The following is a 57,671-nucleotide window of genomic DNA, read 5'->3' on the forward strand; positions in this document are numbered from 1 at the left end:
AATCGCCGGACGGGCTGGATTTCCAGCCCGTCCGGCGATTGAGGACCGGGGGTCCGGGGGCGGAGCCCCCGGTTACGGGAAGGGGCGGGGTGGGGGAAATCGCTCCGCGTCCGCAGGCCCCGCCACTCGCAGCGTCAGACGGGTCAGCGGCCCCCGCACCTGGACGTCCAAGGAGTCGCTGAGCGACCGGGCGAGCCAGAGGCCGTCCTCCACAGCCTCGGCATCCCCCGGCGGCCGGAACCCCGCGAACACCGCCCCCTCCCCCACAGCCGCCCCCTGCACCCGCACCAGCTCGTACGCCAGTACCCCCGGCTCCTCCCAGGCCCGCAGCGCCACCCGCGCCACCCCGGCCTCCCCGGCCGCCAGCAGATAGCCCGCGGCCTCGCAGACGGCCAGCACGGCCAGGGCCAGCCGCTCACCGCTCAGACCCCCCGCCGCGGCCCGCTCGCGGGCGAAGCGCCGGACGTCGGCGAGCGAGGCCGTCGGACCCGTCCGGGCGGCACCGGCCGGCGCCGGAGCCCGCGGCAGCCGCACTCCGGCCGCGTACGTGCCGGGATCGGCGTAGGCGGCGCACGGGATCAGCCGCTCCCCGTCCAGCCGCGCGGGATGCGTGGCGCAGGCCGCCTCGGCCACGTCCGGCGGCACGGTCCTGGTGTCGTACGGGCAGATCATCCACACCGGCAGCCCTGCCAGCAGCACGTTCAGCCCGGATTCCATCCGCTTCCACTCGGCGACCTGGCGGGCCGACTTCCCGCCCCACACCGGTTCGGCGATCATCCGCATCCGGCGCCCGGGCCGGGCGCGGTGGTCGTGGTAGCGCAGGAAGGCGGAGACCCGCTCCACGGGCCGGCGGCCGAAGTAGGCGGTCTCCGCCGTGTCCAGCGCGCGGGCCCGCTCCCCCAGGGCGTCGCGGAGCAGTTCGATGTTGGCGGGCGTCGTCGCGGCCAGCACGGGCTCCCCCGCGGCCAGCCCCGCCTCCACGAACGGCACCGCCATCGCCAGGAACTCGGCGTCGGTGCCGTACAGGCAGGCGTGGTGGACGAAACCGGGCCCGGCGCCGGCGCAGGTGTCCTCAGCAGGCATGCACGTCCCCCAGCCGGAGCCCTGGCGTACGGTCCCAGCCGACGAGGGTGATGACCTGCCGCAGATGGGGCGGCAGCGCGCTGAGCTCGACCGTGGCGTGCCGGGCGGCACGGGCCCGGGCGAAGGTCATCAGCAGCCGCAGGCCGCCCAGGTCCAGGAACTCCACCTGGGACATCTCCAGGCGGACGTCGCCCCGCACGCCCGCCACGGACCGCAGGGCGTCCCGCAGCCGCCGGTGCGCCCCGGCGTCCACCACGCCCTCGATCCGCAGCCCCTGGGGCCGGTAGGTGCGCACGACGACCAGCTCGGCCGTACGGACGAGGGGGTCCGCCTCGACGCTCCCGGCGTGCACGGACGCGAAGGCGTCCAGGGCGGCGGGCTCGCAGCGGCGGATGTCGTACTGGCAGACGGCCAGCGCCCCGCTGGAGGTGAACTCCTCCGCCAGCAGTGCCTCGTACCGCAGCAGCCGGGCGACCCCGAGGGCGCCGGGCGCGCCGTGCTCGTGCAGGGCCGCGCACAGGTCCCCGGCGACCCGCAGCGCCCGGTAGCCCTCCTCGCGGGAGCGCTCGGCGGCGCTGCGCAGCCTGCGCATCAGGGCGGCGGGCTCCAACTGGCCGCGCCCCGAGAGGAATTCGGCCAGCCGTACGACCTCCACACGGTCGGCCAGGCCGCCGGGCACGCTCGTGAGCCGGCATTCCTCCCACAGGGCACCGGGGCCGGTCGGGTCCTCCGCACCGCTCAGATAGAGGATCTTGTCCTCGGCGTCCAGCCCGCCGAGGACGAAGTCCCGCAGGATGGAGGCCCGCTCCTCGTCGGACCCGAAGAGCAGACACGCGTGGTCGCCGGGTTGCAGATCACCGACGTGGACCCGGCGGCGCACGCCGTTGGGATGGACCATGCGGGGATTATCCCGCCGGTCCCGAGAGGGGGGAAGGAGGCATGAAAAAATGCCCTCCGCCGAAGCGAAAGGCATTCTTTCCTCTGTACCCCCGACCGGATTCGAACCGGCGCTACCGCCTTGAGAGGGCGGCGTGCTAGGCCGCTACACAACGGGGGCTAGCTTTGCTGCTTGCAGAGCGAAAATGCTCTCTGCGCTGGGATACCAGGACTCGAACCTAGACTAAGGGAACCAGAAACCCTCGTGCTGCCAATTACACCATATCCCATGGTGAAACCAGTACCCCCGACCGGATTCGAACCGGCGCTACCGCCTTGAGAGGGCGGCGTGCTAGGCCGCTACACAACGGGGGCCCTAGCGATTCCCTTTCAGGGCGGACCCTGTTCGGAAATCAGTACCCCCGACCGGATTCGAACCGGCGCTACCGCCTTGAGAGGGCGGCGTGCTAGGCCGCTACACAACGGGGGCTCGCACTACGCTTTGCGCTTTCGCGCTGTTTGCTTCGCTAGTTTATCAAGAGAATTCGAAGCGATTTTCTCTTGCTGGGGTACCAGGACTCGAACCTAGACTAAGGGAACCAGAAACCCTCGTGCTGCCAATTACACCATACCCCACCGTAACTTCACCCCCCGTAAGGGGGTTTGTCCGGCTTGCGCCTCCCGCTCCGGCCTCTCGGCCCTCTCGGGCGGCGCAGGAAGAACATTACCCGAAGGTGGACTGGGGTCCAAAATCGATAGACCCTTCGCGCAAGCGCGAGGGGCCCGGCAGCCTGCGGCAGGCTGCCGGGCCCCTCGGGGCGCATGACGGTGGTGTCAGCCCGTGAGCTTGGCCAGGGCGGCGTCCACACGGGCCAGGGTGCGGTCACGGCCGAGCACTTCGAGGGACTCGAAGAGCGGGAGGCCGACGGTGCGGCCGGTGACGGCCACCCGGACCGGGGCCTGGGCCTTGCCGAGCTTGAGGCCGTGCTCCTCGCCCGCGGCGACGACGGCGGCCTTGAGGGCGTCGGCGTTCCACTCGGCCTCGGCCAGCTTGGCGCGGGCCGTGCGCAGCAGGGCGTCCGAACCCTCCTTCATGGCCTTGGCCCAGGACGCCTCGTCCTCGACGGGCTCGTCCAGGAAGAGGAAGTCGACGTTGGCGGTGATGTCGGAGAGGACCGTCACGCGGGTCTGGGCGTGCGGGGCGATCTCCTCCCACGCGGCCTGGTCGAACTTCTCGGGCGCCCAGTTGGCGTGCGGGGCCTTCAGCCAGGGCGCGCAGGCCTCGGCGAACGCCTTCGGCTCCAGCCGGCGGATGTGGTCGGCGTTGATCGCCTCGCACTTCTTGAGGTCGAAGCGGGCCGGGTTGGCGTTGACGTCCTTGACGTCGAACGCGGCGACCATCTCGTCCATCGTGAAGATGTCCTGGTCGGCCGAGAGGGACCAGCCGAGCAGGGAGAGGTAGTTGAGCAGGCCGTCGCGCAGGAAGCCGCGCTCCCGGTAGAGGTTCAGGGAGGACTGCGGGTCGCGCTTGGAGAGCTTCTTGTTGCCCTCGCCCATCACGTACGGCAGGTGGCCGAAGGCCGGGGTGCTGCCGTTGCCGACGCCGATCTCCGCGAGCGCCCGGTAGAGGGCGACCTGGCGCGGGGTGGAGGAGAGCAGGTCCTCGCCGCGCAGGACGTGGGTGATCTCCATCAGCGCGTCGTCGACGGGGTTGACGAGCGTGTAGAGGGGGGCGCCGTTGGCGCGGACGATGCCGTAGTCGGGCACGTTCTCCGGCGTGAAGGTCAGCTCGCCGCGGACCAGGTCGGTGAAGGTGATGGCCTCGTCGGGCATCCGGAAGCGGACGATCGGCTTGCGGTCCTCGCGCTCGTACTGCGCCTTCTGCTCGGCGCTCACCTCGCGGCACTTGCCGTCGTAGCCCGAGGGGCGGCCGGCCGCGCGGGCGGCCTCGCGGCGCTCGTCGAGCTCCTCGGTGGTGCAGTAGCAGTAGTACGCGTGACCGGCGTCGAGCAGCTTGGCGGCGACGTCCTTGTAGAGGTCCATGCGCTGCGACTGGCGGTACGGCGCGTGGGGGCCGCCCACCTCGGGGCCCTCGTCCCAGTCGAGGCCCAGCCAGCGCATGGCGTCCAGCAGCTGCTGGTACGACTCCTCCGAGTCGCGGGCCGCGTCGGTGTCCTCGATGCGGAAGACCAGGGTGCCGCCGTGGTGGCGGGCGAACGCCCAGTTGAAGAGGGCGGTGCGGACCAGACCCACGTGGGGGTTGCCGGTCGGCGAGGGACAGAAACGTACGCGGACGTTCGCGTTAGCCACGCTTGATCACCTTGTTGGTGAGAGTGCCGATGCCTTCGATGGTGACGGCGACCTCGTCGCCGACGTTGAGCGGTCCGACGCCGGCCGGGGTGCCGGTGAGGACGACGTCGCCGGGGAGCAGCGTCATCGCCTCGGTGATGTGGACGATCAGGTCCTCGATGGAGCGCACCATGTCGCTCGTACGGCCCAGCTGGCGCTGTTCGCCGTTCACGGTGCACATGATGCCGAGGTCGCCGGGGTCGAGCTCGGTCTCGACCCAGGGGCCGAGGGGGCAGGAGGTGTCGAAGCCCTTGGCCCGGGCCCACTGCTTCTCGCGCTGCTGGACGTCGCGCGCGGTGACGTCGTTGGCGCAGGTGTAGCCGAGGATGACGTCCTTGACGCGCTCGCGCGGGACCTCACGGCACATGCGGCCGATGACGACGGCGAGCTCGGCCTCGTGGTGGAGCTCGCTGGAGAAGGAGGGGTAGGCGATCGGGTCGCCGGGGCCGATGACGGCGGTGGAGGGCTTGAAGAAGGTGACGGGCACCTCGGGGACCTCGTTGCCCAGCTCCGCGGCGTGTTCGGCGTAGTTGCGGCCGATGGCGACGACCTTGTTGGGCAGCACGGGCGGCAGCAGCCGCACCTTGCTCAGCGGGATCTTCTGCCCCGAGCGCTCGAATTCCGCGAAGGGGTGCCCCTTGATGATGTCGAGGACGGGACCGCCCTCGGTCGAGGCGTCCCCCTCTACGACGCCGAAGGCGACGTTTCCGTCGATGGAGAACCTGGCGATGCGCACGGGAAGCTCGCGCCCCTTGTCTGATTGGCCGGAGTCTGACCGTCTCAGGCTATCGCGGGGGGCGTGCGCGACCCGTGCGCGTCAGGCCTAGGCCTGGGGCGTCTGCGGCTGCGGCGCGACCATGAGGACGGTGCGGCGCGGGTTGGCGGTGGCCGTCGGCAGCTCCATGGAGTGCTGCGGGCGCTCGGCGACGGCGAAGAGGCCGGTCGTCTCGACGGCCTCGAGGTGCGCGAGCGTGGTGCGGCGCGGGTTGGCGGTCTTACGGGACGGCGTCGACGGGTTCGCAGTCTTCACTGGGGGGCCTCGCGTTGTCGGTTCTTGGCGTTTTCGCCGCTGTGTAAAGGACCAGGCTAGGCGCGCCCTTCCCCATCCGCATGCTGGACAAGTCCCGGCTTTACTGTGAGTTTGCTCACGACGCAACCGAAATATGCGGCATATCGGGCGGCCATTTCGCCTCCGCGAAACGGACATTGCAGGGCTGAATTAGACGTTCCGCTCCTGATCATGAGGACTGGGACACGCCGAGACCCCCGATGCGGACCATGTGACTCATAGCCATAAGTCCGACATAGTGCACCCAATCTTCTACCGTGTGTCACGGATCCCCTCACCCAGCGTCACGGCCGGGAGGGCTACCCCCACCGGCCTTGTTGGGAGATCCGGCACTGTGCTGGAATTCCGGGGACCGCCAGGGGGGCCACCGCGGTCCCCCCACGACTCGACACCGTCCTCCCGCTCACCCGGGGGGGCGCCTGGTCCAGAGGTTGCGACGCTAGTGCAGGGACGTTTCAAGAGGGATGGCAGCGCTGCGGCGGAGCCGGAGCCGCGCGGTGCGACCGACCGCGGCACGACCGTCGGCGCGCCCGCCGAGGCAACGAACGGCAGCGAGCCTGCCGAACAGCCCAAGGCGAAGACGAAGGGCCCCAGTGGGCCGGGCTCACGAATAGCCCTGCGCAACTGGCGAATCAGTACCCGACTGGTCTCCCTGCTCGCTCTCCCCGTCGTCGCCGCGACGACCCTGGGTGGCCTGCGTATCCAGACCTCGCTTCAGAACGTCGACCAGCTCGACCACATGAAGCTGCTCACGGAGATGACGACCAAGGCGACCCAGCTCGCCGACGCCCTCCAGGAGGAGCGCGACAAGTCCGCGGGCCCGATCGTCGCGAACAACCCCAAGGACGACCAGGTCATCGCCCCTCGGGTCAAGACCGATCAGCGGATCCAGGCCTTCCGCGACACCACCAAGAAGGCCAAGGCGAACGACTCGACGCTGGTCGGTGTGCAGACGACCCTCGTCGACATCACCAAGCAGCTCGACAAGATCAAGGCCGTCCGGGAGAAGGCGTTCACCGACCGCGAGTACCTCTCGCAGACGGTCAGCAACTACAACGCGCTCATCACCTCGCTGCTGTCCCTGTCCCAGGACATGGCCCAGGCCACCAGCAACAGCGAGATGATCACCTCGACCCGTGCGCTGGCGACGTTCTCCTCCGCGAAGGAGTACGCCTCCATCCAGCGTGCGGTCATCAGCGCCGCGCTCGCCAACCCCAAGGGCGCGAGCCTGAGCGCGAACGACCACCAGTACGGCAAGACGGCGCTGGAGAACGAGGAAGAGGCCCTGCGCCGCTTCACCGCCATCCGGGCCGGCGACTCCGCCGACCTGCTCAAGGCGATCAACGGTGGCGACACCAACGTCACCTCCGCGAACACCTTCGCCGAGCGGGCCTTCGGCAACACCAACGCGTTCAAGGACGAGAAGACCTCGTACCGCGACTGGTACGACCAGGACAGCGTCAAGCTCGAAGAGATGGCCAAGATCGAGCTGACCCTGCTCTCGCAGATGGAGCAGAAGGCCCAGGAGCTGCGTGAGGACGCCCAGCAGGAAGCCATCCTCAACGGTGCCCTGATCGTCCTCGTCCTCGGCATCTCGCTCGTCGGCGCCTTCGTCGTGGCCCGGTCCATGGTGCGGTCGCTGCGGCGACTGCAGGACACCGCCCAGAAGGTCGCCCAGGAGCGCCTGCCCGAGCTCGTCAAGCAGCTCTCCGAGACCGACCCGCAGGACGTCGACACCACCGTCGAGTCGGTCGGTGTGCACAGCCGGGACGAGATCGGCAAGGTGGCCGCGGCCTTCGACGAGGTGCACCACGAGGCCGTCCGTCTCGCCGCCGAGCAGGCCCTTCTGCGAGGCAACGTCAACGCGATGTTCACCAACCTCTCGCGCCGCAGCCAGGGCCTCATCCAGCGTCAGCTCTCGCTCATCTCCGAGCTGGAGAGCCGCGAGGCCGACCCGGACCAGCTCTCCTCGCTCTTCCGGCTCGACCACCTCGCGACCCGTATGCGCCGTAACGGCGAAAACCTCCTCGTCCTCGCGGGTGAAGAGCCCGGCCGCCGGTGGACCCGGCCCGTCCCGCTCGTCGACGTCCTGCGTGCCGCCGCCTCCGAGGTGGAGCAGTACGAGCGCATCGAGCTCAGCGGTGTGCCGCCGACCGAGGTCGCCGGCCGCGTGGTCAACGACCTCGTCCACCTCCTCGCCGAGCTGCTGGAGAACGCGACCTCGTTCTCCTCCCCGCAGACCAAGGTCAAGGTCACCGGTCACGCGCTGCCCGACGGGCGGGTGCTGGTCGAGATCCACGACACCGGCATCGGCCTCTCGCCCGACGACCTCGCGGCGATCAACGAGCGGCTCGCCAGCCCGCCGACCGTGGACGTCTCGGTCTCGCGACGCATGGGTCTGTTCGTGGTCGGCCGTCTGTCCCTGCGACACGGCATCCGCATCCAGCTGCGCCCGTCCGACTCGGGCGGTACGACCGCGCTCGTCATGCTGCCGGTCGACGTGGCCCAGGGCCACAAGAAGCCGGCCCCGGGCGCGGGCGGCCCCGGTGCGCCCGCCGGCAACGCCGGTGCCCCCGGCAACGCCGGTCAGCCGCGCCGTCAGGTGCCGGGCAACGCCCCGCGCGCCGCGCTGGCGCCGCGCTCCGGTGCGCCGGAGGGCGGTCTGCCGCAGCGCGGCGGCCAGGGCTCCGGCCCGTCCGGCGGTGCCGCGGCGGGCAGCCTCTTCGACACCACCCCGCGCGGTGGCAAGGGCGGCGCCCCGGGTCTGCCGACCCGTGGCAACGGCGGCCCCGGCACGGTGCCGCCCGCCGGTGGCGCCGGCCGTCCGCAGCTCCCCGCCCGCGGCGCGGGCTCCGGCCCGGCCGCGCCGAGCTGGGGCAACGACGCGCCCGCCGCCGGGGGTCCGGGCCGCAAGGGCCCGCAGCCGCAGGCTCCGGTCGACGACTGGCCGCTGTCCTCGGACGGTTCGGCTCGCGGCGCCCAGGAGACCCCGCGGGGCCACGAGGACCACAACGACGGCCGGTCCGGCCGGTTCGCCAAGCCCACGCCGGGCGGCGGTCCGGGCGACACCGCCCAGTTCGCGCCGATCACCGACGCCACCGAGCCGCCGTCCTCGGGCACGGGCCAGTTCGCCCGCCCGAAGCCGGCCGGCCAGCAGGGCGGTCCCGCCGACACCGGCCGGTTCGCCCGGCCCGCCGACGCGGCCCCGGCCGCCGGCCCCGGCGACACCGGCCAGTTCCCGGCGGTCCCCGCCGCGAACGAACCGCGCTCCGGCGGCACCGGCCAGTTCGAGCTGCCCGGCGGCCCGAGCACCACCGGCCAGTTCGCCGTGCCCGCGCCGAGCGAGCCGCAGAACAGCACCACCGGCCGCTTCGAGCTGCCCGGCGGTCCGCAGTCCACCGGCCAGTTCGCGCAGCCGCAGTTCGGCGGCGACCGCAACGGCGGCGACACCGGCCAGTTCGCGCGGCCCGAGCCGCAGGGCACCCCCCTGCCGGACGCGGGCGCCGGAGACGGCCGTACGCCGCTGTTCGACGACCTCGAGTCGCACTGGTTCCGCGGCGAGGCCCCGGCCGGTGTGCCGGAGCAGCCGGCGGACACCGCCCGGCCGCCCCAGCGCCGTGCCCCGATCGCCAAGCGCGCTCCGCAGGAGGCCCCGCAGGGCCCCGGTGCGGCGCAGGGCGGTCCGCAGGCGGCGCAGAGCGGTCCGCAGGAGCCCTGGCGGGACTCCCCCAACGACGAGCGCTGGCGCAAGGCCGAGCAGGTCCGCGAGCCGGCGGCGGGCGGCAAGACGCCGTCCGGGCTGCCGCGGCGGGTGCCGCGCGCCAACCTCGTCGAGGGAACCGCCGAGACCCAGTCCCTTCCGACCGGTCCGCAGGTCTCGCGTGCGCCCGACGACGTACGCGGCCGGCTGACCAATCTCCGCCGGGGCATCCAGCAGGGACGTCAGGCCGGCAACGGTTCGACCACCGGCAGTCACAATGTTGGCCCCACTTATCAGCAGGAGCGTTAGTTGAGTCCGATGAGCCAGGCGGCGCAGAATCTGAACTGGTTGATCACCAACTTCGTGGGCAACACCCCCGGGGTGTCCCACACCGTGGTGGTCTCCGCCGACGGGCTCCTTCTGGCGATGTCCGAAGGGTTCCCGCGGGACCGTGCCGACCAGCTGGCGGCGGTGGCCTCCGGGCTGACCTCGCTGACGGCCGGCGCCTCCCGCATCTTCGAGGGGGGCGCGGTCAACCAGACCGTGGTGGAGATGGAGCGGGGGTTCCTCTTCATCATGTCCGTCTCCGACGGATCCTCCCTGGCCGTGCTGGCGCACCCCGAGTGCGACATCGGCCTCGTGGGCTACGAGATGGCCCTCCTGGTCGACCGCGCGGGCAATGTGCTGACGCCCGAGCTGCGGTCCGAGCTCCAGGGCAGCCTGCTGAACTGACCACCGCACACCGCAAATCCCGTCCGACCGTACGGCCGAAAACCCCCCACCGGCCCCCGCTCGACGGCATTATTGCCTTCCTGCTGTCCCGTCCGGAGGATTCATGACCCCGCCCGCCTCGCCCGGCCCGTACGGCGCACACCATGCGTCGTACGGGGAAGAAGGCGCCGACCAGCCGCTGGTCCGCCCCTATGCCATGACGGGGGGCCGCACCCGGCCGCGCTACCAGCTCGCCATCGAGGCGCTGGTCAGCTCCACGGCCGACCCGGCCCACCTCGGGGGCCTGCTCCCCGAGCACCAGCGGATCTGCCACCTGTGCCGGGAGGTCAAGTCGGTCGCGGAGGTCTCCGCGCTCCTGAACATGCCCCTGGGCGTGGCCCGGATCCTGGTCGCCGACCTGGCGGAGGCCGGCATGGTGGCGATCCACCAGCCGGGCGGCAGCGGCGAGGCCGGCGGTACGCCGGATGTGACACTGCTCGAAAGGGTGCTCAGTGGACTTCGGAAGCTCTAGCGGGGGCGTCGGCCGTTCCACCACGTCCGCGAAGATCGTGGTGGCGGGCGGCTTCGGCGTCGGCAAGACCACATTCGTGGGCGCGGTCTCGGAGATCAGTCCGCTGCGCACCGAGGCGGTCATGACGTCCGCCTCGGCGGGCATCGACGACCTGAGCCACGTCCAGGACAAGACCACGACGACCGTGGCGATGGATTTCGGCCGCATCACGCTCGATGACGACCTCATCCTGTACCTGTTCGGCACCCCCGGACAGGACCGCTTCTGGTTCATGTGGGACGACCTGGTGCGCGGTGCCATCGGCGCCGTCGTCCTCGTCGACACCCGGCGGCTGGCGGACTGTTTCCCGGCCGTGGACTACTTCGAGAACAGCGGTCTGCCCTTCGTCATCGCCCTCAACGGCTTCGACGGACACCAGCCGTACAGCCCGGAGGAGGTCCGTGAGGCCCTCCAGATCGGCCCCGACGCGCCGATCATCACGACCGACGCACGCCACCGCAACGAGGCGAAGAGCGCGCTCATCACGCTCGTCGAACACGCCCTCATGGCACGGCTGAAATAGTGTTGTTCGCCGAAATTTGTGACGGTGCGTAAGTTGTGGCATTGACCACGACGCCCTTCAAAGTTCATAACATTTCGACAGAGAATTGGCCGGACGCGACCACTGGGCGCGTCCGGCCGATTGCACTCTGCACACATGTGGCCCGCCATTTGACGCGGCTCGGCCTTAATGCCCGTTTTATGTCGGGCAAATCGCGGCCTTCACGGGCTCTGTCCGTTGTTTGGAATGCGCCTGTCCGACGTGCTGGAATTCCCGGACTGAGCAGTCACGGCTCAGCAGATAAACGGCACAGCACAGGTGCCGACGCCGAGAGGTTGTTGGTCGAGTGAGGCGAAGAAAGACGGGCGCCGCGCAGCAGGCGCGGGACGAGCGGGGTGCCTTCACCCCGCCGTCGCGCACAGCGGTGCCTCCTTCCGATATGCCCGAACCCCCCGCCACCCCCGAAGGCAGCGGCGGCAGATTCTCGCCCCGCAACTGGCGTGTGCCGGTCCGGCTGAACGCGATTCTGCTGATCCCGGTGATCATCGCCCTGGTCTTCGGCGGCCTCAAGGTCAAGGTGTCGGCGGACGACTGGCTCGAGGCACGGGACGCGGCGAACACCGCCCGCGTCGTCCAGGCCGCGGCCACGTACGCCCACGCCGTCATCGACGAGCGTGACCTGACCGCCAAGCCGCTGCTCGAGGGCAACACCGACGACCCGGTCATCAAGAAGACCCGGGCCGCCACCGACATCGCCCGCGCGACGTTCGACAAGCGCGTCAAGGACATGCCGGACACCCCGAGCCTCCAGCGCCGGCTCAAGGCGGTCCGTGCCGCCGAGCCGATGCTGCCCGCCCTGCGCAAGGGCGCCTACACCGACGCGTTCGAGGGTGCGAAGACCGAGGACGGCTACGGCGCCATCCAGCGCCCGCTCATGGCCTTCACCAACGAGCTGGGTCTGGGCACCGGCAACGTCACCTCCTACGGCCGTGCCGTCTACGCCATCTCGCTCGCCAAGGCGGCCGAGTCGCTGCAGCGCTCGATCGGCACCCACCTGCTGATCAAGCCGGGCACGGCCACGGACCGCCAGACGCTGCTGACCTCCTTCTCCTCGTACAACTTCCTCGAGTACATCGCCCTCAGCGAGTTCGAGTCCGGTGGTACGGACGAGGACCTCAAGCGCCTGAAGACGGCGCTGGCCACCGAGGCGCAGGTCGACGAGCAGAACAAGATGGCCCTGGCCATCATGTCCGGCGCCACCGCCGCGCAGCTGAAGGCCAAGGGCGTCACCGCCGACTCCTGGCAGACCACCTCGTCGGGGAAGTTCAGCGCCTACCGCACGGTCGAGGAGCACCTCGCCGACAAGGCCGTGGACGAGGCCGAGACGGTCTCCTCGGACTCCGCGCGGGACGCGATCGTCAACTCCTCGATCATGGTCGTCGCGCTGCTGATCGCCTTCTTCGTGGCCGGCCGCATCGCCCGCTCGATGAGCCGGAACATGCTCCGTCTGCGCGGCGCGGCCTTCGACATCGCCGAGCAGCGCCTGCCGGCGCTGGTCGACCAGCTCTCGCGGACCGACCCGGGCCGGGTGAACACCCATGTGGAGCCCATCCCGATCACGACCAAGGACGAGATCGGCGAGGTCGCCCGCGCCTTCGACCAGGTCCACCGCGAGGCCGTGCGGCTCGCCGCCGAGCAGGCGGGCCTGCGGGGCAACGTCAACGCGATCTTCACCAACCTCTCGCGCCGCAACCAGGCACTGATCGAGGGCCAGCTGACCCTCATCACCGACCTGGAGAACAACGAGGCCGACCCGGACCAGCTGGAGAACCTCTTCCGCCTGGACCACCTGGCCACCCGTATGCGCCGCAACGGCGAGAACCTCCTCATCCTCGCGGGCGAGGAGCCCGGCCGCCACTGGGATCAGCCGATCCCGCTGGTGGACGTGTTGCGGGCCGCCACCTCCGAGGTGGAGGCGTACGAGCGCATCGAGCTGGCCGGCGTCCCGGAGGCCGAGATCCACGGCCTGGCCGTGACCGACCTCGTGCACCTGCTGGCCGAGCTGCTGGAGAACGCCACCACGTTCTCCTCCCCGCACACCAAGGTCCGCGTCACCGCGACCCGGCTGCCCGACGGCCGGGTGATGGTCGAGATCCACGACAAGGGCATCGGCCTGACCGCCGAGGACTTCGCGGACATCAACCACAAGCTCGCCAACCCGCCGACCGTGGACGTCTCGATCGCCCAGCGCATGGGTCTGTTCGTGGTCGGCCGCCTGGCGGCGCGACACGGCATCCGCGTCCAGCTGCGCCCCTCGGGCGAGCAGGCCGGCACCACCTCGCTGGTGATGCTGCCGGACGCGATCACGCACGGCGGTGGCGGCGACGACCTCGCCGAGGACGACTTCACCGTCTCCCGCATGGTGCCCGGCCAGCAGCAGCCCGCCATGGGCCATGGCCAGCGCACCGCCGCGGAGCTGGGCTTCGACGACTCGCGCTACGAGCCCGGTCAGGAGGCCGGCACCGGTGCCGCGCTGGACCCGGTCGGCCGCTCCCTGATGCGCAAGGAACGGCGCGCGGCCCTGGAGGCACAGACCTCCGACCAGCGCCCGCTGTTCCGCGACGAGGTCCCGCAGCAGCAGTTCGAGCAGCCGCACGCCCTGCCGCAGGAGCACATACCCCCGCAGCAGCAGACCGGCTTCGGCCAGGCGGCCGATCCGCAGCAGCAGTACGCGGAAGCCGGCTACGCGGAATCCTCCTACGAGGACCGGGGTGTTGACGCCCAGGAGTCCTACGGTGACTTCAACGCCCCCGGCTACCAAGGGGAGTGGAGCGAGCCAGGTCCGTACCAGCATGAGTACGGGCAGGGTTACGCAGCGGAACCGGAATCCCAGCCGTCCGCTGACACGGCCCAGCCGGAGCGCGTAGAGTTCGACCGTCCGGGCCCCGCCTCGAGCGGCTCCCCCTCGCTGACCGGGTCCGGTCTGCCGCGCCGCGACAAGCGGTGGCAGGATGCCGATACGGGCGAGGAGGCCACGAGGGACGGCAGCGCGGAACCGGAGCAGTCCCGGCAGGCGGACGTACGGCCCCAGGAGGGCGAGAACTCCGAATGGCGGTCGGCGAACGACGAGCTGTGGCAGCGTGCCGGTCAGCTCAAGGAGCCGAAGGCCGGCGGCGTCACTCCCTCCGGCCTCCCCCGCCGGGTCCCGAAGGCCAATCTGGTCGAGGGCAAGGCGGCGACGGCCGCACAGGACGGCCCCCAGATCTCCCGCGCCCCGGAAGACGTCCGCGGCAGGTTGGCAAACCTCCGTCGCGGCATCCAGCAGGGGCGCAACGCGGGAACGGACACAGGCGAGTTCCCCGTGCATGAGCAGCATCAGCAACACGACCAGGGCTTCGGCCCCGGCGGCACCTACGATCAGGAGCGTTAGTGTGAGCCCGATGAGCCAGGCGGCGCAAAACCTGAACTGGTTGATCACCAGTTTCGTGGACAACACCCCAGGGGTGTCCCACACCGTCGTGGTCTCCGCCGACGGACTCCTTCTGGCGATGTCCGAAGGCTTTCCGCGGGACCGCGCCGACCAGCTGGCGGCGGTGGCCTCCGGCCTGACCTCGCTGACCGCGGGTGCCTCGCGCATCTTCGAGGGCGGCGCTGTCAACCAGACCGTGGTGGAGATGGAGCGCGGCTTCCTCTTCATCATGTCCGTCTCCGACGGATCCTCCCTGGCCGTGCTGGCGCACCCCGAGTGCGACATCGGCCTCGTGGGCTACGAGATGGCCCTCCTGGTCGACCGCGCGGGCAATGTGCTGACGCCCGAGCTGCGGTCCGAACTGCAGGGGAGCCTTCTCAACTAACAAAGAGGCAGTGCGTTTCGCGCCACCGCGCCATAAGGTGCGGTGGCGCGACCAGCAGCAGACAGGCAAGTCGGAGGAGGAGACGTGGCAACGCCCCCAGGCGGTTACCCGTATGGCAATGACCAGCAGGCTCAACCCCCGTTGAACCGCTACAACTTCCCCTCCTCGCCAAGCCACCGGGCCATGCCGGAGCAGCAGCGCCCTGCGCAGGTGCCGGCCCCGCCTCAGCAGCAACGGCGCGCGCCGTCGTCCCCCGCGGGCGGCGGCAACACCAAGCACAACCCGCTGGTCCGTCCTTATGCGATGACCGGCGGCCGGACCAGGCCGCGTTACCAGCTCGCCATCGAGGCACTGGTGCACACCACGGCCCAGCCCTCCCAGCTCCAAGGGCAGTTGCCTGAACATCAGCGCATCTGCCATCTGTGCCGCGAGATCAAGTCGGTCGCCGAGATCTCGGCACTTCTTTCCATTCCGCTCGGCGTTGCCCGAATCCTCGTCGCCGACCTGGCGGAGGCCGGACTCGTCGCCATTCATCAGCCCGGCGGCGATGCGTCCGCCGGCGGCCAGCCTGACGTGACACTGCTCGAAAGGGTGCTCAGTGGACTTCGGAACCTCTAGCGGCGAGGCAGCCCGCTCCACCACCTCCGCGAAGATCGTGGTGGCGGGTGGCTTCGGCGTGGGCAAGACCACGTTCGTCGGCGCGGTCTCGGAGATCAACCCGCTGCGCACCGAAGCCGTCATGACCTCCGCCTCGGCGGGCATCGACGACCTCACCCACGCGCCGGACAAGACCACGACGACCGTGGCCATGGACTTCGGCCGCATCACCTTGGACCAGGACCTGATCCTGTACCTGTTCGGTACCCCCGGACAGGACCGCTTCTGGTTCATGTGGGACGACCTGGTGCGCGGTGCCATCGGCGCCGTCGTCCTCGTCGACACCCGCCGCCTGGCGGACTGCTTCCCGGCGGTCGACTACTTCGAGAACAGCGGCCTGCCCTTCGTCATCGCCCTCAACGGCTTCGACGGACACCAGCCGTACACGCCGGAGGAGGTCCGTGAGGCCCTCCAGATCGGCCCGGACGCCCCGATCATCACGACGGACGCCCGACACCGCAACGAAGCGAAGAGCGCCCTCATCACGCTCGTCGAGCACGCCCTCATGGCGCGACTGCGCTAGCAGTCCGGGCGCTCCGGCCGGTACGGATGCGAAAAGGTCCCCGCACTCCTCGGGAGTGCGGGGACCTTTTCGCTGTCCGTTGCCGTGCCGGGGGCGTCAGCCCTGCCAGCTGTGCGGCGCTCTGAAGCCGGAGCTGCGCTCCAGGCGGCGCCAGACGGCGGTGGTGCGGCGCGGGCGCGGGGCCCGGGCGGCGTGCTGGTTGCCGGCGGCGGCGCGGGCGAGGAGGACGGCGGTCACCGCTGCCAGCTCCTCGGCGTCCGCGGTGCCCTTCTCGACGCGTACGAGCGTGTCGTTCATGCGAGGTCTCCGATTGCTGAAGTGCGGGACGTGCGTTACTGGGGCGGGTTGCCGTGCTTGCGCGAGGGCAGGTCCGCGTGCTTGGACGCGAGCATCGCCAGCGAGCGGATGAGCACCGACCGGGTCTCGGCCGGGTCGATCACGTCGTCGACCAGGCCGCGCTCGGCGGCGTAGTAGGGGTGCATCAGCTCGGCCTTGTACTCCTTGACCATGCGGGCGCGCATGGCCTCGGGGTCGTCCGCCTCGGCGATCTGCTTGCGGAAGATCACGTTGGCCGCGCCCTCCGCGCCCATGACCGCGATCTCGTTGGTCGGCCAGGCGTAGGTGAGGTCCGCGCCGATCGACTGCGAGTCCATCACGATGTACGCACCGCCGTAGGCCTTGCGAAGGATCACCGAGATCCGGGGCACCGTGGCGTTGCAGTAGGCGTACAGCAGCTTGGCGCCGTGCCGGATGATTCCACCGTGCTCCTGATCGACGCCGGGGAGGAACCCGGGTACGTCCAGAAGAGTGATGATCGGGATGTTGAAGGCATCGCACATCTGGATGAACCGTGCGGCCTTCTCGGAGGCCTCGATGTCCAGGACGCCGGCGAGGGACTGCGGCTGGTTGGCGACGATGCCGACGACCTGGCCGTCCAGGCGGGACAGGGCGCAGATGATGTTGGTGGCCCAGCGCTCGTGGACCTCGAGGTAGTCGCCGTCGTCGACGAGCTCCTCGATGACCTTGCGCATGTCGTACGGCCGGTTGCCGTCGGCGGGCACCAGGTCCAGCAGGGCGTCGCCGGTGCGGTCGGCCGGGTCCTCGGACTCGACGCGGGGCGGGTTCTCGCGGTTGTTCTGCGGCAGCAGGGACAGGAGGTAGCGGACCTCCTCCAGGCAGGTCTCCTCGTCGTCGTACGCGAAGTGGGCCACGCCGGAGGTCTCGGCGTGCACGTCGGCGCCGCCGAGGCCGTTCTGGGTGATCTCCTCGCCCGTCACCGCGCGCACCACGTCGGGGCCGGTGATGAACATCTGCGAGGTCTCGCGGACCATGAAGACGAAGTCGGTGAGGGCCGGGGAGTAGGCCGCGCCGCCCGCGCAGGGGCCGAGCATCACGCTGATCTGCGGGATGACGCCGGAGGCCTTGGTGTTGCGCTGGAAGATGCCGCCGTAACCGGCGAGGGCGGAGACGCCCTCCTGGATACGGGCGCCGGCGCCGTCGTTGAGGGAGACCAGCGGCGCACCCGCCGCGATGGCCTTGTCCATGATCTTGTGGATCTTGGTGGCGTGGGCCTCGCCCAGCGCGCCGCCGAAGATCCGGAAGTCGTGTGCGTAGACGAACACGGTCCGGCCGTGCACGGTCCCCCACCCGGTGATCACACCATCGGTGTAGGGGCGCTTGGCCTCCAGCCCGAAACCGGTGGCACGGTGCCGCCGCAGCGGCTCCACCTCGGTAAAAGAGCCCTCGTCCAGCAGGAGATCAATGCGCTCGCGAGCGGTCAGCTTGCCCTTGGCCTTCTGTGCCTGGGTGGCCCGCTCGCTCGGGCCGCGCCGAACCTGCTCGCGGATGGCGTGCAGCTCGGCGACGCGCCCACGGACGTCATTCGCCTCTACGGGCGCACCTTCGAGATTGCTCATGGATAGACGGTACGCGGCGGGGGCGCCGGAACATCATGTCGGTTCCACACAACGTAGTGCGCGATTTCGTGGGCAGGCGGGACAGAACTGCACAGCGCCCTTATCAGTTGTCCTCGTTCGAGCGGGCGTCCCACGCTGTGAGTACCCCACAAATATGGACGGGCCAAGACGTCATATATATGGCTTGACCAGGTACCGCCGTTCGGGGGTACCCGGCTCATGTCACCTCGACGCGGCAGCCGTGCGAGGCGCACGCCGTCCCGGGAGTGATCCGCAGGCGCAGCGCCGCTCCGGCGGCCAGGACGCGTACGGCCGCGTCGTGGGCGGTGACGCGACGCACCGGGTGTGACCAGATGAGGTCGACGGTGTCGCCCGTGCGCAGGGGGGCGGCGAGGTGGAGGGTGGCGGTGCGTCCGTGGCGGCGCAGGAGGACGGAGGCGGGGGTGGTGACGGTGAGGGGGCCTACGGTGCCGGCCTGCCAGAAGTTGGCGGCGGTCAGGCCCAGGGAGGGGATGTGCACGGCCTGGCGGTCGCGGGTGTTGGCCAGGACGGTGAGCCAGCGCGGGTCGGCGGCGCGGGCGGCGAGGTCGCGGGGGGCGGCGCCGGGCATCAGGAGGTAGGCGTAGGCGGCGTCGTCGGGGTCGGTGCCGTGCGGGTGCCACAGGGTGAGGTAGCGGCGGGTGACGGGGGTGGGCGAGCCGCCGGCGTTGATGTCGCGCCAGGAGCCGGTGCGGGCCGGGCGCAGCGCCTTGAGTGGGGCGCCGCCGGGGAAGACGTAGCCGCCGTGTCCGGCGAGGTGGGCCCAGTGGGCGCGGGGGAAGGAGCGCGACCAGCCGTCCCGGACGGGCTGGGCCTCGCCGTCCACGGTGAGGGCGGCCGTGCCGTCGACGCCGAGGTTGCGGTTGTCGACGACCGTCTCGACCTCGTGCCCGTCCCGGGCGGTGATCCCGGCGCCGAGGCAGACGAGGGCGTCCGCGACGCAGAACCAGGACTTGCGCGCCTCCAGGGTGGAGCCGAGCCCCTTGAGGTGCTGGCCGACGGCCGCGTACTGCCCGTCGGTGACGCCGCCGACCCAGCGGACGGCGGGTCTGGGGGCGCCCCAGCCGCCGCCCTCGTCGTCGGCGAGCGGGCGGGCGCTGACGGTGGTGCCGGGCAGCCGGTAGGGGTCGACGGTGGGCCAGAAGGAGTCCGTGTACTGGCCGCCGCCTTCCTTGGTGCCCCACCACAGGACCATTCCCGCGCCGGTGTGCCAGCCGCGCGGGTTCTCGCCGTTGCCGTTCTCGTAGTGGGTGATGCGGTCGGAGGCCATGGCGATGTTCGCGGCCCAGCCGGGGCGCCGGTGGACGGCCCGGTCCATGGCGGCGAAGAGCCGGTGGCCGACGGGTTCGGGCGCGGGGGGCAGGGGGCGCTCGTCGACGGCGGCGAGCCGGGCGAGGTCGGCGACCGGGAAGCGGGGGTCGGTGCGCAGCGGGAGGGTGGTGTCCCGGGCGATCCAGCCCTTGATCATCCGGTGCCAGCGGTCCCGTTCCGCCGGGCTCGCGCCCTCGGCGAGCAGGGCGATGGCGGCGATGAGGGCGTGTCCGCGCTGGTGGTCGCTCTGGAGCAGCGCGCGGGGGTCGGCGCTCTGCAGGCCCCGGCTGATGGCGCGGCCCGAGACGCTGTCCATCACCAGGCCGTTGTGGATCAGTGGTGCGTACGCCCGTTCGACGCTGTCGTGGATGATCTGCCGGGCCGGGTCGGTGATCTCCCAGGGCGATCCGCGCAGCAGTGCGAAGAGCCGCCCTAGGCCGTCGAGGAGGACGTAGCCGTACGTCCCGGAGTAGGCGACCGAGGTGTGCTGGAGGAAGGAGCCGTCGGCGTGGAGGCCGTCGCCGCGGGTGACGTAGGGGAAGACCGGCGAGAGGGCGTCGCGGGCCAGGGCGATCTTCGCGGGGGCGGCGCCGAGGACGCCGCGCAGGGCGACGACGCGGCACAGGTCGACGCGGTTGGCGCCGGTGCTGGTGCCGGTGTAGTCGCCGAGCAGGGAGTCGGGGACGAAGTGGTCGACGGCGGCGAGGCAGCGGCCGCGCCGGGCCTCGCCCGCCTCGTCGTGGAGGAGGGCGAGGGTGTCCAGGAGCAGCCGGGGGCTGCCGATCTGCCACTCCCACCAGTTGCCGTAGCGGGTGGTGCCGGGGTGGTAGACGCGCTCGTGGAGGTGGTCGAGCCCGGCGAGGACGTCGGCCGCGAGGGCGGTGTCGCCGGTGAGGCCGGTGCCGGGCTGGGCGTGGGCCTGGGCCATGGTGTGCAGCCGGGCGTAGCTCTGGGTGATGCCGGCGGGCGGGTCGAAGGGCGCGTCGGGCCAGAGCGAGTCCGGGGCGGGGCGCATGCTCGCGCGGTGGGCGCGGGCGAGGTCGCCGGTGCGGCGCAGGGCGGTGGCGTAGGGGTCGGCGGTGGGGTCGAAGCCGGTGCCGAGGGTGAGGGTGCGCCAGCGTCTTCGTAAGGCGGTGAAGTCGTCCGCGGCGGCGGGGGTGGCGAGGCCGAGGGCTCCTATGGAGCCGGCGGCGGTGAGGAAGGTGCGGCGGGTCCAGTTGGCGGCCACGGCGGTGTTCTCCCCCACCCCGCCCCTTCCCGAAACCGGGGCTCCGCCCCGGACCCCGGTCCTCAATCGCCGGACGGGCTTGATTTCCGCCCGGGCCGGCGGAAAATTCAGCCCGTCCGGCGATTGAGGACAAGAAACGGTGAAAGGGCGGGGCAGGGGCAAGATCCGCTGCTCAGCTACCGAGACGCTCGAGATGGGCGACGACCTCGGCCGCCCCGTCGGCGCCCGCGCTCAGCGCGACGTAATTGTCGGGCCGCACCAGCACCAGACCGTCCCCCTCCACCCCGTACGCCCGGCCCACGTGCCCCTCGTCGTCCGCGACGTGGAACGTCCGGACCCGGTCGCCGCACGCCGCCTCGGCCTCCGCCAGGGCGGCCGCGCTGCCGGCGCCGAGGCCCAGGAGGGTGAAGTGCGGCCCGGCGAAGAGCTCGAAGAGGCGGGTGGGCTGGCCGGTGGTGGCGTTGCGGCAGGGGGCGTCGGGGGCGCGGTGGCCCGCCTTGGGGCCGCCCCAGGCCAGGCTGCTCCAGGGGTAGCCGACGCCGAGCGTGGTGACGTCGTCGGTGAGGACCGCCTCCGTGCCGACGCCCGGCGCGCGTACGCCTTCGCGGACCGCCCGCATCCGCTCGTCGGTGAGGTTCAGCGTCCAGGCGGCGACGGGCTGCCGTTCGTTCTCGTAGGTGTCCAGCAGGCCCGGGTCCGCCTGGCCGCGCAGGACGAAGGCCAGCTTCCAGCCCAGGTTGAAGGCGTCCTGGATGCCGGTGTTCATGCCGAGTCCGCCGGCGATGGAGTGCACGTGCGCCGCGTCCCCGGCGAGGAAGACTCGCCCCACCCGGAACCGGTCGGCCATGCGGACGTTGACGCGGAAGGTGGAGAACCAGGTGGGGTCGGTCAGCTTCACCCCGGCCAGGCGGGCGTGCCGGTCGAACATCCGCTGGAAGGACTCGAGCGACGGGGGCAGGTTGCGCCCGTGAGCGTCCCGCTCGGGTGCCGCCTGGAGCTGCCAGTGGTCGCTGTCGCGGAACGGGCAGAGCATGATCCCGCCGTCCTCGTCGAACCACTGGTGCCAGTAGGCGGGGTCGAGGCCGTCGGCGCGCACGTCGCCGATGACCATGCACTCCTCGGCCTCGGTCTGGCCGTCGAAGCCGACGCCGAGCGCCTTGCGCACGGGGCTGCGGCCGCCGTCGCAGCCGGCGAGGTAGGCGGCCCGGATGCGCCGGCCGTCGCTGAGGGTGGCGGTCACCCCGTCCTCGTCCTGGTCGAACCCGGCCAGCTCACTGGCGAGTTCGACCTCGACCCCGTACGTGGCGAGCTTCTCGCGCAGGATCTCCTCGGTGCGCCACTGCGGGATGATCAGGCCGCTCGCGTACGGGGCGTCGGGGGTGGGGACGCGGTCGCCGAAGGTGACGTCGTTGGCGATGGCGACGCCGTCGCGGTACTTGCGCAGGGTGATGTGCTCGATGCCCGAGGCCGTGGCCGCCTCCCCCACTCCGAGGTCCTCGAAGAGCTCGCGGCTGCGCTGGTTGAGGCCCTTGCCGCGCGACTCGCGGTGGAACCGCGGGGACTTGTCGATGATCCGTACGGGTACGCCGGCGCGGGCGAGCGAGCAGGCGAGGGTGAGCCCGGTCGGGCCGGCGCCCACGATCAGGACAGCGGTGGTGGTCATGCGTCTTCCTCCGTCGGTCGGTGCAGCCATGAAAGACCGGCCGGGAGAAAAATGCAACCGAGTAACGAAAGAGGCTGGGTAAAGATATTCCTGGTAGGGTGGGGGCGTGAACGAGGAGACGGAGACCACCGGGCTGCGCGAGCGCAAGAAGCAGCGCACCCGCCAGGCGCTGTCCGACGCCGCCATCGCGCTCTTCCTGGAGCGCGGCTTCGACCAGGTGTCGGTCGCGGAGGTGGCGGCGGCGGCCGAGGTGTCCAAGCCGACGCTGTTCCGCTACTTCCCCGCCAAGGAGGACCTGGCCCTCCACCGGATCGCCGACCACCAGGGGGAGGCGGCACGCGTCGTCCGCGGCCGGGCGCCCGGGCAGTCGCCGCTGGCCGCCCTGCGCGCGCACTTCCACGCCCGGCTCGACGCCCGCGACCCGATCACGGGCCTGTGCGACGTCCCGGCCGTGCTGGCCTTCCGGGACATGCTCTACTCCACGCCGAGCCTGCAGTCCCGGCTGGTCCGCTACGCCGACGAGGACGAACGGGCCCTGGCCGCGGCCCTGTCGGAGACGGGCGGGGCGGACGAGGTGACGGCGCGGCTGGCGGCGGCGCAGATCATCGCCGTCCACCACGTCCTGGCCTACGAGAACTGGCGGCGCCTGGCGGCCGGCCGCATCACCGACGACGTCCTGCGCGCGGCCCACGCCGACGCCGGGCGGGCCTACGACCTGCTCGGCGCCGGGTGCACGGCTCAGGGCCTGTGACTCACTCCTGCGGCTCGACGCCCGCGCGGCGCAGCCCGTAGGCGTAGGCGTCGTCCAGCGCCTGCCAGGACGCGGCGATGACGTTCTCCGCGACGCCGACGGTGGACCACTCACCGTGCTCGTCGCTGGTGGAGACCAGCACGCGGGTGATGGAGCCGGTGCCCAGGCTGCCCTCCAGGATGCGGACCTTGTAGTCCGTCAGCTTCAGCGAGGCCAGCTGCGGATAGATGCGCTCCAGCGCTTCGCGCAGGGCGCGGTCGAGGGCGTTGACCGGGCCGTTGCCCTCGGCGGTGGAGACGATGCGCTCGCCCTTGGCCCACAGCTTCACGGTCGCCTCGTTGGCGTGGATGCCGTCGGGGCGGTCCTCGACGATCGCCCGCCAGGACTCGATGCGGTAGTAGCGCCGGGCCCGCCCCTCGACCTCCGCGCGCAGCAGCAGCTCGAAGGAGGCGTCGGCGGCCTCGTACGTATAGCCCGCCAGCTCGCGCTCCTTGACCCGCTCGACGACGCGGCCGATCAGCTCGCGGTCGCCGCCGAGGTCGATGCCCAGCTCCTTGCCCTTGAGCTCGACGGAGGCGCGGCCGGCCATGTCGGAGACGAGCATCCGCATGGTGTTGCCGACCCGCTCCGGGTCGATGTGCTGGTAGAGATCCGGGTCGACCTTGATCGCGGAGGCGTGCAGCCCGGCCTTGTGGGCGAAGGCGGAGACGCCGACGTAGGGCTGGTGGGTGGCGGGGGTGAGGTTGACGACCTCGGCGATGGCGTGCGAGATGCGGGTCATCTCCGCCAGCTTGCCGGGCGGCAGCACCCGGCGGTCGTACTTGATCTCCAGGGCGGCCACGACCGGGAAGAGGTTGGAGTTGCCCACGCGCTCGCCGTAGCCGTTGGCGGTGCACTGCACGTGCGTGGCGCCCCCGTCCACAGCGGCGAGCGTGTTGGCGACGGCGCACCCGGTGTCGTCCTGGGCGTGGATGCCCAGGCGGGCGCCGGTGTCGGCGAGCACGGTCCGCACGACGGCCTCGACCTGGGCGGGGAGCATGCCGCCGTTGGTGTCGCACAGGACGACGACGTCGGCGCCGGCTTCGTGGGCGGTGCGCACGACCTGGGTGGCGTAGCCGGGGTTGGCGCGGTAGCCGTCGAAGAAGTGCTCGCAGTCGACGAAGACGCGTCGGCCGTGGGAGCGCAGGTGGGCGACGGTGTCGCGGATCATGGCGAGGTTCTCGTCCAGCGTGGTGCGCAGGGCGAGCTCGACGTGGCGGTCGTGGGACTTGGCCACGAGGGTGACGACCGGGGCCCGGGAGTCGAGCAGCGCGGCGACCTGGGGGTCGTCCTCGGCGCGGACGCCGGCCTTGCGGGTGGCGCCGAACGCGACGAGCCGGGCGTGCCGGAAGTCGATCTCCTCGCGGGCGCGCTGGAAGAACTCGGTGTCGCGGGGGTTGGCGCCGGGCCAGCCGCCCTCGATGAAGCCCACGCCGAAGTCGTCCAGGTGCCGGGCGATGGTCAGTTTGTCCGCGACGGTGAGGCTGATGCCCTCGCGCTGGGCGCCGTCGCGCAGCGTGGTGTCGAAGACATGGAAACTGTCGTCGAGGCCGCCGTCGGGGCCGTCGGTTGCGTCCGTCATTGCTGCTCTGACTCCTGTGAGGATGTCGGTCTGCCGGATTGACCGGTTCCACCGTCCCCCTTAATGATCCCTCGCCCTGCGTCTTCGGCGTGGTGGGCCGGAAAACGCAAAAACCTCTCGCGGGTGCGAGAGGTCTGCGCGCGGGTCTGGGACGACGGTGTCCGCGTCGTACGGGTGGTACGAGGCGGTCACTGCGGACCGGCGCGCCTGTTGCCGATAATCGTGGCGAACGGGAGCATGCGGGCATGTTGGCACACGTCCGGTCCGTGCTGCGCCCGTGTCTCAGGATGCGGGCACTTTGTCCGCCTCGGGGGTGCCCTCGGTGGCGCCGCCGATCCGCTTGAGGTCGATGTCGCGCGTCTCGCGCATCGTGAGGTAGACGACCAGCGACACGGCCGCGCAGCCGGCCACGTACCAGTAGAAGCCCGACTCGATGCCGCCCTTCTTGAACCACAGGGCCACGTACTCCGCCGTTCCGCCGAAGAGGGCGTTGGCGATCGCGTACGGCAGGGCCACTCCCAGCGACCGGATGCCCGTGGGGAACAGCTCGGCCTTCACGCACGCGTTGATCGAGGTGTAGCCGGTGACCACCACCAGCGCCAGCAGCGACAGGCCCAGCGCCGGCCAGAACGACCCCGCGCTGCGCAGCATCGTCATGATCGGCACGGTGAGGAAGGTGGAGCCCACCGCGAAGGTGATCAGCAGCGGGCGGCGGCCTATCCGGTCCGAGAGCGCGCCGGCCAGCGGCTGCAGGCAGGCGAAGACGATCAGCGCGCAGAAGCTGACGAGCGTCGCCGTCTGCTTGGGCAGGCCCGCGCTGTTGGAGAGGTACTTCGTCAGGTAGGTGGTGTACGTGTAGTAGGCGACGGTCCCGCCCATGGTCAGCGCGATCACCAGGAACGCCTCGCGCTTGTGCCGCATCAGGGCCCTGATCGTCCCGCGCTCCGAGGCGTCGGCGTCGCTCTCCTCGTACGCCTCCGTCTCCAGCATGTTGCGCCGCAGGTAGAAGATGACGGCTGCGCCGAGGGCGCCCACGATGAAGGGGATGCGCCAGCCCCAGCTGTGCAGTTCGTCGCTGGTGAGCGTGCGCTGGAGGATGATCTGGATGCCCAGGCCCAGGATCTGGCCCGCGGTCATCGACACGTACTGGAAGCTGGAGGCGAAGCCGCGCCGGCCCGGTGCCGAGGCCTCGGTGAGGTAGGTCGCGCTGGCCGCGTACTCGCCGCCGACCGACAGGCCCTGCAGCAGGCGGGCGACGAGCAGGACGGCGACGCCGCCGTAGCCGGCGACCGCGTAGGTGGGGGCGACGGCGATCAGCACCGCGGACGCCGACATCAGCGTGACCGTCAGCGTGAGCGCCGCCTTGCGGCCCTTGCGGTCACCGACCCGGCCCAGCAGCCAGCCGCCGACCGGCCGCATGAAGAAGCCGACCGCGAAGATGCCGGCGGTGTTCATGAGCTTCGCGGTGTCGTTGCCCTCGGGGAAGAAGGAGCCCGCGAAATAGGTGGCGAAGCTCGCGTAGACGAACCAGTCGAACCACTCGACCATGTTGCCGGCCGAGCCGACCCAGATCTTCTTCCAGTGCTGTCCCATGAGCGATCACGGTGACGGAACAGCCCGGGTTCGGACAAGGGTCCGGCCGGCAACGATCATGCGTACTTGCGTGCGTTGTGGTCGCGGCTCTCAGCCCAGGGGGTGCATCCAGCCGTGGGTGTCCTCGGCCGCACCGGTCTGGATCTCCAGCAGCGCCTTGCGGAGCTTCATGGTGACCTCGCCGGGCCGGCCGTCGGAGTGGGTCCACTCGCCGCTCTGGCACTTCACATGGCCGACCGGGGTGATCACGGCCGCGGTGCCGCAGGCGAAGACCTCGGTGAGCGTGCCGTTCTCGGTGTCGCGCTGCCACTGCTCGGTGGAGACGCGGCCCTCCTCGGCCGTCAGCCCGAGGTCCCCGGCGACCTTCAGCAGCGAGTCACGGGTGACGCCGGCCAGCAGCGAGCCGGTCAGCTCGGGGGTGACGATCTTGTCCCCGTACACGAAGTACAGGTTCATCCCGCCCATTTCCTCGACCCACTTGTGCTCCAGCGCATCCAGCCAGACCACCTGGTCGCAGCCCTTCTCGGCCGCCTCGGCCTGGGCGAGCAGCGAGGCCGCGTAGTTGCCGCCGGTCTTGGCGAAGCCCATGCCGCCGGGGACGGCGCGGACGTAGTTCTCGGAGAGCCAGACGGAGACGGGCTTGACGCCGCCGGGGAAGTACGCGCCCGCCGGGGAGGCGATCACGATGAAGAGGTACTCGTTGGCGGGCCGCACGCCCAGCCCGACCTCGGTCGCGATCATGAACGGACGCAGGTAGAGCGACTCCTCGCCGCCGTGCGGGGGCACCCACGCCTGGTCCTGGCGGACCAGCACGTCACAGGCCTCGATGAACAGCTCGACCGGCAGCTCCGGCATGGCCAGCCGGCGGGCCGACGCCTGGAAGCGCCGGGCGTTGGCGTCGGGCCGGAAGGTGGCGACGGAGCCGTCGGGGCGGCGGTAGGCCTTGAGCCCCTCGAAGATCTCCTGGGCGTAGTGGAGGGTCATGTTCGCCGGGTCGATCGACAGCGGCGCGTACGGAACGAGCTCGCCGTCGTGCCAGCCGCGGCCCTCGGTCCACTTGATCGTCACCATGTGGTCGGTGAAGTGGCGGCCGAAGCCGGGGTTGGCGAGGATCTGCTCGCGCTCCGCGGCGGACAGCGGGTGCGAGGAGGGCTTGAGCTCGATCGTGGGCGTCGTCATGAATGCGTGTCCTTCACCTTGGTGTGTGGCGGACCGCGCTCACATCCGTCCCGAGGGGATCGGGACGTCCGAGCTTCGCCTCATATCGCGGCCCCACGTTCGATTATCGCTCGTGGGGGCCCCGACGGAAAACGTGTGCGCGGCCGGGAATCGATGGTGACATCCGACCGCGCGGTAGCACAGCGGCCGATGTCAGGGGGCTACGGAAGCCACCAGGGCGTCGCCGACCTGGCCCGTGGTGCGGACCGTGTCGCCGCGCGCGGCCATGTCCTCGGCGACGGCGCTCTCCACCCGGGCCGCCTCCGCCTCGTAGCCGAGGTGGCGCAGCAGGAGCGCGACGGACAGGACCGTGGCCGTGGGGTCGGCCTTGCCGGTGCCCGCGATGTCGGGCGCGGAGCCGTGCACCGGCTCGAACATCGAGGGGAAGGCGCGGCCGGGGTTGATGTTGCCGGACGCGGCGAGGCCGATGCCTCCGGTGACGGCGGCGGCGAGGTCGGTGAGGATGTCGCCGAAGAGGTTGTCGGTGACGATCACGTCGAAGCGGCCGGGGTCGGTGACGAAGAAGATCGTCGCGGCGTCGACGTGCAGATAGTCGGTGGTGACCTCGGGGTACTCCTGGCCCACGCGGTCGAAGATGTTCTTCCACAGGTGGCCGGCGTGGACGAGGACGTTGTTCTTGTGGACCAGGGTCAGCTTCCGGCGGGGGCGGGCCTGGGCGCGCTCGTAGGCGTCGCGGACCACGCGCTCCACGCCGTAGGCGGTGTTGACGCTGACCTCGGTGGCGACCTCGGCCGGGGTGCCGGTGCGCATCGAGCCGCCGTTGCCGACGTAGGGGCCCTCGGTGCCCTCGCGGACGACGACGAAGTCGATGTCGGGGCGGCCGGCCAGCGGGCTGGTGGCGGAGGGGAACAGCTTCGACGGGCGCAGGTTGACGTAGTGGTCGAAGGCGAAGCGCAGCTTCAGCAGCAGGCCCCGCTCCAGCACGCCGGAGGGCACGGAGGGGTCGCCGACGGCACCGAGCAGGATCGCGTCGTGCTGCGCCAGGGAGGCGAGCTCGGCGTCCGGCAGGGTTTCGCCGGTGGCGTGCCAGCGTCGGGCACCGAGGTCGTACTCCCGGGTCTCGAGCTTGACGTCCGAAGGGAGCACGGCCGTGAGGACCTTGAGGCCCTGGGCCACGACTTCGGGGCCGATTCCGTCACCGGGGATCACTGCGAGGCGAATGCTGCGAGACATACCGGGACCGTACTCTTCCGTCCCGCTGTATGACACGCGACGTCCACGATATGGACACAATGCCAGCCGGACAGGCCACATTCACCGGAAGTACGTGTCCGGGCCGCCGCCCCCTGGCACCTTCCCGGCATGGACACCCCACGGGTAGGCATCCCCGGCCGTCTCGCGAGCCGGATGACGATGCCGGAGCAGCACGAGTACTTGCGCGGAAAGTTCACCCGGCGCGGCCTGCTGCGGGCGGGCGCGCTGACGGCCGGAGCCGTCGCGGGCACCGGCCTGCCCCGCCCCGCCGACGCCGGGCAGCGGTCCCCCACCCTGCTCACCGCGCCCGCCACGGCGAAGGTCGACGGCTCGCTCGTCGCGCCGTTCGGGCGGCACCTGGCGTTCGGGGCCGACCCGCGCACACAGATGCGGATCTCCTGGCAGGTGCCGTTCGCGGTCCGGCACCCGTACGTGCGGGTGGGCCTGAAGCCGTGGGAGCTGAGCGAGCTCGTCCCGGCCGAGGTGCGCGCACTGCACACCCCGGCCCTGACCAAGAAGCTCCCGGCGGTCGAGCAGTTCTACCTGCACGCGGCCCTGGACAACCTCGTCCCCGGGCAGACCTACTTCTACGGGGTCGGCCACGACGGCTTCGACCCCGCCGATCCCCGCCGCTTCGCCACCGTGGGGGCGTTCTCGACGGCGCCCGTGCACGCGGAGCCGTTCGTCTTCACGGCCTTCGGCGACCAGGGCGTCGGCTACCACGCCCTCGCCAACGACCAGTTGATCCTGGGTCAGAATCCCGCCTTCCACCTCCACGCGGGCGACCTCTGCTACGCCGACGACAGCGGAGCCGGCAAGCCGGCGGACGTCTACGACGCACGGGTGTGGGACCAGTTCCTCGCCCAGACCGAGACGGTGGCGGCCCGGGTGCCGTGGATGGTGACCACCGGCAACCACGACATGGAGGCCTGGTACTCCCCCAACGGCTACGGCGGCCAGAGCGCCCGCTGGACGCTGCCGGACAACGGCTTCGACCCCAGACGGGCACCGGGGGTCTACTCCTTCGCCTACGGCAACGTGGGCGTCGTCGCGCTGGACGCGAACGACGTCTCGTACGAGATCACCGCGAACACCGGCTACAGCGCCGGCCGCCAGACCTCCTGGCTCGACCGGCGGCTGCGGGAGCTGCGCGAGCGGCCGGGCACCGACTTCGTCGTGGTCTTCTTCCACCACTGCGCGTTCTCCACCACGCGCGCGCACGCCTCGGACGGCGGGGTGCGCGACGCGTGGGTACCGCTGTTCGAAAAACACCGGGTGGACCTCGTCATCAACGGCCACAACCACGTCTACGAGCGCACCGACGCGATCAGGGGCCGGCGGGTGAACCGCACGGTGCCCATCGGCGGCAGCGTCGACTCCGTGCGGGACGGCATCGTGTACGTCACCGCCGGGGGCGCCGGGAAGGCGCTGTACGACTTCGGGGTGACGGACAGCTACGAGGGCCAGGTGAAGGACCTCGACAGCGTCACCAGCTACCACTGGCGCAAGGGCCGGGCCAAGAGCCCGGAGACCGTGGAGTGGTCGCGGGTGCGCTACACCGGCCACTCCTTCCTGGCGGTCGAGGTCGAGCCGGGCCGCCGCCCCCGGCTGAGGGTGACGGCCCTGGCGGAGACCGGGGCGCGGATCGACCACTTCGAGGTGGTGCGCTCCACCGGGTCGTAGGGCCGCGGGCGTCACCGGCCCCCGGCGGGTCAGTGGCCGGTGACGCCGCCGTTGTCACGGCGGTCGAGCGCGCGCTGGAGCGCGGCGGCGGCGTTGGCCCGGTCGGCCTGGCGCTGGGCGCTGTCGGAGGTACGGGCGGTGCGGCGGGTCCTGCGAACGGCGGTTTCGGCCATGGGTCACGTCTCCTCTTGCTGAGTCCTGCCGAGCCCCGAGAAGGTCGGATGGGAAGCCGGAGAAGGGGCGGGGGTCTGGGTGCGGCAGGGATCACCTGCGCCGGCGCACCGGGCCACGACCGCCGTCGCTCGATGGAGCGGAAGGTTCGGCTGTTACCACGCTAGGACAGCCCGGCCGCGCTGTCTGCATGATTACTCGGACTTCCTACTATCTGAGACGGCTCCCCGTCCGGGCCGTCCGGCCGGGCCGTGCGGACGGGTGACGCCCGGGAGCACCCCTCGTTGATCGGCCCCGGGACGCGTGGGCGAGAGTGGCGCCCATGAACGGCCTGTACACACTCCGACCTCCGCGCCCGGGACGGCTCCGCCGGGAGCCGGGTGAGGCGCGATGAGCCTGCTCGGCACCCTCACCGTCCTGCCCAGGGTCGTCCCCGTGGTCGCGGGCGCCCTCGCCGTGGGCGGCGTGGCCGTCGCGGTGCTGCCCGCGCGCGTACGGACGCGCCGCGCACTGCGCCGCCGCTGGCTCGCCTGCCTGCCGGCCGCGGCCCTCTTCCTGGGGGCGCTGAGCCTGGGCCCGCTGGGCGCGGCGCTGCTGGCCGTGGCCCTGGGCCTCGTGGCGGTGGGCGCATACGCCCGGACGACCGGCCTGGGGAGGGGCGAGCACACGGCGCTGGCCGCCGCGGCCGTGGTGCTCCCGGCCGTGGCCTGGGCGGGGCCGCGCGCCTTCGGCCTGCCGCTGTTCGGCCTCCTCTTCCTGGCCGCGGTGGCGCCGGCGCTCTTCTCCGGCGACCGGGCCCGCAGCGGCGAGCGGGCGGCACGCGCCGTCTTCGCGATGCTGTGGATCCCGGTGGCGCTGACGGGCCTGGTGATGCTGCAGGGCACCGCGGTGGCCGTCGGGGTGGCCGTGGCCTTCGGTGAGCTCGGTGGCCGGTGCGGCGGCCTGCTGCTGTCCCGTCTGGGCGGCACCCTGGCCCGTCCGCTCGCGGCCCACTCCCCCGCCAGGACCTGGGGCGGCGTCATCGGCGCCGGCACGGCCGTGGCGGCGGCTTTGGGCGCGGCCGGCGCGTTCACGGAGGGGATGTGGGTCGTGGTGCTGTGCGGGGTGGCGCTGGGCGGTCTGCTCGGCTCCGCGGTCACGCGCGGGGCGGGCGTCGAGGACGCGGGCGCCCGGCTGCCGCTCCTCGGCGGCCTCCTCGACCGCATGGGCTCCCTGCTGCTGACCCTGCTGCTCACGATGGCGGTGGCCCTGTGACGCCCCACCACGCACACCGCCCCCGCCCGGCTGGGGAGCCGGGCGGGGGCGGGGTTCAACACGGGGCGGGTCAGCCCATGTGCGGGTAGCCGTACTCGGTCGGCGGGACCAGGGTCTCCTTGATGGAGCGGGCCGAGGTCCAGCGCGTCAGGTTCGACGCGGCGCCGGCCTTGTCGTTCGTACCCGAGGCGCGGCCGCCACCGAAGGGCTGCTGGCCCACGACGGCACCGGTCGACTTGTCGTTGATGTAGAAGTTGCCCGCGGCGAAGCGCAGCTTCTCCATCGCGTCGGCGACGGCGTAGCGGTCCTGGCCGATGACCGAGCCGGTCAGCGCGTACGCCGAGACGGACTCCATCTGGGCCAGCATCGCGTCGAAGTCGGCGTCCTCGTAGACGTGGACGGCCAGGATCGGGCCGAAGTACTCGGTCGTGAAGACCTCGTTCTCCGGGTCCGTGCACTCGATGACGGTCGGGCGGACGAAGTAGCCGACCGAGTCGTCGTAGCTGCCGCCCGCGACGATCGTGCAGGTCGGGTCGGACTTGGCGCGGTCGATGGCCGCCTTGTTCTTGGCGAACGAGCGGTCGTCGATGACGGCGCCGATGAAGTTCGACAGGTCGCTGACGTCACCCATGGTGATGCCGTCGACCTCGGCCGCGAACTCCTCCTTGAAGCCGTCCTCCCAGATGGAGCGGGGGACGTAGGCGCGGGAGGAGGCCGAGCACTTCTGGCCCTGGAACTCGAAGGAACCACGGGTCAGCGCGGTCTTCAGGATGGCGCGGTCGGCGCTGGGGTGGGCGACGACGAAGTCCTTGCCGCCGGTCTCGCCGACCAGGCGCGGGTAGGACTTGTACTTCTCGATGTTGTTGCCGACCGTCTTCCACAGGTACTGGAAGGTCTTGGTCGAGCCGGTGAAGTGGATGCCCGCGAGCTCCGGGTGGTTCAGCGCCACCTCGGAGACGGCGATGCCGTCGCCGGTCACCAGGTTGATGACGCCCTTGGGCAGGCCGGCCTCCTCCAGGAGCTGCATGAGCAGCACGGCGGAGTGGGTCTGCGTGGGGGACGGCTTCCAGACGACCACGTTGCCCATGAGGGCCGGGGCGGTCGGCAGGTTGCCGGCGATGGCGGTGAAGTTGAACGGCGTGATCGCGTAGACGAAGCCCTCGAGCGGGCGGTGGTCGGTGCGGTTCCACACGCCGGCGGAGTTGGCGACCGGCTGCTCGGCGAGGATCTGGCGCGCGAAGTGCACGTTGAAGCGCCAGAAGTCGACGAGCTCGCAGGGCGTGTCGATCTCGGCCTGCTGGGCGGTCTTGGACTGGCCCAGCATGGTGGAGGCGGCCAGCGTCTCGCGCCAGGGGCCGGACAGCAGCTCGGCGGCGCGCAGGATGATCGCGGCGCGGTCGTCGAAGGACATCGCGCGCCACGCCGGGGCGGCGGCCAGCGCGGCGTCGATCGCGTCCTGCGCGTCCTGCTCCGTGGCGTGGTGGAAGGTGCCGAGGACGGCGGCGTGGTTGTGCGGCTGGACGACCTTGAACGGCTCGCCGCCGCCCATCCGCTTCTCGCCGTTGATCGTCATCGGCAGGTCGATCGGGTTGGCCGCCAGCTCCTTGAGCTTGGCCTCGAGGCGGGCACGCTCGGCGGAGCCGGGGGCGTAGCTGTGCACCGGCTCGTTGACCGGGGCGGGGACCTGGGTTACGGCGTCCATGAGGTTCCGTGTCTCCTTCGGGGCTTTTGACGGGGGTCTGGGGGCTCAGCCCTTGGTGAGGATGGAGCGGGCGAAGAACAGCAGGTTCGCCGGCTTCTCGGCGAGGCGGCGCATGAAGTAGCCGTACCAGTCGGTTCCGTACGCCGTGTAGACGCGCATCCGGTGGCCGTCGGCCGCCAGGCGGACGTGCTCGTCGCTGCGGATGCCGTAGAGCATCTGGAACTCGTACTCGTCCAGTTTGCGCCCTGCCTGCCGGGCCAGCTCCTGGGTGATGGCGATCAGGCGCGGGTCGTGCGATCCGATCATCGGGTAGCCCAGGCCACCCATGAGGATCTTGACGATGCGGACGAACGCCTTGTCGATCTCGGCCTTGTCCTGGTACGCGACGGAGGCCGGCTCCTTGTACGCACCCTTCACGATACGCACCCGGCTGCCGGCGGCGGCGAGGCGGCGGGCGTCGTCCTCGGTGCGGAAGAGGTACGCCTGGATGACGCAGCCGGTCTGCGGGAAGTCCTTCCGCAGCTCCTCGTGGATGGCGAACATCGAGTCGAGGGTGGTGTGGTCCTCGGCGTCCAGGGTGACCGTGGTGCCGATGGCGGCGGCGGCCTCGACGACGGGACGGACGTTGGCGAGCGCCAGCTCGTGGCCGTTCTCCAGGGCCTGGCCGAACATGGAGAGCTTGACCGACATCTCGGCCCGCTCGCCCAGGCCCAGCTCCTTCAGGCGCCCGATGAGCTCGAGGTAGGCGTCGCGGGCGGCGTAGGACTGCTCGACCGTGGTGATGTCCTCGCCCACGACGTCCAGGGTGACCTCGAGGCCCTTGGCGGCCGAGTCCTCCACGATCGGAATGACCTGGTCGACCGTCTCACCGGCGATGAAGCGGTCGACGACCTGCTTGGTGCCCGGTGCGGCCGACACGAAGCGGCGCATTTTGTCGCTGCGCGACGCGGCGAGAATCACGGGACCCAGCACGGGCACCTCCACGGTGACGGCCGCTCCCACCTGGGGAGACGGCATAAGTAACTCAACGTGAAAGGTAGGGTTCGCGCCACCGCGCGACCATCGACAGCTGTCACGCATTCGTGGTCGGCATCTCAGACAGATGTATGACAATGAGGGCCGACGGCGACAGAAGGGAGCACGGCGCGCATGCGTGGCGAGTATCAGCAGCTCGTGGACGAGATCTCGGCGGCGCTCGGCGCTCCCGCGACGCTGGAGGACCGGGACTTCGTCCTCATCGCGTTCGGCGCCCACGAGGGCGACGAGGACCTCGACCTGATGATGGACCCGGTGCGAACCCGCTCGATCCTGCAGCGGCGCTCGACGGCGGCGGTGCGGGCGTGGTTCGAGGCGTTCGGCATCGCGGGGGCCCAGGCGCCGCTGCGGATCCCGCCGGACCCGGCGGCCGGGGTGTTCAGGGGCCGGATCTGTCTGCCGGTGCGCTACCGCGGGGTGGTGCACGGCTACGTCTGGCTGCTGGACGACGGTCATCTGGCGGGGCTGGACCTGAGCATGCCCTTCGCTGACCCGCGGCTGGCGCAGGCGATGGAGAGCGCCGCCCGGATCGGGGCGCTGCTGGCGGCCGAGGCCCGGGCCGGTGCCGAGCTGGGCGAGCTGCTGCGGGAGCTGCTGACCGCCCGCCCGGCCGGCCGCGAGGTGGCGCGCGGCGCGCTGCGCGAGGCCCTGGGCACGGCGGCGGACGGCCCGCTGGCGCTGGTCGCGGTCGCGCCGTGGCGAGCGGCGGGCGAGGACGGCGACGCGGACCAGCCGGGCCCGGACGCCGGGGGCCCGTCGCTGGCCACCCAGTCGGGGGTGGCCGCGATGTGCGCGGTGCCGGCGGCGCTGCCGGACGGCTCGGCGGCGCTGGCCGCCCTGATCCGGCTGCGCGCGGTCTCCTCCCCCGCCCCGGCCATGGCGGCGGCCGACCGGCTGCTGCGCTCGCCGCGGGCGGGTCGGCCGGAGGTCGCGCCGGCCCTGGCCGCGGCCGGCATCGGCACGCCCCGCAAGGGGCTGGCGGAGCTGCCGGACGCCTGGGCGGAGGCCCTGGCGGCGGCCCGGGCCGCGGGGGCGGAGCGCAGGCTGGGGCCGGTGGCCGAGTGGGCGGGGATCGGCCCGTACCGGGTGCTGACCGGGCTGTCGACGGAGCGCACGGCGGACCCGGCGGTGCTGCCGCTGCTGGCTGCGGCCCACACCGAGCTGGCCCGCACGGCCGAGGTCTATCTCGACTGCGCGGGCCAGGCGGGACGCGCGGCGGCGGCCCTCGGCATCCACCGGCAGACCCTCTACTACCGCCTGGGCCGCGTGGAGCAGCTCACGGGCCTCGATCTGGACGACGGCGAGGACCGTCTGCTGCTGCACATGACGCTCAAGGCGGCCCGGCTGCGGCAGCCGTAGCCCTACTCCTCGACGGTGACGGCCCGGACCGGACAGCCGCGGGCCGCCTCCTTGACGAGCGGGTCGCCGGCGCCGTCCTCGCGGCCGGGCCGCACGGTGCCGAAGCCGTCGTCGTCCTGGTCGAAGACTCCCGGCGCGGTCAGGGCGCACATGCCCGAGCCGATGCAGAGGTCGGAGTCGATACTGACGCGCATGCGGTACTCCGTTTCCCCGGTCACCAGGTGACCGGCAGTGCGTAGAGGCCCTGCAGGGTGTCGCCGGGCTTGATGGGCACCTCGTCAGGAGCAACGGCGAGGCGCAGGGTGGGGATACGGGCGAAGAGGGTGGTGAGGGCGATCTCCATCTCCGCGCGGGCCAGGTTCTGGCCGAGGCACTGGTGGACGCCGTAGCCGAAGGCGACGTGGTGCCGGGCGGAGCGCTGGACGTCGAGGGCGTCGGGGCGTTCGTAGGTGGTGGCGTCGCGGTTGATGACGGAGGTGGGCAGCAGGACGCCGTCGCCCGCGCGGATGGTGTGGCCGGCGAGCTCGATGTCCTCGGTGGCGACGCGGACCATGCCGTCGGCGATGGACAGATAGCGCAGCAGCTCCTCGACGGCACCGGGCATCAGCGTGGGATCGGCGCGCAACGCGGCCAGCTGTTCGGGGTGTTCGAGGAGGGTGTACGTGCCGAGGGCGATCATGTTCGCGGTGGTCTCGTGGCCGGCGACCAGCAGTATCAGGGCCATCAGGACGAGTTCGTCGCGGTCGAGCCGGCCCGCGGCGAGCCGTTCGGCGATGAACGCGTCGAGGAGGCCGTCGCCGGGGGTGGCGGCCGGGTCCTGTTTGGCGTCGACGAGGCGGTGGAGGTACGCGCGCAGCTCCTCGCGCGCGGCCCCGGACTCCGCGGCGGTGGGCGAGGCGAGCAGCGCGCGGGAGCGGGCCTCGAAGAAGTCGTGGTCGGCGTAGGGGACGCCGAGGAGATGGCAGATGACCATCGACGGGACGGGCAGGGCGAAGGCGGAGACGAGTTCGGCCCGGTCGCCGCCCGCGAGCATGGCGTCGATGCGGCCGTCCACGATCTCCTGCACGTGCGGGCGCATGGCGGCGACGCGCTTGAGGCTGAAGCTCGGGATCAGCATGCGGCGCTGGCGGGCGTGTTCGGGGTCGTCGAAGCCCAGGAGCGGGATGGCGACCCTGGCCTGGTCCGCCGCGCGCGGCACGATCACGGGGAAGGAAGGATTCTTCCGGTCGGAGGAGAGCCGTGGGTCGGCCAGCAGGGCGCGGGCCTCGGCGTGTCCGGTCACGGCCCACACCTCGCGGCCGTCGAAGAGGGTCATGCGGCCCACCGGCCCGCGCGCCGCGAGCTCGGGATAGCCGGCGGGCGGGTGGTACGGACAGCTGCGGTCCTGGGGGAAGGCGGGCGCCGACGGCGCGGTGGAGTGGGTGCCGGTCCCTGTCATGAGAAACCTCCCAGACATAAGTACTGGTGTCCTCGGGCAACCAGTACAGCGGATACATCCCGGTTACGTCCAGTACGCCCCGTCAGACCGCCGTCGCGCAACGCTATTTCGGTGGCGCCCCCAGAACGGTTCCGTCCACCGCCCGGCGCATCCCCTCGACGACGTCCCGGCCCGTGGGCGTTCCCTGCGGATCGATGAGCCACTGCACCCACAGCCCGGTGAACAGGGAGTAGTACACATAGCCGGCGGTGCGCGCCGCCTCGTCCGGGACCTCGGTGTCGTCCACGCCCTCGAAGACGGCGACCAGCCCCTCCCTCCCCTGGGGCAGCATCGAGGCGAACCGCTCCCTGAGTTCGGGGTGGTTGCCCAGCTGCCCGATCACCTCCAGCTGGGCGGCCCAGAACCGGCGGTCCCCCTCGAAGCTCGCGATGACGCCGTCGATGACGGCCGCGAGGTGCTCCTCGCGGGAGGCTCCGGACTCGGCGACGTCGGCCAGGGCCCGGGTCATCCCCTCGCCCCAGTCCTCGGTCAGCTTGAGGAACGCCTCCATCATCAGGGCGTCCTTCGAGCCGTAGTGGTAGCCGATCGAGGCGAGGTTGGCACCGGAGGCGGCCACGATGTCGCGCGCGGTCGTGCGCACCCACCCCTTGTCGAGCAGGCAGCGCTTGGCGCCGTCGAGCAGATCTTCGCGATGTCCCATGCCGGGCAGCCTAACGCGGCCCCATACACCCGTTCCAGACGCACGTCTTATACAAGCGTTCTAGACAAGCGTTTAAGACGCCCGTATATTCCTCGGCATGACGAACTCCAGCGCACCTCTCGCCGGACGCAAGGAGTGGACGGCCTTCGTCGTCCTCCTGCTGCCCCTCCTTCTGGTCTCCATGGACGTCTCCGTCCTCTTCTACGCGGTCCCGGTCATCAGCGAGGAGCTCGCCGTCACCGGCACCCAGCAGCTGTGGATCTTCGACGTCTACGCCTTCGCGCTCGCCGGACTGCTGATCACGATGGGCTCGCTCGGCGACCGGATAGGCCGCCGCAAGCTGCTGCTGTTCGGGGCCGCGGCCTTCGGCGCGGCGTCCGTGGCGGCCGCCTACGCGCAGAACGCCGAGACGCTCATCGCGGCCCGCGCGGTGCTGGGCATCGGCGGCGCCACCTTGATGCCGTCGACGATGGCCCTGGTGCGCAGCCTGTTCCGCGACGAGAAGGAGCGCAGCAAGGCGGTCGGCATCTGGTCGGGGGCCATGGCGGGCGGCATCGCGCTGGGCTCCGTGGTGGGCGGCGTGCTGCTGGAGCACTTCTGGTGGGGCTCGGTCTTCCTGATCAACGTGCCCGCGATGGCGCTGCTGCTGGTGCTCGTGCCCGTCCTCGTGCCCGAGCACAAGGACCCGGAGCCCGGCGCGTTCGACCTGGTGAGCGTGCCGCTGTCGATGGGCGCGGTGCTGCCCGTGATCTACGGGCTGAAGGAGATCGCGGCCGACGGGTTCAGCCTGCCGATGGCCGCGTGCGTCGCCGCGGGCCTGGCCGTCGGCCATGTCTTCGTCCGCCGTCAGCGCACCCGCCGCGACGCGATGATCAGCCGTGAGCTGTTCCGGCACCGCGCCTTCGGCGCCGGCATCGCCCTCAACACCCTCGCCTCGATCGGCATGATGGGTTCCGCCTACTTCACCACGCAGTACCTGCAGAGCGTGCTCGGCAAGAGCCCGCTGGAGGCCGCCCTGTGGGGCCTGGTCCCCTCGCTGGCGGTGGCCGCGGTGGCCCCGGTCGCGACGACGGCGGCCCAGAAGGCGCACCGGGCCCACGTCATCGCCGCCGGCTTCCTCGTCGGCGCCCTCGGCTACGGCGTGCTGGCCCTGGCGGACACCGCCTCACTGGCCACGGCCCTGACCGGCGCCGCCCTCATCGCCGTCGGCATCGTCACCGTCATGGCGCCCGCCTCGGACATGGCGCTGACCACGGCCCCGGACGAGAAGGCGGGGACGGCCGCCTCGCTGCTGGAGACGGGGCAGGAGTTCGGCAACGCCCTGGGCATGGCGGTCTTCGGCTGCGTCGGCACGGCCGTCTACCGCCACGACCTGGACGGCTCGCTGCCGGCGGGCCTGCCGCACGACGCGCTGGGCGCGGTCCGCGAGACGCTCGGCGGTGCGGTCGGGACAGCGGCCCGACTGCCGCGCAGCACGGGCGAATCGGTGCTCGGCGCGGCCCGTGAGGCCTTCACGCACGGCATGACCGTCGCCTCCCTCGGCGGGGCCGTCCTCCTGGCCCTCGCGGGACTCGCCGCCGCGACCTTCCTGCGGAACACCGCCCCCGGCGAGGCCGGGGCGGCCCCGGCCGACGCCGCCGCCCGCAACGAGTACGCCGACGCCCCGAGCCGCTGAGCGCACGCGCGTGCCACGCAACGCGACGGGCCCGGCCGCCCCCCGTGAGGGGACGGCCGGGCCCGGGTGCGTTGCGCGTCCGTCAGTCCGTGAGGTTCACCGCGCGGGCCGACGCCGCGCCGATCTCCCCGGCGATCTCCGCGAGCACCGGTGCCGGAATCGACTCGTCGACCGTCAGCGCGACCAGCGCCTCGCCGCCCTCCGTCGCCCGCGACACCTGCATGCCGGCGATGTTGATGCCCGCCTCGCCGAGGATGCGGCCCACCGTGCCGACCACGCCCGGCCGGTCCTCGTACCGCAGGAACGCCATGTGGTCGGCCATCGCCAGGTCCACGTCGTGCTCGCCCACCGCGACGATCTTCTGCAGGTTCTTCGGGCCGGCCAGCGTGCCCGAGATGGACACCTCGTCGCCGCCGGAGAGAGTGCCGCGCACGGTCACCACGTTGCGGTGGTCCGGCGACTCGGAGCCCGTGGTCAGCCGCACCTCGACGCCGCGCTCCTGCGCGAACAGCGGGGCGTTGACGTAGGAGACCGTCTCGTCGACGACGTCCTCGAACACGCCCTTGAGCGCGGACAGTTCGAGCACCTTCACGTCGTGCTGGGTGATCTCGCCGTAGACCTCGACGTCCAGGCGCACCGCGACCTCGCCCGCGAGCGCGGTGAAGATCCGGCCGAGCTTCTCGGCGAGCGGCAGCCCCGGCTTGACGTCCTCGGCGATGACGCCGCCCTGGACGTTGACCGCGTCCGGCACCAGCTCGCCGGCGAGCGCCAGCCGCACGGACTTGGCGACCGCGATGCCCGCCTTCTCCTGGGCCTCGCCCGTGGAGGCGCCCAGGTGCGGGGTGGCGACCACGTTGTCGAACTCGAACAGCGGGGAGTCGGTGCACGGCTCGGAGGCGTAGACGTCCAGGCCCGCGGCGGCGACCCGGCCCTCCTTCAGCGCGGTGGCCAGGGCCGCCTCGTCGACGATCCCGCCGCGCGCGGCGTTGACGAGGCGGACCGACGGCTTGACCTTGTGCAGCGCGTCGTCGCCGATGAGCCCGAGCGTCTCGGGGGTCTTCGGCAGGTGGACGGTGATGAAGTCCGCGATCTCCAGCAGCTCGTCCAGGGACAGCAGCTTCACGCCCATCTGGGCGGCCCGCGCGGGCTGTACGTACGGGTCGTAGGCGACGACCTTCATGCCGAACGCGGACATCCGCTGGGCGACGAGGACGCCGATGCGGCCGAGCCCGACGACGCCGAGGACCTTCTCGGAGAGCTCGACGCCGGTGTACTTCGACCGCTTCCACTCGCCGTTCTTCAGCGCGGAGTTGGCCTGCGGGATGTTGCGGGCGGTGGCGATGAGGAGGCCGCACGCCAGCTCGGCGGCGGTGACGATGTTGGACGTCGGGGCGTTGACGACCATCACGCCGGCCTTCGTGGCGGCGGAGACGTCGACGTTGTCCAGGCCGACCCCGGCGCGGGCGACGACCCGCAGCTTCTTCGCGGCGGCGACCGCCTCGGCGTCGATCCTGGTGGCGGAGCGCACGAGGATCGCGTCGACGTCGGCGACGGCGGGCAGCAGCTCGGCACGGTCCGCGCCGTTGCAGTGCCGGATCTCGAAGTCCGGACCCAGTGCCTCGACCGTGGCGGGCGAGAGCTCTTCGGCGATGAGTACGACGGGTTTACGAGACGAAGCAGGGCTCACGTGGTCTCAGTCCTCACTAGTCCTTCGCGGACGGCCGTCCCGACGGCCGAAGGCGGTGAAGGGGGCAGCCGCGTGGAAGACGCACGACGCTGTGAGCCTGACGCGTTTGTGCTCCGCAGTGTATCGGGGGAAGAGGCCCGGGCCTGCGCCGATATGGAAACGTCACCCGTCGGAGGAGTGGCGCCGAGCAGAACATCGCGCACGGTGGACCGGCCCCGGGCGCCGGGCGGGCACGGCGTGCCCGCCCGGCGCCCGGGAAACGCGGCTCACTCCTTGTCGTCGACCCAGCTCATCAGCTTGCGCAGCTTCTTGCCCGTGGTCTCCAGGAGGTGGTCCTCGTCCGCCTTCTTGTACTCGTTGTACTTCGGCAGACCGGCCTGGTACTCCTTCATCCAGTTGTTGGCGAAGGTGCCGTCCTGGATCTCGCCCAGGACCTTCTTCATCTCGGCCTTGGTCTGGTCGTTGACGATCCGCGGGCCGGTGACGTAGTCGCCCCACTCGGCGGTCTCGGAGACCGACCAGCGCATCTTCTCCAGGCCGCCCTCGTACATCAGGTCGACGATGAGCTTGAGCTCGTGCAGGCACTCGAAGTAGGCGATCTCCGGCTGGTAGCCCGCCTCGACCAGCGTCTCGAAGCCGGCCTTCACCAGCGCGGAGGCACCGCCGCACAGCACGGCCTGCTCACCGAACAGGTCGGTCTCGGTCTCCTCGGTGAAGGTCGTCTTGATGACGCCGGCGCGGGTGCCGCCGATGGCCTTGGCGTAGGAGAGCGCCAGCGCGAAGGCGTTGCCGGAGGCGTCCTGCTCGACGGCGGCGATGCAGGGCACGCCGCGCCCCTCCTCGTACTGGCGGCGCACCAGGTGGCCGGGGCCCTTGGGGGCGACCATGCAGACGTCGACGCCGGCCGGGGGCTTGATGAAGCCGAAGCGGATGTTGAAGCCGTGGCCGAAGAAGAGGGCGTCGCCGTCCTTGAGGTTGTCCTTGACGGACTCCTCGTAGACCTTCGCCTGGATCGGGTCCGGCACGAGGATCATGATGACGTCGGCCTCGGCGGCCGCCTCGGCCGGGGTGACGACGCGCAGGCCCTGCTCCTCGGCCTTCACCTTGGACTTCGAACCCTCGTGGAGGCCCACGCGGACGTCGACGCCCGAGTCGCGCAGGGACAGCGCGTGGGCGTGGCCCTGGCTGCCGTAGCCGAGGACCGCGACCTTGCGGCCCTGGATGATGGAGAGATCGGCGTCGTTGTCGTAGAAGAGCTCGGCAGCCACTGGGTTTTTCTCCTTGGTTTCCGGTGTGTCCGGTGGTACGTCCCACCGTATGACGGGCGGGTGCGGAAAGGTTTTCGGGTACTGCTGTGCGAGACGGCCGGCTCAGGCCGAGCGGTCCAGGGCGCGCAGGCTGCGGTCCGTGATGGACCGCGCGCCGCGCCCTATGGCGATCGTCCCGGACTGGACCAGCTCCTTGATGCCGAACGGTTCCAGCATCTTGAGCATGGCGCCGAGCTTGTCGCTGCCGCCGGTGGCCTCGATGGTGACGGCCTCCGGGGAGACGTCGACGGTCTTGGCGCGGAAGAGCTGGACGATCTCGACGATCTGGGAGCGGGTCTCGTTGTCGGCGCGGACCTTCACCAGGACCAGCTCCCGCTGGATGGCGGCGCTGTCCTCGAGCTCGACGATCTTCAGCACGTTGACGAGCTTGTTGAGCTGTTTGGTGACCTGTTCCAGCGGCAGCGACTCGACGTTGACGACGATCGTGATGCGGGAGATGTCGGGGTGCTCGGTCACCCCGACGGCCAGGGAGTCGATGTTGAAGCCGCGGCGGGAGAACAGCGCGGCGACGCGGGCGAGGATGCCGGGGGTGTTCTCCACCAGGACGGAGAGGGTGTGCTTGGTCATGGGTCTGGGGACTCTCTCTCGGTCGTCGCTGCCGGTCAGTCGTCGTCGATGCCGTCGAAGTCCGGGCGCACGCCGCGGGCCGCGAGGATCTCGTCGTTGGAGGTGCCGGCGGCGACCATCGGCCAGACCATGGCGTCCTGGTGGACGATGAAGTCCACCACGACGGGACGGTCGTTGATGGCGTTGGCCTGCTCGATGACCGAGTCCAGCTCCGCCGGGTCCTCGCACCGCAGCCCCACGCAGCCCATGGCCTCGGCGAGTTTGACGAAGTCCGGGACGCGGGTGCCGGCGCAGGGCTCGGTGCCGGGGCCGGTGGCGGTGCCGCCGTTGGAGACGGCGGGACCGGCGTGGAGCACGGTGTTGGAGTAGCGCTGGTTGTAGAAGAGGGTCTGCCACTGGCGGACCATCCCCAGCGCGCCGTTGTTGATGATGGCGACCTTGACGGGGATGTCGTTCAGCGCGCAGGTGACCAGTTCCTGATTGGTCATCTGGAAGCAGCCGTCGCCGTCGACGGCCCAGACCGTACGGTCCGGCATGCCGGCCTTGGCGCCCATCGCGGCGGGCACGGCGTAGCCCATCGTCCCGGCGCCGCCGGAGTTGAGCCAGGTCCGCGGCTGCTCGTAGTCGATGAAGTGCGCGGCCCACATCTGGTGCTGGCCCACACCCGCGGTGTAGATGGTGTCCTGCGGGGCGAGCTGCCCGATGCGCTGGATGACCTGCTGCGGGGAGAGGCTGCCGTCCTCGGGCTGGTCGTAGCCCAGGGGGTAGGTCTCGCGCCAGCGGTTCAGGTCCGTCCACCAGTCGCCGTAGTCGCCGACGTGGCCCTCGGCCTGCTCGTGCTGGACCGCGACGATCAGGTCGGCGAGGACCTCCCGGGCGTCGCCGACGATCGGCACGTCGGCGGTGCGGTTCTTGCCGATCTCGGCCGGGTCGATGTCCGCGTGGACGATCTTCGCGTACGGGGCGAAGGAGTCGAGCTTGCCGGTGACGCGGTCGTCGAAGCGGGCGCCGAGGGCGACGATCAGGTCGGCCTTCTGCAGCGCGGTGACCGCGGCGACCGAGCCGTGCATGCCGGGCATGCCCAGGTGCTGGGGGTGGCTGTCGGGGAAGGCGCCCAGGGCCATCAGGGTGGTGGTGACGGGGGCGCCGGTCAGCTCGGCGAAGACCTTGAGCTCGGCGGTGGCCCTGGCCTTCAGCACGCCGCCGCCGACGTAGAGCACCGGGCGTTCGGCCTGGGCGATCAGCTTGGCGGCCTCGCGGATCTGCTTGGCGTGCGGCTTGGTGACGGGGCGGTAGCCGGGCAGGTCGGTCTGGGGCGGCCACACGAAGGTGGTGCGCGCCTGCAGGGCGTCCTTGGCGATGTCGACCAGCACCGGGCCGGGGCGTCCGGTGGAGGCGACGTGGAAGGCCTCGGCGATGGTGCGCGGGATCAGCGCGGGGTCGGTGACCAGCCAGTTGTGCTTGGTGATCGGCATGGTGATGCCGCAGATGTCCGCCTCCTGGAAGGCGTCCGTACCGATCGACTTCGACGAGACCTGGCCGGTGATGGCCACCAGCGGGACGGAGTCCATGTGCGCGTCGGCGATGGGCGTGACCAGGTTGGTGGCGCCCGGGCCGGAGGTGGCCATGCAGACGCCGACCTTGCCGGTGGCCTGGGCGTAGCCGGTGGCCGCGTGGCCGGCGCCCTGCTCGTGGCGGACGAGGACGTGGCGGACCTTCGAGGAGTCCATCATCGGGTCGTACGCGGGCAGGATCGCGCCGCCGGGAATGCCGAAGACGATGTCGGCCCCCACCTCTTCCAGCGAGCGGATGAGGGACTGCGCACCGGTGAGGTGCTCGACGATGGCGGGCTGCTGCGCCCCGCCGGTACGGGCCCGCGGCTGCGGATGATGATGGGCCCCGGTGGCCTGCTCTGTCATCGACATTCTCTTCTCGAAGGCTTCGGATTCGACGGTTTCGATGGGTGTCAGTGCGACTTCGACGGGTGTCGGTGCAACAAAAAACCCCTCGTGCCGTGAGGCAAGCGAGGGGAGCGCGTCGGTATGGTCAGCAGGATCTTCAGTGGCCTGCTTCAGCCGACGCGCTTTCCAAGTACGAGAATTCGGGTGCGCATGGAAACGACCCTCCCTCTGTGGCACCTGAAGTGTCAAGTGGGTGGGACGGGCGTCTCATTATTTGAGCGCAATGGAGCATGGGCCAGGGCTCCCGCGCCGCCCACGACCCCCGAGCGCACGGGCAGCGCACCCCCGACGAGCACCTCGTTCCCGGCCTCCGGAGGTTCACTCGGGAGGGTGTACGGCGGGCCATCGAGGGCGTGCCGCAGCCGGTGCTCGTCGAGGGCGCCGGCGAAGGCCACGCCCTGGCCGTGGGTGCAGCCCATGGCCAGCAGGGCGCGGGCCTGCTCGGGCTCGTCCACGCCGTCGGCGACGGACTGCATGCCGAGGTCGCCGGCGATCCGCAGCAGCCCCGCGGTGATCTTGTGCAGCCGGGCGGACTCGGCCACCCCGTCGACCAGGCCCCGGTCCAGCTTGAGCACGTCGATGGGCAGCCGCCGCAGGGCGCTCACGGCGGCGTAGCCGCTGCCGAAGCCGTCGAGCGCGATGCGCACCCCGAAGCGGCGCAGCGACACCAGCCGGCGCTCCAGCTCGTCCAGCGGCACGCGCGGGTCGCTGCCGGACAGCTCCAGGACGAGGGAGCCGGCGGGCAGGCCGTGGCGCAGGACGATCGCCTCGATGTTCTTGGGCGGCAGCGACTTGTCCAGCAGCCGGGCGGCGGACAGTCGTACGTACACGGGCGCGGTGTGGCCGGCGCGGCGGCGCGCGTCGGCCTGCTCGACGGCCTTCTCCAGGGTCCAGCGGCCCAGCTCGGCGGTGCGGGCGCTCTCGTCGCCGCGGTCCAGCTCGGCCACCCGCAGGAATTCGTCGGGGGTGAAGAGGATGCCCTGGGCGGAGCGCCAGCGGGCCTGGGCGCACACCGCGGTGATGCGGCCGGTGGCCAGCTCGACGACGGGCTGGTGCAGCAGGGCGAACTCGCCGTCGTGCAGGGCGGTGCGCAGCCGGCTGGCGAGCTCGGTGCGGCGCACGACGTCGGCCTGCATCTGCGGGGCGTACAGCTCGACGCGGCCCTTGCCGGCCTGCTTCGCGCGGTACATCGCCAGGTCGGCGTTGCGCATGAGGGTGCCGGGGGTGATGTCGGGCTCCGCGAAGGCGACGCCGATGCTGGCGGCGACGCGGACCTCGGTGCCGCCCTCGACCAGGTAGGGCTGGGAGAGGGTGAGCCGGAGCCGGTCGGCGATCTCCAGGATGCGGTACTCGCGGGCGGCGGCGTCGCGGGTGCCGTCGCCGATGATGAGCGCGGCGAACTCGTCGCCGCCGAAGCGGGCGGTGGAGTCCCCGGCGCGCACCGAGTCCTGGAGCCGGCGGGCGGCCTGGACCAGCAGTTCGTCGCCGGCCTGGTGACCGACGGTGTCGTTGACGGCCTTGAAGCCGTCGAGGTCGATGAAGAGCACGGCGGTGCCGGCGTCGGTCACTCTGCGGCCGGCGAGCGCCTGCTGGACGCGCCGGGTGAACAGGGCGCGGTTGGGCAGGTCGGTGAGCGGGTCGTGCTCGGCGGTGTGCTGCAACTGGGCCTGCAGCCGCACCCGTTCGGTGACGTCGCGGCTGTTGAAGATCAGCCCGCCGTGGTGGCGGTTGACGGTGGACTCGACGTTGAGCCAGTCGCCGCTGCCGGAGCGGAAGCGGCACTCGATGCGGGTGGTGGGCTCCTCGGCGGGCGGCGCGGCGAGGAAGCGGCGCACCTCGTGGACGACCCGGCCCAGGTCCTCGGGGTGGATGAGCGTGGCCAGTTCGGAGCCGACGAGCTCCTCGGCGTCGCGGCCGTAGACCCCGGCGGCGGCGGGGCTGACGTAGCGCAGTATGCCGGTGGGCGCGGCGATCATGATGACGTCGCTGGAGCCCTGCACCAGGGAGCGGAAGTGGTTCTCCTTCTGGGCCAGCTCCTGGGTGAGGGAGATGTTGTCCAGCAGCATGATGCCCTGGCGCACGACCAGCGCCAGGACGACCGTACAGCCCGTGAACAGCACGACCCGGTCGACGTGGTGGCCGTCCAGGACGTTGTACAGGATGCCCAGGGTGCAGACGGCGGCGGCCAGGTACGGCGTCAGGGCGGCGAGGGAGCCGGCGATGGGCCGGGTGGAGGGGAGCGCGGGACCGCGCTTGCCGACGGCCTCCTCCCCCTCCTCGCGGGCCACCCAGGGGGCGTACGCCATCAGCATGTAGCCGGCGAACCAGCCGGCGTCGAGGATCTGCCCGGAGCGGTAATTGGCCTGCAGCAGCGGCGAGGTGAACAGCGCGTCGCACAGGACGGTCAGGGCCAGGGCCGCGATGGCGGTGTTGATGGCGGAGCGGTTGGCGGAGGAGCGCTTGAAGTGCAGCGCCAGCACCATGGACACCAGGACGATGTCCAGCAGCGGGTAGGCGAGGGAGAGCGCGGCGTGGGCCACGGTCTCGCCCGCGAAGTGCGCGGTGTGGGCGAGGGCCAGGCTCCAGGAGAGCGTCAGCAGCGAGCCGCCGATCAGCCAGGAGTCCAGCGCCAGGCAGACCCAGCCGGCCCGGGTGACCGGGCGGCGGGCGAGCACCAGCAGGCCGATGATGGCGGGCGGCGCGAAGAGCAGGAAGCAGAAGTCCGCCGGGGAGGGGCTCGGCACGTGCCGGCCCAGGACGACCTCGTACCAGCCCCAGACGAAGTTGCCGAAGCCGGCCATCGCGGAGGAGGCGGCGAACAGCAGCCAGGCGGGCCGGAAGCGGGTACTGCGCGTGCGCCCGTACCAGAAGCAGGAGGTGGCGGCGAGGCCGGCGGCTCCGCTGAGGCCGAAGTCGCCCATGGTGGCGGCCAGCTCGGCCGATCCCCAGCCGAAGACGGCGCCGGTGGCGTAGCCGCCGCAGACGACGGCGAGGAAGAGCTGCGGGAACACGCCCGGGCCGCCGGCGGGTGCGGTCCGGCGGGTCAGGGCCGCTCCTGGGGCGCTCACCGCGCCGCCGTCCCGAGCGCGCCGGACCGTGGGAGCCACCGGGGCGGGGTCGCCACGCGGCGTGGTCGCATTCGGTGCTTGAGCCGCGTCGGGTAGATCGTCCATTGGCCGTGCATCGCCCGTCGCCCCCCTCGAGTTCCGGTACCTCGCTGCGCCCGTACGGTGCGCGGAGCAGCCCCCGTCGGGACGATACACCAGACTCGTCACTCAGGGACATAGCTCATATACATAGCGTAACTAGCTACCGGATTACGGATACGGAGCGCAGCCAAATGGTGCCTCTACGTGGTATCAGACGGCGGCGGCTACGACATTCCGCAGAGGCTCGTCCAGTGCGAATCTGGCCAGTTGATCGCGCAGGAGGGCCTTGGCGCGGGGCAGAAATGCCGACGAGGGACCGCCCACGTGAGGGGTGATGAGGACGCCGGGGGCCGTCCACAGCGGGTGACCGGCGGGCAGCGGTTCGGGGTCGGTCACGTCCAGTGCCGCGCGCAGCCGGCCGCTCCCGAGCTCGGCCAGGAGCGCCGCGGTGTCGACGACGGCTCCCCGGGCGACGTTCACCAGGAGCGCGCCGTCCTTCATCCGGGCGAGGAAGCCGGCGTCCACGAGGCCGCGGGTCTCGTCGGTGAGCGGCGTCACGAGGATCACCACATCGGCGTCGGGCAGCAACTCCGGCAGGGCGGCGACCGCGTGGACCCGGCCGCGTGCTGCTGTGCGCTCGGAGCGCGCGACGCGCACGACCCGCGCGCACTCAAAGGGCGCGAGCCGGTCCTCGACGGCGGAACCGATCGAGCCGTAGCCGACGATGAGCACCGACTTGTCGGCGAGCGCCGGGCGGAACTCCGGCCGCCACTCCCCCGCGTCCTGCGCCCTTACGAAGCCGGGGACGTCGCGCAGGGAGGCGAGGACGAGGGTCAGGGCCAGCTCGGCCGTGCTCGCGTCGTGCAGCCCGCGGGCGTTGCACAGCCGCGCGCCCGACGGCAGCCGGTCCAGGTGCGGCAGCTGGTTCTCGACCCCCGCGGTGAGGGTCTGCACCACCCGAACGCCCGTCATCTGCGACAGCGGACGCGTCTCCACCGCGGCGCCCTTCATGTAGGGAACGACGTAGAAGGCGCAGCGCGCGGGATCCGTGGGGTAGTCGGGGCCGCCGTTCCAGTAGGCGTACTCCAGGTCTTCGGGGAGGCCGTCGATCTCCTCGGGACGGATCGGCAGCCAGACGAGTGGCCTGCGGGAACCGCTGTGATCTGCGCTCATGTCTGGAGGCTATGCGAAGTGGCTTCGGAGGCAGAGGTTACTTTGGGGGCGAGGAACGGGAGGGGTACGGCCGGTGGAGCGCAGGACAATCGGTGCTACGGCGCTCGAAGTGGGTGCGATCGGCCTCGGGTGCATGCCGATGCACTGGGCGTACACGGCCTCCCAGCAGAGCGGCGAGGGCGCGCTGCGCACGGTCCACGCGGCCCTCGACGCCGGCGCCAGCCTGCTGGACACCGCCGACATGTACGGGCCGTTCACCAATGAGTTGCTGGTGGGGCGGGTGTTGCGGGAGCGGCGCTCGGAGGCGTTCATATCGACCAAGTGCGGGCTGCTGGTGGGCGAGCAGCACGTGGTCGCCAACGGGCGCCCGGGCTATGTGAAGCGGGCGTGCGACGCCTCGCTGCGGCGGCTGCAGACCGATGTCATCGACCTCTACCAGTTGCACCGCCCGGACCCGGAGGTGCCGGTCGAGGAGACGTGGGGGGCGATGGCGGAGCTGGTCTCCGCGGGGAAGGTCAGGGCGCTGGGCTGGTGCGCGATCGGCGCGCGGGCCCGGCGCAGATACGGCGCGCCGGCCGGGGCGGGTGCGGGGATGTACGACGCGACGATCCGGCAGCTGGAGCGGGTGCAGCAGGTCTTCCCGGTGAGCTGTGTGCAGGCGGAGCTGTCGGTGTGGTCGCGGGAGGCGCTGGAGCGGCTGGTGCCGTGGTGCGCCTCGCGGGGGGTGGGGCTGCTGGCGGCGATGCCCCTGGGGAATGGTTTCCTCAGTGGCACCCTCACCCCGGGCCAGGGCTTCGAGCCGGAGGACGTCAGGGCCCGGCACCCGCGCTTCACGGCGGAGATGATGGCCGCCAACCAGCCGATAGTCGCCGGTCTGCGGCGCGTCGCGCGGCGCCACGACGCCACCGCCGCGCAGGTCGCGCTGGCGTGGGTGCTGGCGCAGGGGCGGCACGTGGTGCCGGTGCCGGGGACGAAGAAGGCGCGGTGGGCGGTGCAGAACGCCGCCGCAGCCGGACTGCGGCTGACGGGTGAGGACTTCGCCGAGATCGCGGCGCTGCCCCGTGCGATGGGGTCCTGGGACTGACGGGGTGTATCAAGGAGGGGTCCGCTCCCACGAGAGGAGAGCTCCGCCGTGCGACGCCTGACCGCTCCGGCCACGCTGGCCGTTTCCGCGCTGCTGATGGCCACGGGCTGTTCCGGCGGCTCGACCTCCGGCGGCGCGCCGACGCGGTCCGCCACGGCCGGGCCGACGTCCCCGGACGGACCCGCCGAGGGCTCGGCCGAGGTGGCCGGCACGGTCACGGACAAGCTCGCGTCGCCGTGGGGCGTGGCCGTGCTGCCGGGCGGCGACCTGCTGGTGGGCTCGCGCGACACGGGCAAGGTCGTCCGCGTCTCCGCGACGGACGGCCGGCAGAGCCCGCTGGGCACGGTGCCGGGCGTGGCCGCGGCGGGCGAGGGCGGGCTGCTGGGCCTCGCCGTGCCGCCCGGCTACGCCACCGACCCGGCGCTGTACGCCTATCTGACCACCGGCTCGGACAACCGCGTGGTGCGCATGGCGGTCGACGACAGACGCCCCGAGGGGCAGCGGCTGGGCGCGCCCGAAACGATCCTGCCCGGCATCCCCAAGGGCACCGTCCACAACGGCGGCCGCCTCGCCTTCGGCCCGGACGGGATGCTCTACGCCGGTACGGGCGAGGGCGGCCGGCGCGAGCTCGCCCAGAACAGGTCCTCGCTGGGCGGCAAGATCCTGCGCATGACCCCCGAGGGCCGCCCGGCGCCCGGCAATCCGGACGCGGCCTCGGTCGTCTACAGCTACGGGCACCGCAATGTGCAGGGCCTGGCGTGGGACGCGGACAAGCGGCTGTGGGCCTCGGAGTTCGGCCAGAACACCTGGGACGAGCTCAATCTGGTGGAGCCGGGCGGCAACTACGGCTGGCCGGAGGCCGAGGGCAAGGCGGGCCGGGCCGGGTTCAGGGACCCGGTGTGGCAGTGGCGGACGGCCGACGCCTCGCCGAGCGGCCTGGCCTACGCGGACGGCGCCCTGTGGCTGGCGGCCCTGCGCGGCGAACGGCTGTGGCGGATCCCGCTGCGCGAGGCGGCGGTGGAGGCGGCTCCCCGGGCCTTCCTGCGCGGGAACTTCGGGCGATTGCGGACAGTTGTTCCCACGGGGGACGGTGGCCTGTGGCTGACGACGAGCAACACCGACGGCCGGGGCACCCCGGCCCCGGACGACGATCGGCTGCTGCGGCTCAAGGTGACCTGACAGAACGGAAGGTGCCATGTTCAATGTGTTCGAGGAAGTGTTCGCACCGGGCCGGAAGCACACCGAGGAAGAGCTCAACCGCCTCGAGCTGAGCCGCGACGACGTCGGGGACGACGACCCGGGCAAGGGACCCATCGACCTCGACTCCGGATGCGTGGTGATCCGGCCCCGGCGCAGCTGAGCGCCCGCCGGTCCGGCCGGCTCACCCGCGCAGCGGCACGGCCCCGGCCGGCTCGTCCGTACGGTCTCCCTGCTGCGCCACGGTGACCGGGGGCAGCGGGTGCGCCGGCTCCTCCGGCGGCTCGATGCTGATGCGCGGCAGGAGGCGCTCCAGCCAGCCGGGCAGCCACCAGTTCGCACCGCCCAGCATGTGCATCAGGGCCGGGACCAGCAGCGTCCGCAGGACGAAGGCGTCCAGGGCCACGGCCGAGGCCAGTCCGATGCCGAACATCGCGATCACCCGGTCGCCGCTGAGCACGAAGGCCAGGAAGACCGAGATCATGATGACCGCCGCAGAGTTGATCACGCGGCTGGTCTCGGCGAGGCCGACGCGGACGGCACGGGTGTTGTCGCGCGTGGCCAGCCACTCCTCGTACATGCGGCTGACCAGGAAGACCTGGTAGTCCATCGACAGGCCGAAGAGCACGGAGACCATGACGACGGGCAGGAAGGGCTCGATGGGCCCCGCCCCGCCCAGGCCGAGCAGGCCGCTGCCCCAGCCCCACTGGAAGATCGCCACGATGAGGCCGAAGGAGGAGGCCACGGCGGCGATGTTCATCGCGGCGGCCTTCAGCGGTATGCCGATGCTGCGGAAGGCCAGGAGCAGCAGCAGACAGCCCAGGCCCACCACCGTGCCGACGAACACCGGGAGCTTGCCCAGTATCACGCCGGCGAAGTCGTCGTAGCTCGCCGTCAGTCCGCCGACGCGGACCTCCAGGCCGGTGGTGCCGGTGGCCTTGGGCAGGACGGTCGTGCGCAGCCGGTCGACGAGGTCGCTGGTGTCGCGGGACTGCGGGGAGGTGGTGGGGACGACGGTGATGACGCCGGTGTCGCCGCTGCCGTTCAGCGCGGAGGGGCTCACGGAGGCGACGCCCGGGGTGTGGCGGAGGGTGTCGGGGAGCTTGTTGAAGGCGAGGCTGTGGGCCGCGCTGTCCAGCGGTGCCACGAGCGTGAGGGGGCCGTTGACGCCGGGGCCGAAGCCCGCGGCGAGCATGTCGTAGGCCTGGCGGGTGGTGCGGGTCTCCGGCTGGTTGCCCTGGTCGGAGGTGCCCAGGTGCAGCGAGAGCGTCGGCAGGGCCAGGACCAGCATCACGGCCGCGGCCAGCGCGCCCAGCAGCTTGGGGTGGCGCTCGACGAACGCCGACCAGCGGGCGGCCAGCCCGGTGGGCACATCGGGCCGCGGGCCGTTCTCGGCCAGCCGGCGGCGCTCCTTGCGGCTGAGGGCGCGCTCGCCGATGACGCCGAGGAGGGCGGGCAGGAGCGTGACGGAGGCGGCCACGGTCAGCACGACGGTGAGCGAGGCCGCGATGGCCACGCCGTTGAGGAAGCTCAGCCGCAGGATCAGCATGCCGAGCAGCGCCACGCACACCGTTCCGCCGGCGAAGACGACGGCCCGGCCGGTCGTGGCGACGGCCCGTTCGGCGGCGAGGTGGACCGGCAGTCCCTGCTTGAGGCCGCGCCGGTGCCGGGTGACGATGAACAGCGCGTAGTCGATGCCCACCCCGAGGCCGATCAGAGTGCCCAGCATGGGGGCGAAGTCGGCCACCTTCATCACATGGCCGAGCAGGGCGGTGACCATGGAGGCGGTGCCCACGCCCACGACGGCCGTGGCGATGGGCAGCGCGCTCGCCGCCGGCGAACCGAAGACGATCAGCAGGACCACCGCGGCCACCACGATGCCGATGATCTCGCTGAGGTGCCCGCCCGAGCCCTCGGCGGAGGCGATGCCGGTGCCGCCGAGCGCGACCTGGAGGTTTCCGGTCGCCGCCTTGCGTGCGGTCTCGACGACCTTCTTCACCTGCGCGGGATCGGGGTCGCCGGTGGCGTCGTCGAAGGTGAGGGCTGCGTACGCGGTGTGCCGGTCGGGGCTGATCCGCGCGCTGCCGGCGTCGCCGTACGGGCTGTCCACCGAGGCCACTCCGGGCAGGGCGGCGATCTCGTGCAGCGTGGCGGTCATGCGCCGTTCGACGTCGGCGGCGCGCACGGTGCCCCGGTCGGTGTGCCAGACGATCGTGTCGTCGCCGCCCCGGCCGGGGAAGGCCTTGTCCATCATGGCGGTGGCGCGGGAGGACTCGGTGCCGGGCACGCGGTAGTCGTTGGAGTACGCGGACCCGGCCAGGGTCGCCGCGAGAGTCGTACCGGCGAGAACGGCCAGCCACAGGATGACGACGGCGAAGCGGCGGCGCAGGCACCACCGGGCAAGTGAGGTCATAACCTGCTTCCCGGGTATCGCGTCGTTCTCGCCGGGGCGTGACCCGTGGTTCCGACCGCTGAGCGTGGGTGAGCACTGGGCAGAAGGCCTCTACAGGCCCTCTGCCTGACCACTGTGGCAGTAGGGAAAGATCCTTTGTCTCTTTTGTGGGTTATACCACTGTCCGCCCGGCTTTATGTCACTCCGTAGCGGATTCCCGACCGCCCGTCACGGTGCTCAGCGGAAGCCGCGCCAGGCGTGGGCCACGTCCACCACGATGCGGTTGCCCTCCTGGAACACCCGGAACGGCAGCCGGGCCCGTACGCCCAGGCCGACCTGGGTGTCGCCCTCGAAGCTGCCGCCGAAGCGGGCGTCCTGGAAGGTCCGGTAGCCGGTGAGGTTCACGCCCGGCAGCGGCTGCCTGGCCTTGCCGTCGTAGACCGGGGCACCGGTGGCCGGGTCGTAGCTGGGCGCGGCCACCCGCACCTCGAGGATGGCGCCGCCGCTCACCGGGATCACATCGCCCGAGCCGTCCTGGTGCATCTGGTCGACGTAGCCCACGCGGTAGCCGATGGGGCCCTTGGCGTCCGGGCCGAGGATGTCGAAGACCATGCGGTCGTAGCACTCGTGCCGGCCGGTCCTGATGTCCCGCAGCGGCTTGTAGTCGGTGTCGGTGCTGACCTTGGGCTGACTCCCCCAGTCGGCCGCGCAGGCCGCCGCTGCCGCCGTCGGCACCCCCGCCGCCACGGCCGTCCCCGCCGGCAGCGTGGCCGCGAGCCCGGCGCCCGCCAGCACGAGCGCCGCCAGTCCTGTCCTGAACCGTCGCATGTTCCCTACCCCCAGAAATCCGAAATGCGGGCACGGACCGGCCCGCTGCCGCGATCATGCCGGACCGTTTCGGCCCGTGGGGGGCGTATGGATTGATTCAGGCCAACCACGGGCCATAGAGGCTGATTCCAGCCGTACCGCCCGTCCGGCCACAGACCGATGGCCGCCCCTCCGAGGAGGGACGGCCATCGGTCTCGCGTTGACGACGGAGGGGCTAGCCCTCGACGCCCAGCTTCTCCAGGATCAGCTCACGGACGCGCGCGGCGTCCGCCTGGCCCCGGGTGGCCTTCATGACCGCGCCGACGAGCGCACCCGCCGCCGCGACCTTGCCGGAGCGGATCTTGTCGGCGATGCCCGCGTTGGCCGCGATGGCCTCGTCCACGGCCGTGCCCAGCGCGCCCTCGTCGGAGACGACCTTCAGGCCGCGCTTCTCGACGACCTCGTCCGGGGCGCCCTCGCCCGCGAGCACGCCCTCGATGACCTGGCGGGCCAGCTTGTCGTTGAGGGAGCCCTCGGCGACCAGCGCGCACACCCGGGCGACCTGCTCGGGGGTGATCTCCATCGAGGCGAGGTCGACGCCGGCCTCGTTGGCCCGGCGGGACACCTCGCCCATCCACCACTTGCGGGCGGACGCGGCGTCGGCGCCCGCCTCGATCGTGGCGGCGATCAGGTCGACGGCGCCCGCGTTGAGGATCGACTGCATGTCGTGCTCCGAGACGCCCCACTCCTCGCGGAGCCGGTTGCGGCGCACGCGCGGCAGCTCGGGCAGGGTGCCCCGCAGCTCCTCGACCCACTCGCGCGAGGGGGCCACCGGCACCAGGTCCGGCTCGGGGAAGTAGCGGTAGTCCTCGGCCTCTTCCTTGATGCGGCCCGACGTCGTGGAGCCGTCCTCCTCGTGGAAGTGCCGGGTCTCCTGCACGATCGTGCCGCCGGCGCCCAGCACCGCGGCGTGCCGCTGGATCTCGAAGCGCGCGGCGCGCTCGACCGAGCGCAGCGAGTTGACGTTCTTCGTCTCGCTGCGGGTGCCGAACTTCTCGGCGCCCTTCGGCATCAGCGACAGGTTGACGTCGCAGCGCATCTGGCCCATCTCCATGCGGGCCTCGGAGACGCCGAGCGCCTTGATGAGCTCACGCAGCTCGGCGACGTACGCCTTGGCGACCTCCGGGGCGCGCTCGCCCGCACCGGTGATCGGCTTGGTGACGATCTCGATGAGCGGGATGCCGGCCCGGTTGTAGTCGAGCAGGGAGTGGGACGCGCCGTGGATACGGCCGGTGGCACCGCCGACGTGGGTCGACTTGCCGGTGTCCTCCTCCATGTGCGCGCGCTCGATCTCCACGCGGAAGATCTCGCCGTCCTCCAGCTGGACGTCCAGGTAGCCGTTGAAGGCGATCGGCTCGTCGTACTGGGAGGTCTGGAAGTTCTTCGGCATGTCCGGATAGAAGTAATTCTTCCGGGCGAAGCGGCACCATTCGGCGATCTCGCAGTGCAGCGCGAGACCGATCTTCACGGCCGACTCGACGGCCGTGGCGTTGACGACCGGCAGGGAGCCGGGCATGCCGAGGCAGGTGGGGCAGGTCTGCGAGTTGGGCTCGGCGCCCAGCTCGGTGGAGCACCCACAGAACATCTTCGTCTTGGTGCCGAGCTCGACGTGCACCTCGAGGCCCATGACGGGCTCGTAGGTGGCAAGCGCCTCCTCGTACGACACCAGTTCAGTGACGGTCACGGAAAACTAACCTCTCAGTCCCGGCTCAGCCCGCGAGGACGTCGTCGCTGTTCATGCGGCGCAGCTCACGGACGAGCAGGGCGACGCCGGTGGCGATGGCGGCGGCGGAGACGACCGCGTCGACGAGCTGGAGGGTGTCCTGCTCGCCGCGGGCCTTCTTCGCCTGCTTGATGACGCTCACCGCGCCGAACAGCGTGGTGCCGATGGACAGGTACGTGCCGGCCTTGGACTTCTTGAAGCCCTTGGCCTTGGTCAGCGCGCTCTTCTTGTCGGTCACAGCGACGGTGCCTCCTCGAGAATCGGGTGGCCCCAGCGCTCGGTGAACGCGGCCTCGACCGCGGCACCGACCTTGTAGAGCCGGTCGTCCTTCATGGCGGGAGCGATGATCTGCAGACCGACGGGGAGCCCGTCCTCAGGCGCGAGGCCGCACGGCAGCGACATGGCCGCGTTGCCCGCCAGGTTGGTCGGGATCGTGCACAGGTCCGCGAGGTACATCGCCATCGGGTCGTCGGCGCGCTCGCCGATCGCGAAGGCGGTGGTCGGCGTGGTCGGCGAGACGATCACGTCGACCTGCTCGAAGGCCGCCTCGAAGTCGCGCGTGATGAGCGTGCGGACCTTCTGCGCGGAGCCGTAGTACGCGTCGTAGTAGCCGGAGCTGAGCGCGTACGTGCCGAGCATGACGCGGCGCTTGACCTCGGGGCCGAAGCCGGCCTCACGGGTGAGCGCGGTGACCTCCTCGGCCGACTTCGTGCCGTCGTCGCCGACCCGCAGGCCGTAGCGCATGGCGTCGAAGCGGGCCAGGTTCGAGGAGCACTCGGACGGCGCGATCAGGTAGTACGCGGCCAGCGCCAGGTCGAAGGAGGGGCAGTCCAGCTCGACGATCTGCGCGCCCAGCTCCTTGAGGAGCTCGACGGACTCGTCGAAGCGCTGGAGCACACCGGCCTGGTAGCCCTCGCCGCGGAACTGCTTGACGACACCGACGCGCATGCCGGCGACCGAGCCGTTGCGGGCCGCCTCGACGACCGGCGGGACCGGGGCGTCGATGGAGGTCGAGTCGAGCGGGTCGTGGCCGGCGATGACCTCGTGCAGCAGGGCCGCGTCCAGGACCGTACGGG

Annotated in this window: 46 protein-coding genes and 5 tRNA genes (1 of these 51 running past the window's edge); 16 read left to right on the forward strand and 35 right to left on the reverse strand. The window is 71.5% G+C overall.

Annotation, left to right across the window (positions count from 1 at the left end):
- Positions 1–72: 72 nt before the first annotated feature.
- The 10 genes from AB0G59_RS26665 to AB0G59_RS26710 all read right to left on the reverse strand — a co-directional run bounded on the left by AB0G59_RS26665 (position 73) and on the right by AB0G59_RS26710 (position 5,338).
- The gene (locus tag AB0G59_RS26665) at positions 73–1,083 is read right to left on the reverse strand and encodes an MEDS domain-containing protein (protein WP_360916528.1); all 1,011 of its coding nucleotides are present in this window, start codon (positions 1,081–1,083) and stop codon (positions 73–75) included.
- Positions 1,073–1,981 (reverse strand): MEDS domain-containing protein, encoded by a 909-nt coding sequence (locus tag AB0G59_RS26670; RefSeq protein WP_360916531.1) that lies wholly within the window; start codon positions 1,979–1,981, stop codon positions 1,073–1,075. Before AB0G59_RS26670 ends, AB0G59_RS26665 begins: the two co-directional genes overlap by 11 nt.
- An 86-nt stretch (positions 1,982–2,067) precedes the next feature.
- A tRNA-Glu gene (locus tag AB0G59_RS26675) sits at positions 2,068–2,140 on the reverse strand.
- Between the two features lie 37 nt (positions 2,141–2,177).
- Positions 2,178–2,249, reverse strand: a tRNA-Gln gene (locus tag AB0G59_RS26680).
- Between the two features lie 12 nt (positions 2,250–2,261).
- Positions 2,262–2,334, reverse strand: a tRNA-Glu gene (locus tag AB0G59_RS26685).
- Between the two features lie 42 nt (positions 2,335–2,376).
- A tRNA-Glu gene (locus tag AB0G59_RS26690) sits at positions 2,377–2,449 on the reverse strand.
- A 74-nt stretch (positions 2,450–2,523) separates the two neighbouring features.
- A tRNA-Gln gene (locus tag AB0G59_RS26695) sits at positions 2,524–2,595 on the reverse strand.
- 198 nt (positions 2,596–2,793) lie between these two features.
- Complete coding sequence (gene gltX / locus AB0G59_RS26700) at positions 2,794–4,269, reverse strand: glutamate--tRNA ligase (RefSeq protein ID WP_360916533.1); 1,476 nt, start codon at positions 4,267–4,269, stop codon at positions 2,794–2,796.
- Positions 4,262–5,044, reverse strand: coding sequence for a fumarylacetoacetate hydrolase family protein (locus tag AB0G59_RS26705; protein ID WP_360916536.1), 783 nt, complete (start codon positions 5,042–5,044; stop codon positions 4,262–4,264). Before AB0G59_RS26705 ends, gltX begins: the two co-directional genes overlap by 8 nt.
- Before the next feature lie 87 nt (positions 5,045–5,131).
- The gene (locus tag AB0G59_RS26710) at positions 5,132–5,338 is read right to left on the reverse strand and encodes a hypothetical protein (protein WP_071965730.1); all 207 of its coding nucleotides are present in this window, start codon (positions 5,336–5,338) and stop codon (positions 5,132–5,134) included.
- A gap of 481 nt (positions 5,339–5,819) precedes the next feature.
- On the opposite strand from AB0G59_RS26710, the gene AB0G59_RS26715 reads away from it, so the two are divergent.
- The 8 genes from AB0G59_RS26715 (at position 5,820) to AB0G59_RS26750 (ending at position 15,895) form a co-directional block, all read left to right on the forward strand.
- Positions 5,820–9,386, forward strand: coding sequence for a nitrate- and nitrite sensing domain-containing protein (locus tag AB0G59_RS26715; protein WP_360916539.1), 3,567 nt, complete (start codon positions 5,820–5,822; stop codon positions 9,384–9,386).
- Complete coding sequence (locus tag AB0G59_RS26720; protein ID WP_360916542.1) at positions 9,387–9,809, forward strand: roadblock/LC7 domain-containing protein; 423 nt, start codon at positions 9,387–9,389, stop codon at positions 9,807–9,809.
- Positions 9,810–9,912: 103 nt separating this feature from the next.
- Positions 9,913–10,320 carry a DUF742 domain-containing protein gene (locus AB0G59_RS26725; RefSeq protein ID WP_360916545.1) on the forward strand — a complete coding sequence of 136 codons (408 nt, stop codon included), beginning with the start codon at positions 9,913–9,915 and terminating at the stop codon, positions 10,318–10,320.
- A complete protein-coding gene (locus AB0G59_RS26730) occupies positions 10,301–10,882 on the forward strand; it encodes an ATP/GTP-binding protein (protein WP_360916548.1) in 582 nt (193 codons plus the stop codon). Before AB0G59_RS26725 ends, AB0G59_RS26730 begins: the two co-directional genes overlap by 20 nt.
- A gap of 325 nt (positions 10,883–11,207) precedes the next feature.
- Positions 11,208–14,291 (forward strand): nitrate- and nitrite sensing domain-containing protein, encoded by a 3,084-nt coding sequence (locus tag AB0G59_RS26735; RefSeq protein WP_360916551.1) that lies wholly within the window; start codon positions 11,208–11,210, stop codon positions 14,289–14,291.
- A 10-nt stretch (positions 14,292–14,301) separates the two neighbouring features.
- A complete protein-coding gene (locus AB0G59_RS26740) occupies positions 14,302–14,715 on the forward strand; it encodes a roadblock/LC7 domain-containing protein (RefSeq protein ID WP_078848005.1) in 414 nt (137 codons plus the stop codon).
- Between the two features lie 84 nt (positions 14,716–14,799).
- On the forward strand, positions 14,800–15,333 hold the full coding sequence (locus tag AB0G59_RS26745; RefSeq protein ID WP_360916554.1) for a DUF742 domain-containing protein: 534 nt from the start codon (positions 14,800–14,802) through the stop codon (positions 15,331–15,333).
- Entirely contained in the window at positions 15,314–15,895 is a 582-nt protein-coding gene (locus AB0G59_RS26750) for an ATP/GTP-binding protein (protein WP_099201035.1), read from the forward strand. The genes AB0G59_RS26745 and AB0G59_RS26750 overlap by 20 nt, the downstream gene beginning before the upstream one ends.
- A 96-nt stretch (positions 15,896–15,991) precedes the next feature.
- Here the strand turns inward: AB0G59_RS26750 and AB0G59_RS26755 are convergent, their stop codons facing one another.
- The 4 genes from AB0G59_RS26755 to AB0G59_RS26770 all read right to left on the reverse strand — a co-directional run bounded on the left by AB0G59_RS26755 (position 15,992) and on the right by AB0G59_RS26770 (position 22,052).
- Positions 15,992–16,192 carry an acyl-CoA carboxylase subunit epsilon gene (locus AB0G59_RS26755; protein ID WP_071965606.1) on the reverse strand — a complete coding sequence of 67 codons (201 nt, stop codon included), beginning with the start codon at positions 16,190–16,192 and terminating at the stop codon, positions 15,992–15,994.
- 35 nt (positions 16,193–16,227) lie between these two features.
- A complete protein-coding gene (locus AB0G59_RS26760; protein ID WP_360916559.1) occupies positions 16,228–17,811 on the reverse strand; it encodes an acyl-CoA carboxylase subunit beta in 1,584 nt (527 codons plus the stop codon).
- Positions 17,812–18,028: 217 nt separating this feature from the next.
- Positions 18,029–20,407, reverse strand: coding sequence for a polysaccharide lyase 8 family protein (locus tag AB0G59_RS26765; protein ID WP_360916562.1), 2,379 nt, complete (start codon positions 20,405–20,407; stop codon positions 18,029–18,031).
- 154 nt (positions 20,408–20,561) lie between these two features.
- Entirely contained in the window at positions 20,562–22,052 is a 1,491-nt protein-coding gene (locus AB0G59_RS26770) for an FAD-dependent monooxygenase (protein WP_360916565.1), read from the reverse strand.
- A 106-nt stretch (positions 22,053–22,158) separates the two neighbouring features.
- On the opposite strand from AB0G59_RS26770, the gene AB0G59_RS26775 reads away from it, so the two are divergent.
- Entirely contained in the window at positions 22,159–22,803 is a 645-nt protein-coding gene (locus AB0G59_RS26775; RefSeq protein WP_360916568.1) for a TetR family transcriptional regulator, read from the forward strand.
- A gap of 1 nt (position 22,804) precedes the next feature.
- Here AB0G59_RS26775 and cimA read toward each other — a convergent pair whose 3' ends face one another.
- The 4 genes from cimA to AB0G59_RS26795 all read right to left on the reverse strand — a co-directional run bounded on the left by cimA (position 22,805) and on the right by AB0G59_RS26795 (position 28,429).
- Positions 22,805–24,424 carry a citramalate synthase gene (gene cimA / locus AB0G59_RS26780; RefSeq protein ID WP_360916571.1) on the reverse strand — a complete coding sequence of 540 codons (1,620 nt, stop codon included), beginning with the start codon at positions 24,422–24,424 and terminating at the stop codon, positions 22,805–22,807.
- Positions 24,425–24,706: 282 nt separating this feature from the next.
- A complete protein-coding gene (locus AB0G59_RS26785; protein ID WP_360916574.1) occupies positions 24,707–26,017 on the reverse strand; it encodes an MFS transporter in 1,311 nt (436 codons plus the stop codon).
- Positions 26,018–26,107: 90 nt separating this feature from the next.
- The gene (locus AB0G59_RS26790) at positions 26,108–27,196 is read right to left on the reverse strand and encodes a branched-chain amino acid aminotransferase (RefSeq protein ID WP_360916577.1); all 1,089 of its coding nucleotides are present in this window, start codon (positions 27,194–27,196) and stop codon (positions 26,108–26,110) included.
- A gap of 192 nt (positions 27,197–27,388) precedes the next feature.
- Positions 27,389–28,429: a 3-isopropylmalate dehydrogenase gene (locus tag AB0G59_RS26795; protein WP_360916580.1), complete on the reverse strand. Its 1,041-nt coding sequence runs from the start codon at positions 28,427–28,429 to the stop codon at positions 27,389–27,391.
- 129 nt (positions 28,430–28,558) lie between these two features.
- Here AB0G59_RS26795 and AB0G59_RS26800 point away from each other — a divergent pair, with 129 nt between their 5' ends.
- Positions 28,559–30,133 carry a metallophosphoesterase family protein gene (locus AB0G59_RS26800; RefSeq protein WP_360916583.1) on the forward strand — a complete coding sequence of 525 codons (1,575 nt, stop codon included), beginning with the start codon at positions 28,559–28,561 and terminating at the stop codon, positions 30,131–30,133.
- A gap of 29 nt (positions 30,134–30,162) precedes the next feature.
- Here the strand turns inward: AB0G59_RS26800 and AB0G59_RS26805 are convergent, their stop codons facing one another.
- Positions 30,163–30,306, reverse strand: coding sequence for a hypothetical protein (locus AB0G59_RS26805; RefSeq protein WP_360916586.1), 144 nt, complete (start codon positions 30,304–30,306; stop codon positions 30,163–30,165).
- 388 nt (positions 30,307–30,694) lie between these two features.
- On the opposite strand from AB0G59_RS26805, the gene AB0G59_RS26810 reads away from it, so the two are divergent.
- Entirely contained in the window at positions 30,695–31,558 is an 864-nt protein-coding gene (locus AB0G59_RS26810; protein WP_360916589.1) for a phosphatidate cytidylyltransferase, read from the forward strand.
- A gap of 70 nt (positions 31,559–31,628) precedes the next feature.
- Here AB0G59_RS26810 and pruA read toward each other — a convergent pair whose 3' ends face one another.
- Together pruA and AB0G59_RS26820 are read right to left on the reverse strand one after the other, a co-directional pair.
- Entirely contained in the window at positions 31,629–33,260 is a 1,632-nt protein-coding gene (pruA, locus tag AB0G59_RS26815) for an L-glutamate gamma-semialdehyde dehydrogenase (protein ID WP_360916592.1), read from the reverse strand.
- A 45-nt stretch (positions 33,261–33,305) separates the two neighbouring features.
- On the reverse strand, positions 33,306–34,232 hold the full coding sequence (locus tag AB0G59_RS26820; protein WP_360916642.1) for a proline dehydrogenase family protein: 927 nt from the start codon (positions 34,230–34,232) through the stop codon (positions 33,306–33,308).
- Positions 34,233–34,409: 177 nt separating this feature from the next.
- On the opposite strand from AB0G59_RS26820, the gene AB0G59_RS26825 reads away from it, so the two are divergent.
- Positions 34,410–35,654, forward strand: a complete 1,245-nt coding sequence (locus AB0G59_RS26825) for a helix-turn-helix domain-containing protein (RefSeq protein WP_360916595.1) — start codon at positions 34,410–34,412, stop codon at positions 35,652–35,654.
- A 2-nt stretch (positions 35,655–35,656) separates the two neighbouring features.
- On the opposite strand, the gene AB0G59_RS26830 is transcribed toward AB0G59_RS26825, so the two are convergent.
- The 3 genes from AB0G59_RS26830 to AB0G59_RS26840 all read right to left on the reverse strand — a co-directional run bounded on the left by AB0G59_RS26830 (position 35,657) and on the right by AB0G59_RS26840 (position 37,792).
- Positions 35,657–35,848 carry a ferredoxin gene (locus AB0G59_RS26830; protein WP_071961885.1) on the reverse strand — a complete coding sequence of 64 codons (192 nt, stop codon included), beginning with the start codon at positions 35,846–35,848 and terminating at the stop codon, positions 35,657–35,659.
- A 20-nt stretch (positions 35,849–35,868) separates the two neighbouring features.
- The gene (locus AB0G59_RS26835) at positions 35,869–37,092 is read right to left on the reverse strand and encodes a cytochrome P450 (RefSeq protein ID WP_360916598.1); all 1,224 of its coding nucleotides are present in this window, start codon (positions 37,090–37,092) and stop codon (positions 35,869–35,871) included.
- 103 nt (positions 37,093–37,195) lie between these two features.
- Complete coding sequence (locus tag AB0G59_RS26840) at positions 37,196–37,792, reverse strand: TetR/AcrR family transcriptional regulator (protein WP_360916601.1); 597 nt, start codon at positions 37,790–37,792, stop codon at positions 37,196–37,198.
- 97 nt (positions 37,793–37,889) lie between these two features.
- On the opposite strand from AB0G59_RS26840, the gene AB0G59_RS26845 reads away from it, so the two are divergent.
- On the forward strand, positions 37,890–39,467 hold the full coding sequence (locus AB0G59_RS26845; protein ID WP_360916604.1) for an MFS transporter: 1,578 nt from the start codon (positions 37,890–37,892) through the stop codon (positions 39,465–39,467).
- Positions 39,468–39,549: 82 nt separating this feature from the next.
- Here AB0G59_RS26845 and serA read toward each other — a convergent pair whose 3' ends face one another.
- From serA to AB0G59_RS26875, 6 genes are all read right to left on the reverse strand, one after another.
- Complete coding sequence (serA, locus tag AB0G59_RS26850; protein WP_360916607.1) at positions 39,550–41,154, reverse strand: phosphoglycerate dehydrogenase; 1,605 nt, start codon at positions 41,152–41,154, stop codon at positions 39,550–39,552.
- Positions 41,155–41,420: 266 nt separating this feature from the next.
- Positions 41,421–42,422 (reverse strand): ketol-acid reductoisomerase, encoded by a 1,002-nt coding sequence (gene ilvC / locus AB0G59_RS26855; protein ID WP_360916610.1) that lies wholly within the window; start codon positions 42,420–42,422, stop codon positions 41,421–41,423.
- Positions 42,423–42,524: 102 nt separating this feature from the next.
- Positions 42,525–43,049, reverse strand: a complete 525-nt coding sequence (gene ilvN, locus AB0G59_RS26860; protein WP_189451234.1) for an acetolactate synthase small subunit — start codon at positions 43,047–43,049, stop codon at positions 42,525–42,527.
- Positions 43,050–43,084: 35 nt separating this feature from the next.
- The gene (locus AB0G59_RS26865) at positions 43,085–44,968 is read right to left on the reverse strand and encodes an acetolactate synthase large subunit (protein ID WP_360916614.1); all 1,884 of its coding nucleotides are present in this window, start codon (positions 44,966–44,968) and stop codon (positions 43,085–43,087) included.
- 227 nt (positions 44,969–45,195) lie between these two features.
- Positions 45,196–48,078: an EAL domain-containing protein gene (locus AB0G59_RS26870; protein WP_360916617.1), complete on the reverse strand. Its 2,883-nt coding sequence runs from the start codon at positions 48,076–48,078 to the stop codon at positions 45,196–45,198.
- Between the two features lie 291 nt (positions 48,079–48,369).
- Positions 48,370–49,332 carry a 2-hydroxyacid dehydrogenase gene (locus AB0G59_RS26875; RefSeq protein ID WP_360916620.1) on the reverse strand — a complete coding sequence of 321 codons (963 nt, stop codon included), beginning with the start codon at positions 49,330–49,332 and terminating at the stop codon, positions 48,370–48,372.
- 73 nt (positions 49,333–49,405) lie between these two features.
- On the opposite strand from AB0G59_RS26875, the gene AB0G59_RS26880 reads away from it, so the two are divergent.
- From AB0G59_RS26880 to AB0G59_RS26890, 3 genes are all read left to right on the forward strand, one after another.
- Entirely contained in the window at positions 49,406–50,416 is a 1,011-nt protein-coding gene (locus tag AB0G59_RS26880) for an aldo/keto reductase (RefSeq protein WP_360916623.1), read from the forward strand.
- A 96-nt stretch (positions 50,417–50,512) separates the two neighbouring features.
- Positions 50,513–51,595, forward strand: a complete 1,083-nt coding sequence (locus tag AB0G59_RS26885) for a PQQ-dependent sugar dehydrogenase (RefSeq protein WP_360916645.1) — start codon at positions 50,513–50,515, stop codon at positions 51,593–51,595.
- 16 nt (positions 51,596–51,611) lie between these two features.
- Positions 51,612–51,776 carry a DUF6191 domain-containing protein gene (locus AB0G59_RS26890; protein WP_177337480.1) on the forward strand — a complete coding sequence of 55 codons (165 nt, stop codon included), beginning with the start codon at positions 51,612–51,614 and terminating at the stop codon, positions 51,774–51,776.
- 21 nt (positions 51,777–51,797) lie between these two features.
- On the opposite strand, the gene AB0G59_RS26895 is transcribed toward AB0G59_RS26890, so the two are convergent.
- The 5 genes from AB0G59_RS26895 to gatA all read right to left on the reverse strand — a co-directional run.
- Positions 51,798–54,026 (reverse strand): MMPL family transporter, encoded by a 2,229-nt coding sequence (locus AB0G59_RS26895; protein ID WP_360916627.1) that lies wholly within the window; start codon positions 54,024–54,026, stop codon positions 51,798–51,800.
- A 216-nt stretch (positions 54,027–54,242) separates the two neighbouring features.
- A complete protein-coding gene (locus tag AB0G59_RS26900; RefSeq protein WP_360916630.1) occupies positions 54,243–54,833 on the reverse strand; it encodes a hypothetical protein in 591 nt (196 codons plus the stop codon).
- A 214-nt stretch (positions 54,834–55,047) separates the two neighbouring features.
- Complete coding sequence (gene gatB / locus AB0G59_RS26905) at positions 55,048–56,556, reverse strand: Asp-tRNA(Asn)/Glu-tRNA(Gln) amidotransferase subunit GatB (protein ID WP_360916633.1); 1,509 nt, start codon at positions 56,554–56,556, stop codon at positions 55,048–55,050.
- 25 nt (positions 56,557–56,581) lie between these two features.
- Positions 56,582–56,833 carry a hypothetical protein gene (locus tag AB0G59_RS26910; protein WP_071961878.1) on the reverse strand — a complete coding sequence of 84 codons (252 nt, stop codon included), beginning with the start codon at positions 56,831–56,833 and terminating at the stop codon, positions 56,582–56,584.
- On the reverse strand, positions 56,830–57,671 hold the 3' portion of the coding sequence (gene gatA, locus AB0G59_RS26915; RefSeq protein WP_360916637.1) for an Asp-tRNA(Asn)/Glu-tRNA(Gln) amidotransferase subunit GatA. Its footprint extends 652 nt past the window's final position; only the last 842 of its 1,494 coding nucleotides appear in the window; the start codon falls outside the window, past its right edge — the gene reads right to left on this strand; it ends in the stop codon at positions 56,830–56,832. Before gatA ends, AB0G59_RS26910 begins: the two co-directional genes overlap by 4 nt.

Origin of the sequence: Streptomyces sp. NPDC021096 (assembly GCF_040641275.1) — a bacterium.
GTDB lineage: Bacteria > Actinomycetota > Actinomycetes > Streptomycetales > Streptomycetaceae > Streptomyces.

Excerpts from the sequence above, each read along its gene's own strand:
- AB0G59_RS26665 (WP_360916528.1), bottom strand. The coding sequence starts at position 1,083 with ATGCCTGCTGAGGACACCTGCGCCGGCGCCGGGCCCGGTTTCGTCCAC.
- AB0G59_RS26670 (WP_360916531.1), bottom strand. The coding sequence starts at position 1,981 with ATGGTCCATCCCAACGGCGTGCGCCGCCGGGTCCACGTCGGTGATCTG.
- AB0G59_RS26725 (WP_360916545.1), top strand. The coding sequence starts at position 9,913 with ATGACCCCGCCCGCCTCGCCCGGCCCGTACGGCGCACACCATGCGTCG.
- AB0G59_RS26740 (WP_078848005.1), top strand. The coding sequence starts at position 14,302 with ATGAGCCAGGCGGCGCAAAACCTGAACTGGTTGATCACCAGTTTCGTG.
- AB0G59_RS26755 (WP_071965606.1), bottom strand. The coding sequence starts at position 16,192 with ATGAACGACACGCTCGTACGCGTCGAGAAGGGCACCGCGGACGCCGAG.
- AB0G59_RS26760 (WP_360916559.1), bottom strand. The coding sequence starts at position 17,811 with ATGAGCAATCTCGAAGGTGCGCCCGTAGAGGCGAATGACGTCCGTGGG.
- AB0G59_RS26770 (WP_360916565.1), bottom strand. The coding sequence starts at position 22,052 with ATGACCACCACCGCTGTCCTGATCGTGGGCGCCGGCCCGACCGGGCTC.
- cimA (WP_360916571.1), bottom strand. The coding sequence starts at position 24,424 with ATGACGGACGCAACCGACGGCCCCGACGGCGGCCTCGACGACAGTTTC.
- AB0G59_RS26785 (WP_360916574.1), bottom strand. The coding sequence starts at position 26,017 with ATGGGACAGCACTGGAAGAAGATCTGGGTCGGCTCGGCCGGCAACATG.
- AB0G59_RS26790 (WP_360916577.1), bottom strand. The coding sequence starts at position 27,196 with ATGACGACGCCCACGATCGAGCTCAAGCCCTCCTCGCACCCGCTGTCC.
- AB0G59_RS26795 (WP_360916580.1), bottom strand. The coding sequence starts at position 28,429 with ATGTCTCGCAGCATTCGCCTCGCAGTGATCCCCGGTGACGGAATCGGC.
- AB0G59_RS26800 (WP_360916583.1), top strand. The coding sequence starts at position 28,559 with ATGGACACCCCACGGGTAGGCATCCCCGGCCGTCTCGCGAGCCGGATG.
- AB0G59_RS26805 (WP_360916586.1), bottom strand. The coding sequence starts at position 30,306 with ATGGCCGAAACCGCCGTTCGCAGGACCCGCCGCACCGCCCGTACCTCC.
- AB0G59_RS26810 (WP_360916589.1), top strand. The coding sequence starts at position 30,695 with ATGAGCCTGCTCGGCACCCTCACCGTCCTGCCCAGGGTCGTCCCCGTG.
- pruA (WP_360916592.1), bottom strand. The coding sequence starts at position 33,260 with ATGGACGCCGTAACCCAGGTCCCCGCCCCGGTCAACGAGCCGGTGCAC.
- AB0G59_RS26825 (WP_360916595.1), top strand. The coding sequence starts at position 34,410 with ATGCGTGGCGAGTATCAGCAGCTCGTGGACGAGATCTCGGCGGCGCTC.
- AB0G59_RS26830 (WP_071961885.1), bottom strand. The coding sequence starts at position 35,848 with ATGCGCGTCAGTATCGACTCCGACCTCTGCATCGGCTCGGGCATGTGC.
- AB0G59_RS26835 (WP_360916598.1), bottom strand. The coding sequence starts at position 37,092 with ATGACAGGGACCGGCACCCACTCCACCGCGCCGTCGGCGCCCGCCTTC.
- AB0G59_RS26840 (WP_360916601.1), bottom strand. The coding sequence starts at position 37,792 with ATGGGACATCGCGAAGATCTGCTCGACGGCGCCAAGCGCTGCCTGCTC.
- AB0G59_RS26845 (WP_360916604.1), top strand. The coding sequence starts at position 37,890 with ATGACGAACTCCAGCGCACCTCTCGCCGGACGCAAGGAGTGGACGGCC.
- ilvN (WP_189451234.1), bottom strand. The coding sequence starts at position 43,049 with ATGACCAAGCACACCCTCTCCGTCCTGGTGGAGAACACCCCCGGCATC.
- AB0G59_RS26865 (WP_360916614.1), bottom strand. The coding sequence starts at position 44,968 with ATGACAGAGCAGGCCACCGGGGCCCATCATCATCCGCAGCCGCGGGCC.
- AB0G59_RS26875 (WP_360916620.1), bottom strand. The coding sequence starts at position 49,332 with ATGAGCGCAGATCACAGCGGTTCCCGCAGGCCACTCGTCTGGCTGCCG.
- AB0G59_RS26885 (WP_360916645.1), top strand. The coding sequence starts at position 50,513 with ATGGCCACGGGCTGTTCCGGCGGCTCGACCTCCGGCGGCGCGCCGACG.
- AB0G59_RS26890 (WP_177337480.1), top strand. The coding sequence starts at position 51,612 with ATGTTCAATGTGTTCGAGGAAGTGTTCGCACCGGGCCGGAAGCACACC.
- AB0G59_RS26895 (WP_360916627.1), bottom strand. The coding sequence starts at position 54,026 with ATGACCTCACTTGCCCGGTGGTGCCTGCGCCGCCGCTTCGCCGTCGTC.
- AB0G59_RS26900 (WP_360916630.1), bottom strand. The coding sequence starts at position 54,833 with ATGCGACGGTTCAGGACAGGACTGGCGGCGCTCGTGCTGGCGGGCGCC.